Source organism: Proteiniborus ethanoligenes (assembly GCF_900107485.1).
Taxonomy (GTDB): Bacteria; Bacillota; Clostridia; order Tissierellales; family Proteiniboraceae; genus Proteiniborus; species Proteiniborus ethanoligenes.
Genome location: NZ_FNQE01000022.1, coordinates 1 through 57671, shown reverse-complemented (window position 1 = coordinate 57671; position 57671 = coordinate 1). Strand labels below are relative to the sequence as shown.

Below are 57671 nucleotides of genomic sequence, written 5' to 3'. Positions count from 1 at the left end.
CATCTATCCTACTAACTGAAAATATCTCTTCTAGTCCATCTAATTCGTAGCTTATTATTCCGCCTTTTGTAGAATAGTTTACTATACTCCATTTTTCTATATTTTTAATTATTTCATTTTTTCGATTTATTAGACCTTCGAGACTCTGAGAAGCAAGGTTATTCTGTCCAGTTACTATAAGGTCCTTACCAAAGTTTTTCATTAAAGTATTCTTATAAACATATGCATCATTATAATCTCCATTTAAAATTCTAGTTTGTAGCTCATCTATAACCTTATCTAGATTTTCTTGTATTTTTTCCTTATCTTTTTCTAGAATATCTTTATTATCTGATGTGTTTTTCAATAATTCTATTTGTTTATTTACTTCTTCTAACTCTTTCGATAAACTATGGTCCTCTGATTTATCAATTTTGGCAACTTGTATTCCCTTGCCTATTCTTTCGCCTTCTTTTTTATACAAGGTTACTGTCCCATTTGATTCAGATTTATATATAGACTCATTTTTTATTATTACAGCTCTATAAGAAACTATATCTTCAAGCTTTCCACTTTCTACTGTAATAGTTTTATAATTTGATATAGAAAACACTGGAAGCATCTGAAAAATAAAATATGCAGCTATTATTACTAATAAAGCTACTCTTATCCTTTTACGTATTACTCTTTTTTTTTTCTTTTCTCTTGAGACATATTACCACCTCTTCATTGTATAAATAGTTCTTCAAATATTCTTTATTTCCTTCATGAATAAAACAAAAATTATCCTAGTACAATTAAAAAATATTTTTTATCTTTTAAAGCTTCTATTTGAAAAATCTTCCATACTTGCTAATAACTTTTATTTTTCTTATTTCTTTAACTTCAAAAGCTTTTATTTCATCTTTATATGTTACCATCATAAGCTCCTTTTCTTTGGCTTTTGCACCAATTACTATCCCATCTATTTTGTTGTTGTTTAACAAAACCAATCTTACTTCATCACCTGATTTAATCTTAATTCCTCCAATTGTGAATACCTTCATGTCTGTTTCATTTATATGCTCCTGTGTTACAGCTTTTTTTCCTATTATTATCGTATTATCTGATAAAAAAAGTTTTTCTTTTAAAACAACTAGTATGTATCCAATTAGGCTGACAAAAAAAAGCATTGTCAGTACTGGCATAATATTAGATATAAACATATTCGTACCTGCTTTCTAATCAATTTCATATAAAAGTATATCACAAATAGCAGAGCTAGAAAATATTTAAGCAAATTTGTTACCATAAGACTATGTTCAGTACTTTGCATACCACTAATATTCACTAATTTATTTGCAATTTTAAAAGATTTAGAGTATAATTAAAATGTTCTTAAAATAAATTTCCCTTGAAACCTGCATGTTTGCTAGGCTCCAAGGGATAGTAAATTTTTCGGGATGTGGCGCAGCATGGTAGCGCACAAGTCTGGGGGACTTGGGGTCGTAGGTTCAAATCCTATCATCCCGACCATTTTATATTATGATACAGATTAGCCCTCCACTTCCATCATTGACTATTCTTTCTAAGGTTCTTTGCATTTTGCTTCTTGCATCCTCTGGCATAGTATTTAACTTACTTTCTAGCTGCTCTTTTACTAAGTCATGCAGAGATTTCCCAAACATATTTGATTCCCATATCTTTGATGGATCACTTTCAAATTCATCTAACAAATATTTTACAAGCTCCTCACTTTGCTTTTCAGTTCCTATAAGTGGCGAAACCTCAGTAGTAAGATTTGCTTTTATTAAATGCAAGCTTGGTGCCATAGCTTTTAATTTTACTCCAAATCTGTTTCCTTGTTTAAATATTTCTGGTTCAGCCAAATCTAATTCTTCAAGACTCGGAGGAACTAATCCATATCCTGTTAATCTAGCATCACTTAATGCCCTTTCGATCTTATTATATTCCTTTTTTGCTTTTGCTAAATTTGTGACTAACCCTAGTAACTGATGCTCACCTTCGATTTTATAGCCAGTTAATTCATTCAATATACGATAGAATAATCCACTATCAACATTCATTTCTATATTTGCTACGCCTTCTCCCAGCTTTATCTCTTTGATTTTTGCACTACTTATTATGTCAAGTTCATCAAATTTACTCACTGCATAGTTTATTTCACTCAATCTTTGAAGATTATGAACTATTTCTTTAATATAATTTAGAACAGAAGTTTTCACCCAATGATTTTTTGGAAGCCCCTCTACCCATTTTGGAAGATTAATGTTAATTTCCTTTATTGGAAACTCTAGTAAGACTTTTTCTAATATTTTATTTATTTCTGGCATTTCCATGTTAAGGCAGTCTACTGCTATGACTGGTACCTTGTATTTCTCTTCTAGGTTTTCTCTTAAAGCTATTGTGCTATCTAATTCAGGGTGCTTTGAATTAAGTAGAATAACAAAAGGTTTATCTAACTCCTTAAGTTCACTTATGACTCTTTCCTCAGCCTTTATGTAATTTGATCTATCAATTTCAGTAATTGAGCCATCTGTTGTTACTACAATTCCTATTGTGGAATGATCTGTAATTACTTTCCTAGTTCCTATCTCTGCTGCTTCCTCAAAAGGTATTTCTTTTTCATACCATGGAGTAATAACCATTCTAGGTACATTGTTTTCCTCATGGCCTAAAGCCCCTTTAACTAAATATCCTACACAATCTACCATCCTCACCCTAAACTTTACATTGTCTTTGAGTGTCAATTCTACTGCATCAGTTGGCACGAATTTAGGTTCAGTAGTCATTATAGTTTTCCCAGAACCGCTCATAGGCAATTCATCATTTGCTCTTTCTTTCTTGAATTTATTATCTATATTTGGAACAACCAGTTTTTCCATAAACCTTTTTATAAAGGTTGATTTTCCTGTTCTAACCGGTCCAACTACACCAATATAGATGTCTCCTTCAGTTCTTTCAGAAATATCTCTGTATATATCGAACTTATCCACCAAATTTACCTCCTTTACAAAATATTAAAATTATATATTTGTATCAATATAGTGCTTAAGCATAAAGCCTAGGCTACCTATAAGATTAAAATATAGTCCACTTTATGCATAAATCTAATCCCTTTATTAGTATATATATGATTTTAGTCTTTAATATTATGACATGGGTATAAAAAAAAGACATACACGTTGTATGTCTTTACCAAAGAAATTGGTCTTCATTTACAATATCTTCAATTTCATGAGTTTTATCTCTAAGCATTAAGTTAACTACAGAATTTTTCACATTTGCATCCTCATAAAGAACTTTGTATATTTCTTCTGTTATAGGCATAGTCACATCATATTTTCCAGAAAGCTGATATGCAGCTTTAGTTGTCTTAATTCCTTCAACTACCATACCTATTGATTTGGTTGCCTCTTCTAGAGTATATCCTTGTCCTATTAAAATACCAGCTCTTCTGTTTCTACTGTGCATACTTGTGCAGGTTACAATTAAATCTCCAATTCCTGATAATCCTGCAAAAGTCATTTTGTTAGCACCCATTGCCTCACCAATTCTCGCTATCTCTACAAATCCTCTATTCATTAATGCAGCCTTTGTATTATCACCATATCCAAGCCCATCTGAAATTCCTGCTCCTAGGGCGATAATATTTTTCAATGCTCCCCCAAGTTCTACACCTATTACATCTGGATTAGTATATACTCTAAACTTAGGAGTCATAAATATATCCTGAATATATTCTGCAATGTGTTTTTTAGCAGAAGCCGCTACCAATGTAGTTGGTATGTCTCTAGCAACCTCTTCAGCATGAGAGGGTCCTGATAAAATAGCATATTCTATTTCTGGTATTTCTTCTTTTACTATTTCAGAAATTCTCAGCAGTGTGTCAACCTCTATTCCCTTAGCTACATTAACTATAATAGCCTCTTGATTTAAATGATTCTTTATAGACCTTAAAACCTCTCTAACCCCATGAGTTGGAACTGCCGAAACTATTACTTTTTTATCCTTAACTGCCTTTATAATGTCATTTGTAGCATTAATATTGTTTGGTAATAGTACACCTTGTAAATATTTTAAATTTTCTCTTGCTGTATTTATTTCTTCACATTGATTATTATCTCTTACCCATAAATCTATATTAAAGCCTTTCTTTGCAAGAACTATAGCAAGAGCTGTTCCCCAGCTTCCTCCACCAAGTATACAAATATTTTTCAACTTTAGTTCACTCCTTGTTAATGTGCTTTTTGCCCTAGCTTCGATTCGTTTCCACTAATTAGTCTTTTAATATTACTTCTGTGTCTAAAGACAGCCATTAGAGATAGAATAATAGTAAAAATAATAAAATTAATATCAAAAGGTCTTATCAATATAAGAGATAGTATTGGTAAAAGTGTCATAGCTGTAATAGAGCCTAAGGATACATATTTAGTCATAATAACTATTATTATTCCTATTACAATGCATATTAATGCTATCTTGTAATTAATAGTTAATGCCACTCCTATAGTAGAAGCTACTCCTTTTCCGCCTTTAAACCTTAGTACTATAGGCCAATTATGACCTACAACCACAAAAACTCCTCCTATATATCCTCCTATATCTCCTAGAATCATTCTTCCAATAATTACTGCTAGTACTCCTTTTAGTGCATCAAATAAAAATGTTGCTGCAGCCAGCTTTATTCCAAATACTCTTAAAGCATTAGTTGCCCCTGCATTTCCGCTTCCATGCATTCTAATATCAGTTTTCTTAAATATTTTTCCCAATATATAAGATGTAGCAAAGTTTCCTAATAAATAGCTGATAATTGCTATAATTATGGTGTTAATCAAGACTAATCCTCCTTTTCTCCTTTTTCACGGAACTCAAATTGTATAGGTGTCCCTTCAAATCCAAAAGATTGTCTAATCTGATTTTCAAGGTATCTAGCATATGAAAAATGCATTAATTCTTTATCATTAATAAATATGACAAACTTAGGAGGTTTAATACCTACTTGTGTACCATAATATATTTTTAATCTTTTCCCTTTATCAGAAGGTGGTTGATTCATTAGTACCGCTTCACCAATAATATCATTTAATGTGCCTGTAGGTATTCTCATGGAATGATTATTGGAAACTACCTTAATTAAATCCAATAATTTATTAACTCGTCGACCTGTTTCAGCTGAAATAAACATAATAGGCGCATAGCTCATAAAAGATAAAGTTCTTCTCATGTCTTCTTCAAATTTTAAATAAGTATTAGTTTCTTTCTCAACTAAATCCCACTTATTGACAGCTATTATTGCAGCCTTACCATTGTCATGTGCGTATCCTGCTATCTTAGTATCTTGCTCAGAAATTCCTTCTGTAGCATCTATAACTACTATGCATACATCTGCTCTTTCTATGGCTGTAAGTGACCTTACTACACTGTATCTTTCTATATTTTCATTTATTCTCTTTCTTTTTCTCATCCCTGCAGTATCAATAAAAACATATTCGTCTTCACCATGAGTAAAATATGTATCTATTGCATCTCTTGTAGTTCCAGGGATATCACTTACTATAACTCTTTCTTCACCTAGAATTTTATTTATTAGAGATGATTTGCCTACATTCGGCTTTCCAATAACCGCAACCTTAATAACATCCTCATTATATTCTACATCTTTATCTTCTGGAAAGTGCTTTACAACTTCATCTAACAAATCACCTAATCCTAATCCTTGTCCTGCAGAAATTACAATTGGAGAGCCTAAGCCTAATTCATAGAATTCATATATAGTATCTGGTGTTTTTGGAGTATCTATCTTATTTACAACTAACAAAATTTCTTTATTAGCCTTTCTAAGCATATTGGCTACTTCTTTGTCAGTAGAGGTTATGCCTTCTAATCCATCTACAACAAAAAGAATAACATCTCCCGTTTCTATGGCTATTTCAGCCTGTCTTCTCATTTGAGACATAATGATATCATCGCTAGCTGGCTCAATTCCACCAGTGTCTATCATTGTAAAGTACTTATTTAGCCATTCACCCTCTGCATATATTCTATCCCTTGTTACTCCAGGTTTGTCTTCAACAATCGATATTCTTCTACCTGCAATTTTATTAAAAAGTGTGGACTTACCCACGTTTGGTCTTCCAACTATTGCAACAATTGGTCTAGACATATCTTCACCTCTTCTCATTTATTAAAATGTTAATAAGCTTAGTACCATCAACATCTGATATAATAACTTTTGTATTTAAGCTTTTTTCAATATCCTCTACGGTGGTGTCATCTAAAAAAACTTTTTCATCTCTTTTAAGCATAGAACTAGGTAGAATTAAACCATCTCCCATTTCATACTTATCTAGCTGTTTTATTAGATCTCTACCTGTTACCAGTCCTGATACAGTAATGGTTTCTCCAAAGAAATCATTTTTTATAGGAATTACCCTTAAGCTAAGCCCCTTTATTTTCATCATAATCATGCTTGCAACCTCTTTAACAAAGTCAGAAGCAAGAGTTCCTGTTGCTATAACATAGCTTCTATTTAGTTCAAAACCTTTACTAACATCCATTAAGGCTTCTTGTATTTCTTGATGAAAGGATCTAATTAGCCCTACTCCATTTTCATACTGTGGGAATCCTTCGTACTCCTCATAGCTTGGAACTTCTCTTTTCCCAACAACATAGAATTCATCAGAAGCAAAAACAAATCTTGTATCAATACTATCTAAATACTCCTTCTGTCTTTTATTAATAAATTCTAAAAGTTCATTAGCAGTTTCAACACTATATGTACTTAATTTAATTAAATCTTTTCTATATTTCGTTAATCCTACTGGAACTACTGCTACACTTGAAACATTAGGATGTAGGGCTGACAAGTCCCTTAGAGTTCGTTCTAGATTATCTCCATCATTTATACCTGGGATAAGAACTATTTGGCAGTTCATATCAATCCCTGCATCACTAAACCTCTTTAAAATTTCATAAGCCTTCCCTGCATTTTTATTATTTAGCATTTTTGCCCTTAGCTCTGGATCAGTAGTATGTACAGATATATTTATTGGACTCAGTCTGTACCGAATAATTCTATCTATTTCTTCATCATTTAGATTTGTTAATGTAATGAAATTTCCTTGCAAAAATGATAGTCTGGAGTCATCATCCTTAAAATATAATGTTTCTCTCATCCCTTTAGGAAGCTGATCAATAAAGCAAAAAATACATTTATTTCTACAATTTTTCGCCTTATCAATAAGGGGATTAGTAAAAGTAATCCCTATGTCTTCATCATAGTCTTTTTCTATTTCTAGCTCCCACAGTTCTCCATTCTTTTTAAATATATTCATAGTAACAAAATCTTCAGTAATTAAATATTTATAATCTATAATATCAGTTACTTTATTATCGTTTATAGATACAAGTATATCTCCTGATTCAATGCCAAGTTCTTCTGCTATGCTATTTTTATTTACATTATCTATTATATTTTTCCCATCATAATAGATATCTACTTCATAATTATTTGATTCCATACTATCTCCTTCTATCTAAAATTTTAAATTCCCTATTTGTATTTGGAATGATATCTGCTTTTAGTACTTGGTATTAATATTATATCATGATTATCCTACCATTGTATATATACTTAAATCATTATAGCATAATCAAATAATTTGTGCTTAAAATAAATTAAGTAATAATATATTCAATTTGAAAAAATAAGGTATAATGAGGAAATCATTATACCTTATTTTTTCAATGTCTAACTATTACATAACATCCATTTTCTAAATCATGTATCATCCCGGTAGTTATTTTTGATATGAATAAAGCTATTCTCTTTTGTTCTTCAATATCCCCTACATAAAATGTAGATACACTTCCCCCTGAAACTGCTTTTTCATCTGTAGTTATTATGGCTATTATAGTATCTTTTATACCTATGTCCATACAGTTCACCCCTTTTAATCAGCAGCTTTTCTCCCAACATAAGATTGTAGTGGCTTTCGTTTAGAGCTTTCTAAGACTATGGTATTTTTTACTGCCTCTACAAGGCATTCTACATCTGGTTCAAGAGCAACTATCACCATGACCACATTACCTGTATGAGGATCTCTTCTTGCTATTGGAGTAAAATCAGGCTCATCAACATCCTTTCTTAACCCTAAAAGAACTGCAGCATTATGTACTATAGCCTGTCTTTGTCCTATATTAGAAAGAGTTGTAACTCCATTTTCATTATGGGGAGTAATCTGGACTGCAATACCATTTTTTAAGTATATCTCCCTTGACGCTTCAAAGCCTATATTCATTATTACTATATCATTTACTAACAACAGAGCTCCATTGAATGATATATTAGCTGGTTTTACTTCTGCAATTTCTTCTATGGTTTGTCTAGATATTGCTTTATTAAGTAGATAAAAGGCAATAGCTCCTGTACATCCACCAATTATTATAGAATATATTTTAATTAATCCAATTTTATTAAATGTGTAGATTGCTATACTTGCAATCAAGGATACAAGCATTGTAACATAATTCCTAGCTTCAAAGGCCTTTGCTATATCTTCTATATATGCTGTTCCTCTTTGAACAAGTTCAGTTGGTTCAATGTTATCTAAGCTCTGTCTTTCAAGATTCCTTACATCTCTAAATTGTTGAGCAGCAAGCGCCAAAAAGGTCACCGCTCCAAACTCACTTTCTACAATTGCAGGTAATGCAACAGAACCTAAAGCAGAAGCTATAATGCCTAGTGTAAGGTGTGAAAAGACACCTTGAGGGTAGCTAGGATATTGTCTATAATCTACTCTTAGCATTGATGCTCTAGATACAAAGCCAATAACAATAGATGGTATTAGAATATAATCATATTTAAACAATTAGTCACCTACTCATATTCACATTCTTTTAGTATTATTTATAATTCCCTTAAATAGCCCTTATATTCTAGTTGAATAAAAAAGAAAAAGGTATTATAAGACTTATAATCTTATTCATACCTTTTTTATCTATTATATTTCTAATTTTTAATATAGTGGGAATCTATCACATAAAGATTTAACTAAGCCAGCTAATGTTTCAGCATCTGTCTTCTCTTCCAGGGTTAGTTTAATTATTTCTGCTATCTCTTTCATATCCTCTTCTTTCATACCTCTTGTAGTTACTGCTGGAGTTCCAATTCTAAGACCACTAGTTATAAAAGGACTTTCTGTTTCAAATGGAATAGTGTTTTTATTAGTAGTTATTCCAATATGGTCTAATAATGCCTCTGCCTTTTTCCCAGTCAAGCCTTTATTTCTAACGTCTACAAGCAATAAGTGATTATCCGTTCCTCCAGATACTAATCTAAAGCCTTTTTCAATAAGATTATCGGCTAATGCCTTGGCATTTTTCAATACTTGTTTTTGATAATCTTTAAAGTCATCTTCTAAAGCCTCCTTAAAGCTAACTGCTTTAGCTGCAATAACATGCATTAATGGACCACCTTGAATACCTGGGAATATTGCTTTATCAATATCTCTTGCATATTTTTCTTTACATAGAATAGCTCCACCTCTAGGACCTCTAAGAGTTTTATGAGTTGTGGTAGTCACAAAGTCTGCATAAGGAACTGGGTTTGGATGCAGGCCAGCAGCGACTAGACCTGCTATATGAGCCATATCAACCATCAAATATGCTCCTACTTCATCAGATATTTCTCTAAACTTAGCAAAGTCAATTATTCTAGGATATGCACTAGCTCCTGCAACTATTAGCTTAGGCTTTTCTCTTAATGCAATTTCTCTTACCTCATCATAATCTATAGTTTCAGTTTCTTTATTTACTCCATAGGCAATAAAGTTGTAATATGTACCAGAAATATTTACTGGACTTCCATGAGTCAAATGACCTCCATGGGAAAGATTCATGCCTAGAACCTTATCTCCCGGTTTTAAAACTGCAAAGTATACTCCTAAATTTGCATTGGCTCCAGAGTGAGGTTGAACATTAGCATGTTCAGCACCAAAGAGTTTCTTCAGCCTGTCCCTAGCAAGGTCTTCAGCTATATCAACATACTCACACCCTCCATAATATCTCTTGCCGGGATAGCCCTCAGCATATTTATTTGTTAATTGACTACCCATGGCTTCCATTACTGCTTTAGTCACGAAATTTTCTGATGCAATAAGTTCTATTTTACTCCTTTGTCTTTCTGTTTCTTGTTCAATAACTTTCATAATTTCCAGGTCATAATCTCTAAGATTGCTAAAATCCATAATCATTTGTCTCCTTTCTTTTTATGTAGTTAGTGTTTAACGTATTGAATATTTAATATTTTCATATATAATATACCATTAATAAAAGATATTATAAACATTTATTATTAGTTTTTAATAAATTAGGTCAAAAATCAAAATATATACTATTTGCTTTATTATTAATATTTTTCTATAATTTAGTTTGATATAATAAAAACATAAATATATATTATAAAGGCTGGTGATAATTTGAGCAGAAAAAAGGAAGCTAATAAATTATTAAGTATGGCTATTCTAGCTGGAAAAATAATGCTTGAAAATGGGGCTGAAACATATCGTGTAGAAGATACTATTACAAGAATATGTAAATCTAGAGATTATGTTACTTATGCAGAGCCTTTTGTCATACCTACAGGAATACTTATGGCAATTGGATGTGAAGATGATATCATGACTTATATCCAAAGGACAAAGTCTAAAACAACTGATTTAAATAAAATAACTTTAGTTAATGAGTTTTCTAGAAATTTTGTCAACTCTCATATGTCTGTAGATGAAGGTTTTGAATGTTTGAAAAAAATAGATGAAGTAAAGGCTTACTCTAGTATAATTAATATTATTTTTGGTGGAATTGCTGGTGGTTTTTTTTCACTTCTATTTGGTGGTACATTTAAGGATTTTGTCAGTGCTTTCTTAATTAGCATAATTGTTGTAACTACAAGTAAAATGCTTAGTAAAATCAATATGATATATTTTATTAACAATTTTGTTGCCGCTGCTATTGCTACAATTTTTGCTATTTTAACTGTTAAAATAGGTCTTGGAAATAATATGGATAGGATAATAATTGGAACAATAATGCCTCTAGTACCTGGTTTAGCTATAACTAATGCTACTAGAGATTCTATGCTTGGTGATTTTTTAGCAGGTATGTCTCGTGGAATTGAAGCTATAATAGTTGCATTATCTATTGCCTTTGGAGTAGGTCTAATTCTAGTATTGTATCATGGAGGAATATAAATATGTTTTTTCTTAAACAATTCATTTATGCACTTTTATCTACGGTTGGCTTTGCAGTATTTTTTAATATACCAAAAGACGCTGTATTTATTTCTAGTTTAAGTGGTGCAATAGGTTGGACAGTATATCTTGTATCTAAAAGTACCTTTTCCTCTCCAATTGCAGGTACGTTTTTGGCTGCTGTGTCCGTAGGTTTATTAGGTGAGTTCATGGCTAAACGCTTTAGAAAGCCAGCTACAATTTTCATAATACCAGGTATTGTTCCCTTAGTACCAGGTGCAGGAATGTATTATACTATGTTGGCAATTATTGAAAAAGATTTTACAAATGCAGCTAATCTAGGGAGCGAAGCCATTTTCATTGCTCTTTCAATTGCAATAGGTGTTATAATACCTTCCTCTGTAATGAGAGCTATAGTTAAACAGAAATAGGCTAATCTTAACCTTATATAATTTATTAGATGATATTAATTTTATATTTTGCATTACTATAAACCACATAATAAAGAAAAGCTTCTATTAGTCCTATTAAAGTTTAAGAAGCTTTTCTTGAGTCACTGCATAAGCAAGTAGTTACTTTATGTTTCTATTATTTCAGCTCATTATTAAATTATAATATCTTAAGCCATCATTAGCTACTTAGTATATTTTAGCATAGTGTCTATAAGACTGTCTAATGCTTCGTCTTCCCCATTACTTTCAATGTAGTTCTTCAAGCAATCCTTCATATGGCTTTCAAGAATTAATCCTCCAACTTTGTTTAGAGCAGCTCTAGCAGCTGCAACTTGAATCAGAATATCTCCACAATATTTCTCTTCACTTATCATTCTTTGAATTCCTTTAATCTGTCCTTCAATTCTTCTGAGTCTTTTTATAATGTTATCATTTTCATTAATTACCTTCATCCTCCCGCCCTCCATAAGCAAAATATAATAAACTTATTGTTATTTAGTAATTATACTAATCATTTCAATAATCTCTTTGTTATTTTTCCTAACCTTAGCATCAATTATTTTTAAGACTACATATGATAATCCTAAAAAAACTAGGCCTACAACAAAACCATATGTTTCATAATTTTCATAACCTTTAGATTTAAAAACAGTTATTCCTCCTGCAATACCTGCTATCATGGCCAATAATGGGAAAAGATATACAATAAATGCTGTTTTTAAGATTTGGCTTGCACTCGCCCTAAGCTCTACATAGTCTCCTGGCTTTGCACCAAGAGTATTTTTTATTTCTAATTCTACTCCATTAGTATTGCAGCTTGAGCCGCAAGAAGAACAGCTGCCACCACAGGCAGAAACCCTATTCACAACTACTCTTGCCATATCATTTTTAGTATTAATAACAAATCCTATCTGTTCCATTTCTTAACCTCCAACTAATTAACGGTGTATATTATTAATACCCAATATGTCCTTAATAACCTCAGACGCAATAATTATACCAGCAACTGATGGAACAAAGGAAACACTACCAGGTGTTTGTCTACGTACTGTAGAAGCTCCTCCTTTGTTTGGGCATATACAGTCAATATCGCTACAATCTTCTTCAAGATTTAAAGGTACTATAGGAGTTTCCCTTGAATAAACCACCTTTAGACTTTTGACACCCCTGTTTCTTAACTCTTTTCTCATTACCTTAGCTAAAGGACATACACTTGTCTTATAAATATCTGATACTTCAAGCATAGTAGGATTTAATTTGTTTCCAGCGCCCATAGCACTAATTATTGGGATATTTTTGCTTTTACACCTCTGGATTAAATCTAACTTTGATGAAACCATATCTATAGCATCTATTACGTAAGAGTAATCTTCTTTAAGTAGTCTCTCTGCCCTATCCATATTATATAATTCCTTAAATGCTATAACATTTACATCTGAATTAATATCTAATATACGTTCCTTCATAGCCTCTACTTTAGGCTTACCAATTGTATTTCTGTTAGCATGGATTTGTCTATTTATGTTAGTTAGGCATATATGGTCATGGTCAACTAGAACTAAAGAACCCACTCCGCTTCTAGCAAGTGCTTCTACAGCAAAAGTTCCTACTCCTCCAATGCCAAAAACAGCAATCTTGCTTTCTTTGAGTTTTTGTAAACCCTCCGATCCAATTAACATTTCTGTCCTTGAAAAAGCATGCAGCATATATTACAGCTCCTTAAAATCAATTTATATCATATTAATTATTCAACAAATAAATCATAGCATAGTTTAATCTATCCATCAATCTATAGATTTATATCAAAAACTCAATATTTTAATAGAAACTAAAATATTGAGCTTAAAGAGTGTATCTTTATTTAATTATACTTTATATAATAATTCTCTTACTCATTGGATATAGTGCTTACATGTATTTCTTTAAGCTGTTCTTCCCCTAAAATAGTTGGTGCATTTGTTAATAGGCAGGTTGCACTCTGAGTTTTAGGGAATGCTATAACATCTCTAATATTGTCGCTACCTGTTAGAAGCATTATTAATCTGTCAAAGCCATAAGCTATTCCACCATGTGGTGGTGCTCCATATTTAAATGCTTCTAATAAAAATCCAAACTTATCCCAAGCTTCTTCCATAGAAAAGCCTAATGCTTTAAACATTCTCTCCTGTAGCTGGGAATTGTTTATTCTAATGCTACCACCACCGATTTCATCACCATTAATAACTATATCATAAGCTTTTGCTCTTACCTTTTCTGGTGAGGTTTCTAATAGCTCTATATCTTCATCTACTGGATGAGTAAAAGGATGGTGCTTTGCAACATATCTGTTTTCTTCCTCATCAAATTCGAATAGAGGAAACTCTGTTATCCAAACTAGCTTATATTCATTATTATTGATAAGATTTAACCTTTTTGCTACTTCTACTCTCAAGCTACCCAGAGATGCAAAAACTACAGATGGCTTATCTGCAACCATTAAAATTAAATCTCCTTCTTTAGCTTCCATCTTAGATATTATATTATTTAACTCTTCTTCTGATAAAAACTTAGCTATTGGCGATGTTACTCCCTCATTAGTTAGCTTAATCCAGGCTAATCCTTTAGCACCGTAAGTTTTAACAAAATCCTCAAGCTGTGATATATTCTTTCTTGTAAACTCATCACCATATCCATTTATATTTATAGCTCTAACATCCCCGCCATTTTTTATAGTATCACTGAATACCTTAAATTGGCTATCCTTAACTATATCTGATAGTGGTTTAATCTCAAATCCAAATCTTAAATCTGGTTTATCTGAACCAAATCTATTCATAGCTTCATCATAAGTCATTCTGGCAATTGGTAGAGATATTTCAACTCCTTTTATTTCTTCAAATATTTTATATATAAGTTTTTCATTCATAGCTAAAACATCTTCTATGTCTACAAAAGACATTTCAATATCTACTTGAGTGAATTCTGGCTGTCTATTAGCCCTTAAATCCTCGTCTCTAAAGCATTTTACTATTTGATAGTATCTATCCATGCCTGATACCATTAAAAGCTGTTTAAATAATTGTGGCGACTGAGGCAATGCATAAAACTTTCCTGGGTTAACCCTGCTAGGTACTACATAATCTCTTGCCCCCTCTGGAGTAGGTTTGGTTAGCATTGGTGTCTCAACTTCCACAAAATAATTTTCATCTAAAAATTCTCTAATAATTTTAGCTGTTTTATGTCTTATTTTTAAATTGCTTTGCATTGAGGGTTTTCTTAAATCCAAATATCTATATTTTAAACGCATAGCTTCTGCTACATCATCATTATCCTTTATATATATAGGTGGTGTTTCTGATTCATCTAAAATTTTAAGCTCTTCAACAAATACCTCTACCTCGCCAGTTGGAAGCTCTTTGTTTATTGATTGTCTTTTATAAACTTTACCTCTAAGGGCTAATACATATTCACTTCTTATTTTTTCAGCTTTATTAAAGGTATCTTCTGACACATTGCTGTCAAATACTACCTGTGCTATCCCTGAGGTGTCTCTTAAATCAACGAATATTAGTGAACCTAGATTTCTTCTTCTTTGAACCCAACCCATCAAAGTTACTTCTTGTCCTTCATTATCTATTCTAAGGCTACCACACATATGTGTTCTTCTTAGTTTGCCCATTGCCTCTCCCATTCTATTGCCTCCCTAATTTAGATTTTAATTCATCTATTAAACTCATTAAAGTCACTTCTTCTTGGGCTCCGGTCTTCATGTTTTTAAGTGACACTACTCCCTTATCTACTTCATCATCTCCAATTACTATAGTGTACTCTGCCTCTAGCTTATCAGAATATTTGAATTGAGCCTTTATGCTTCTACCTAAATAATCCTTATCAGCTGATATACCACTTTTTCTTAGATTATTTAACAATTTATAGGCTTCTTTATCAGCCTTTTCGCCTATTGTAACAATGAATATGTCTAATCCTTCTTCTTTAGGTATTTCTATCCCATTATTTTCTAGGGTCAATAAAAGTCTTTCTATACCCATACCAAAACCTACAGCTGGTATAGATGGTCCTCCAAGCTCTTCTACAAGCCCATCATACCTGCCCCCTCCACAAACCGTGCTTTGTGAACCAATTTCATTAGATATAAATTCAAATGCTGTTTTAGTATAATAATCTAAGCCTCTAACAATCTTTGGATCTACCCTATATTCAATCTCTGCTATATCTAGATATTCCTTTACTTTTGCAAAATGTTCATTACATTCATCACACAAATAATCAATCATTAAAGGAGCATCCTTTATTTCAATCTGACATTTTTCATTTTTACAATCTAGTATTCTCATTGGATTTTTGTCATATCTAGATTGACAAGTTCCACATAGACTATCTAGTTTGTCTTTCAAAAACTCTCTTAATTTTGTATTATATTCTGGTTTGCATTTTGGGCAACCAATACTGTTTATATTAAGTTCAATACCCTCTACACCGAGAGCTTTATAAAAATTGTATACTAGATTAATTACTTCTACATCTATGGCAGGATGATTGCCCCCAAAAACCTCTATTCCAAACTGATGAAACTCTCTGAGTCTACCAGCTTGCGGTTTTTCATAACGATAACATGGGGTAATATAGAAGTATTTAAGAGGCATGGGACCAGAATATAGCTTATGCTCAATCAGTGATCTAACTACGGGCGCTGTTCCTTCAGGTTTTAATGTTATACTTCTACCAGCTTTGTCTTCAAAGGTGTACATTTCTTTTTGCACTACATCAGTAGTCTCTCCTACTCCTCTTTCAAAAAGTTCTGTATGCTCAAACACTGGTGTTCTTACTTCTTTGTATCCAAATTCCTCACATACTTGTCTGAATTTTTTTTCTAGATATTGCCATTTATACGATTCTGTTGCTAACACATCCTTTGTGCCTTTTGGTGCTCTTGTTAACATACTATCCCTCCTTAAAGATATTAAATTTATATAAATAAAAACACCTCTGTCCTAGCCAAACATTTTGACAGGGACGAGAGGTGTTATTTCCCGCGGTACCACCCTTGTTGAATATGTGAACATATTCCACTTTAAAACCGTTAACGCTGGTTTGCGAATAAGCCTACTAAAATTTCAGCCTATCTACTCCAGGATGTCTTCATTAAATATTAGTATCGATTTCCACCAGCATCGACTCTCTATAACTAATTGATTTAACTACTCTTTCCATTCACAGTATTTATATATTGTTTATTATTATAATTTAAGTAAATATTTATGTCAATGCTTTTATATACTTTTCTTTTCTCCGTATCATTTCTTCAGTTCTAGATAAATATTCTCTTAAATCTTTTAAATTTGGTACTCTCTCTATTCTATTTTCCTTTGGAAAATAAAACTTAGATACTCCTCCTGCCCCTACTGCAATAATTGTTTGTTTTTCTTCCATTATTAAAATATTATATATGCATTCTTTACCAGCCTTAGAATACCCTATATTCTCAAAATTTCCTAATATTTGTTTTTGCCTATACATATAATAAGGATACATTCCCATTTTATCTGCATAGTCTCTAGTAATATACAACATTTCTTCAATAGTACTCTGTGCCGCTAGTGAATACTCCTGTAAATTTTCTTTTAATCTTGAGCTTCTCTTTATTGCCATAGTATGAACTGTAAGGTTTTCTGGATTTAATTTTATTATTTCCTTCATAGTTGCTTCTACCTCTTTAGGCCCTTCTTCGGGTAAACCAACTATAATATCCATGTTAACAGTATTAAATCCAATCTTTTTAGCTAATTTAAAGGCGTCTATAATTTCCTTTGATGTATGTTTTCTCCCTATTAGAGATAATGTCTTATCCCACATGGTTTGGGGATTTATGCTTATTCGTCTTATATTATTTTCTCTAAGCATTATAAGCATTTCTTTATTGATAGTATCTGGTCTGCCTGCTTCCACCGTAAATTCTCTAATATTATTTTCTCCAAAAATATCTTGAATTTTATTAATTATTCTTTGAAGATTTTGTATAGGCAAGGAGGTTGGTGTTCCTCCCCCAATATATACTGTATCAATCATACTATTTTTTAGAAGCTTACTTGTTTCATTTATTTCATATATGAGCCTATCAGTATATATATCTATTAAGTTACTGTACTTACTTATTGGATTTGATAAAAATGAACAATATAAACATTTTGTAGGACAAAATGGAATATTAACATATAAGCTAAATCTGTTATATTCATTGAAATCTACAACATTTCTTTCTACTGTAGCAATATGAAGTATAAGGCTTGCTTTTTCTTCACTTAGCTTGTATTCATTTGTTAAAATATTTATTATGTGATTGCTTTTAATATTTTTGTCTAACAATTCATGGACTATTTTTGTAGGCCTAATGCCAGTAAGAATACCCCAGGGAACCTTTATAGTATTAATCTTAGATAATGCATTATAAATTGACTGCTTAATAGCAATTTTATATATTTTAATATTATCATTATCTTTAATATCTATTTTGCTTATATCATCTATGACATTATTAGTAATAGTTTCACCATATTGAAGGACCCTGGTTACAACTGAGGTCTTATCCAAGGTATCAGATAATAGGCTAACTATCAAAAGGCTTTGATTGTCAATCAAAGCCTTGTTCTCAATAAATTTTATTTCTGTATTAAAGTAAAATACTTTAATTAACTCACTTACTTCATATCTATAATCATGACCTTCTAAATAAACATAAATCATTTTCATTCCCCTTGTGTTTCTACATCATATTCACTGCATAAATTAGACAAATGAGCTTTGGGAATTCTTAACTCATTAGCTAACTCCTCGTCACTTAGTCCTATTTCCTTTAATCTAATTATATCTAGAGAATTTATATCCCTTAATAAATCAACATCTTTGTTACTATATTTAAATGTTTTCATATGAAACCTCCCAAAGTTATTTGTTATTATTGTTTCTCTTATCTTTGAGAGTATTCTTATGTTTTATTTTCTTACAAAAGGGTTAGTTCTTTTCTCTGCATTTATTGTAGTAGCAGGTCCATGTCCTGGCAAAATAATGGTCTCATCGTCATATATCAATATTTTATCATTAATTGAATCAATAATAGTATCATATGAGCCCCCATAAAGGTCAGTTCTGCCTATTGAACCTTGAAACAATGTATCTCCTGTAAGTATATAATTATCTACCTTTAAGCATATTCCACCTATTGTATGTCCAGGAGTATGAATTACCTTTATATTTAAATTACCTACTTTTATTACATCACCATCTTTTAAAAGCCTATCTAGCTTTATACTTATCTTATCCATATACATTGTAGAAGAAAGGTTTAGCTTAGGATCGTTTAACATTTCTTCTTCTTTTTCATGAGCATAAACTGGGCACTTAATTTCTTTTAAAAAACCCGGTACTCCTGCTATGTGGTCTCCATGACCATGAGTTAAAACAATACAGTTAATTTTAAAGCCTTCCCTTTTAGATTTTTTAATTATCTCTTCTGGTTCGCCACCTAAATCTACAATCATAGCTTCTTTAGTATCTTCGCATATTATTATATAACAATTTGCCCCATATACTCCTAATGGTAATCTTTCAACAATCATTGATTAACAACCTCCTAAAAATCTTTCTTGCTATCAATTATTATGGTTACGGGCCCATCATTTATTAAGGATACATCCATATGCTCTCCAAAGACACCGGTTTTAACATTTATATCATAGGTTCTGCATTTTTCTACAAATTTTAAATACATTTCATTAGCTATTTGAGCTGGTGCTGCATTCATAAAATTTGGTCTTTTCCCTTTTTTCAGGTCCCCAAATAGTGTAAATTGCGATACTACAAGTAGCTCTCCCTTAACATCTAACAAGGAAAGATTCATCTTATCATTTTTATCTTCAAATATCCTAAGATTAACTATCTTATCACATAAATACTCCATATCCTTGTCTGTATCATCGTGCCCAACACCTAATAATACTAGAAGTCCTTTATTGATTATACTTACCATTTCTTCGTTTACTCTAACATTGGCTGTTGAAACTCTTTGTACGACTGCTCTCATGTATATCTCCCTTCTAAGTTATCACCCTGTATACATCCATTACTCCTTCGAGTCTTTTTATTTTTCTCATTAGTTCTTTTAATTGATCTATATCTTTAATCTCAAGTATCATGTTAATTAGCGCTGTCTTTTCCTTATTAGTCCTCGCATTAAGAGATGTTACTGTTAATTGCATGTTTGTAAGCAACTGTGTAATTTCTGTTAATAATCCTGATCTATCTGTGGCTTTTATTTGTATTTCAGCTTGATAAGAGGTTTTCTTATCATCATCCCATTCTACTTCAATAAATCGCTCTTGTATTTCTAAACTTTGAGCATTTGGACAATCCTTTCTATGAACTGACACTCCTCTTCCTCTAGTTATATATCCCACAATTTCATCTCCAGGTACGGGACTACAACACTTTGAAAATCTTACTTTAATATTATCTACTCCTTTTACAGATATACCTTGAGTTGGCTTGTAATCTTTTCTAATAGGTGTAGATATTTGTTTAGCAATTAATTCCTTTTCATCAATTTTCTGTTTATAATATTCTTTATAGTATTCTTTTAGCTTGCTTAGTACTTGGTTTATAGTTATGCTCCCATATCCAATTGCAGCAAATAAATCATCTATATTATTTAAGCTTACCTTCTTGGCGATAGATCTTAGCCAATCCTCTTTCAATAGTTCTGTTAATTTGTACCCTTGTCTTTTTGCTTCTTTTTCTAATAGCTCTTTACCTTTATTAATATTTGCTTCTCTGCCCTCTTTTTTAAACCACTGTCTTATTTTACTTTTAGCTTGGCTGCTTCTTACTATTTTTAACCAGTCTCTACTTGGCCCACTACTATTGGACGAAGTTAATATTTCAATGATATTTCCATTTTTCAATTTAAAATCTAAAGGAACTATTCTACTATCTACCTTTGCACCTACACAGCTATTTCCTACTCCAGTGTGTACTCTGTATGCAAAATCAAGCGGGGTAGAGCCTGCTGGTAAGCTTATTACATCACCCTTAGGAGTAAATACAAAAACTTCATCAGTAAATAAATCTATTTTCAATGATTCCATAAATTCCTTTGAATCTTTTAATTCTTTTTGCCACTCAAAAAGCTGTCTTAGCCATGTAAGCTTATTTTCAAAGCCATCAGTTTTAGTAATACCTTCTTTATATTTCCAGTGTGCAGCAATACCGTACTCAGCAGTTCTATGCATCTCCCATGTACGAATTTGTATTTCAAAAGGCTCTCCCTGTGGACCTATTACTGTTGTATGCAAGGATTGGTACATGTTTGGCTTAGGCATAGCAATATAGTCCTTAAACCTGCCTGGTATTGGTTTCCATAGAGTATGTACAATACCTAAAGCACCATAGCAATCCTTTACTGAGTCTACAATCACTCTTATGGCTGTTAAATCAAAAATCTGCTCAAATAATTTGTTCTGATAAACCATTTTTTTATATATGCTATAAAAGCTCTTAGGTCTTCCACTTATATCGCTTTCTATTTCCATTTCATCTAATTTAATTTTTAGTATTTCAATTACATTTTTGATATATGCTTCCCTTTCTCTTCGTTTTTTTGATACTTTTTCAACTAAATCATAGTATCCTTCTGGATCAATGTACCTTAGAGAAAGATCCTCTAACTCCCATTTGATTGTTGAAATACCTAGTCTATGAGCTATAGGAGCATATATTTCTAAAGTTTCTAATGCTTTTTCCTTCTTTTTTGCATCCGACATATATTCTAAAGTTCTAATATTGTGAAGCCTATCAGCTAATTTTATGATAATTACTCTAATATCTTTTGACATAGCAATTACCATTTTTCTCAGGTTTTCAGCTTGGTTTTCTTGCTTCGTTCTATATTTTAATTTTTTTAATTTAGTTACTCCATCAACTAGATTAGTGACCTCCTCACCAAACTCCTTAGACAATGCTTCATATGTTACGTCAGTATCTTCAAGGACATCATGCAATAGCCCAGCAGCGATTGTAGAGGTATCCATGCTAAGCTCTGCCAGAATCATGGCAACATTAAATGGATGGACAAAAAATCTCTCACCGGAGTTTCTAAGTTGTCCAGCATGTGCAGATTCAGCAAAATTATATGCTTTTATTATTAAATCTAAGTCTCCATGAGGATTGTAATCTTCGATCTTGGCAATTAAGTTTTCTAACAATTCTCTCAACCTCTCACTAAAGTCTAGTTGTGTCTAAAATTATATAAATATAGTATACCAGATTCAAACCTTTACTGAAACAGTTTGGCTAAAAATAAATTGTACTATTTTTACAAAAACAGCCCAAAATATGGGCTGTATATTATTTAAGTATTTGAAAGTGCTATTGGAATTTAACTATTGAAAACACATCATAATCTTGAAGAACACCTTTACCATTGATGTCTTCTAATTCAATAAAGAAACCAACTGACACCACAACGCCACCTAACTGCTCTATCATTTTACATGTAGATAGTGCTGTTCCACCTGTTGCAAGTAGGTCATCGATTACAGCCACTCTTTGTCCTTTTGTTATTGCATCTTTATGCATTTCAAGTTTGTCTGTTCCATATTCTAACTCATATTCAAAGCTAATAGTATCTGAAGGTAGTTTCCCAGGTTTCCTAACAGGTACAAAGCCAACTCCTAGCTCATAAGCAAGAGGCGCACCTATTAAAAATCCACGTGCTTCAGGACCTACTATTACATCTATGTTTTTATTCCTTAATTGTTCTGCCATTTGCAGAATACATTCGCGAAAGGCTTCTTTATCTTTTAATACTGTTGTAATATCTCTAAAATTGATGCCTTCTTTAGGAAAGTCTTTAATACTTCTGATTTTACCTTTAAAATCCATTTTTCTTCCTCCTCTAATTTAAAGATTTTATGTTTTTTTGAAAACTAATTACCTCATTAGCCGCCCTGTAAAGAGCATCGTAAATGGGTACGCTAGTAATATTAATTTTTTCATTAGGCGAATTGAGCATTTTTACAAAAATATAACTATCTTTAATTATATAATCAACTAATTTTGCTTCTTTTAATATTCTTAAAATAGCATTAAATCTAAAACTACTAATATGTATATTAGCTCTACTTCTTAAGGAAAACAAGTAACTATCTTCTTTAATCCTAAGAACTTTTTCTTTTCTAGAAATAAATGATTTATATACTAACCTAATCTCATTAATCTCAGGTGTTATGTCTTTAATAAAGCTTTTATTTTTATTAAAATCTTCTTCCACTATTAAAGCTTGTAGTTTAGCTTGTTTAAAAGTTTTTGTAATATTTATAAAATAATCTCTGTTAAAGCACAAATCATATATAATTACATTTTTATATTTCTCCTTATCTATTTGACTTAATGCTGGAACTACAATTATATCACATGGCTTGTATCCTCTAGATAAATTATAAGATATATTTATGTTTCTCACAAAATCTCTGCCTTGATGCTGCATTATGTTAAGTAACCCGGCTAAGTTAAATATATTGTTTATGATAACTAAAATATTATTTTCCTTGTTTAAAGCTTCTATTACATATTTTTTTCTATCTTCTTCATTTATATAATGTAACATATCATTGCTTATATTGAAATCCGTGGATTCATTACATGATTGTCTAATTATTGGCAGTATGGAATCTAAATAATTAATAGAGCTAGTGAGCTTCTCTTCATATGATGTAACAATATCTTTTATTAATAGCTGAACACTTTTCTGCCCTAAATAATCATTTATACTAATCGTTACAACTAAGTCAATTTGTTGGCCAATTTTAATAATATTAGCATAGCTACCATAATTAAATCCAACACAATCTACAGAATAGCCCTCTTTTTCAATAATAAGCTTTAAATGTCTTTCGTCTTTACCAATGGATCTGACTGATTTAACAGTAGCACTATTGAATAGAAAAATTGGACTAGGATTATCTATTCCAAAAGGCTCGAGTGATTTTAGCTCATTAGCAGTATCTATAGAAATATCTTCTATATCAATCAAAGAATCAACTACAGTTTCAGGTATAAAATCAACTTCTTCCAATTCTTCCTCTGCAATTTCATTTATTCTTTTTCTAAACTCTTGAATATTTTGCTTTTTTATCGTAAGACCTGCTGCTTGCTTATGCCCTCCAAATCCAACAAATAATTCCTTACATTTGCTTAAGTTTTCATATAAATCAAAATTCGAAATACTCCTTGCAGAGCCTCTCCCCTCATCATCTTCCAATGAAAGTAGAATACTTGGTCTATGATATTTTTCTGTTAGCCTAGAAGACACAATACCTATAACTCCACTATGCCAATTTTCTGAAGCTAGTACAAGTATTTTATCTTTTTCTAAGTCTAATTCCTCATATATTAACTTTTCAGCCTCCTCTAAAATCTTAGCTTCGATTTCTTGTCTTTTGACATTCTCCTTGTCTAGGATTTTAGCCAAATCTAAGGCTTCTTCATAGGTATTAGAAGTAAAAAGTTCTACTCCATACCTTGCCATTCCTATTCTACCTGCAGCATTGATTCTAGGCCCTATAATGAATCCAATATGTCCGCTTGTAACTTCCTTATTCAGGAGATCAGTAACTTCTAATAAAGCCTTGATACCCAAATTTTGGGTTTGCTTTATCATACTAAGGCCGTTTTTGACAATAATTCTATTTTCTCCAGTTAGAGAAACTACATCCGCAATAGTACCTATTGCAACAATAGGTACTATATTTACATAATCTATTCCTGTATTTAATTCTGATGCTAAGGCCTGTACAAGCTTAAAAGCTACCCCTACTCCAGCTAACTTATTAAAAGGATACTGACTATCTAATCTATTAGGATTAACAACAGCAATTGCGTCTGGTAATATTGACTCACAGGTATGATGGTCCGTTATTATAAGATCTAAACCAATGCCCTTACAATGTTCTGCTACATCAAAAGATTTTATGCCGCAATCAACGGTGATTACCAGTTGTCCACCTTTGCTTTTTATATAATCCATGGCCTCAATATTAAGACCATACCCTTCAGTCATGCGATCCGGAATGTAAAAGTATATATTTTTAGTTAATGCTTTCAGGTAAATAATAAGTATTGATGTACTAGTAACTCCATCTACATCATAATCTCCATATATCCAAATATTTTCGTTATTATGTATTGCCTCGACAATCCTCTTTACTGCTACATTCATGTCGCTTAATAGGAAAGGGTCTAATAAATCTTTAATATCAGGATTTAAAAAGGCTTGAGCATAATCTATACTTGTTATTCCCCTGTTTATCATTACTTTTGAAGTTAATCTAGTGATATTAAGCTTTTTACTTAACTCATCTATAATAATATTATCCTTTTCAGCAATTTTGACTAGACTTTCGAATTTTATCATTTGCTTCACCCACTAAAAAGAAAATACATTTCAATTATATCCTATACTTAAATACTGTTCAATAAGCAAAATGTTATACATTCTCTTCAGTGTTATTTTCTCCTTCAGTGTTAGAAATTCCATCTTGTTCTTTCATAATTTCTTTAGCTTCATTTAGATTCTCATAGCTTTCCATAGTTTTACCCTCTTTCAATATATGGATTTCATTTTCAAGAGACTGTTTATCGCTGTTAAGAGAATTTATTAGCTTTCCTTGTTCTTTTAGTTTCATAGTTAATTTTACTTGTCGTACTAGTCCAAGAAAAGCTACTATTACAGCTCCCAGAGCTGCTGAAACAAAAATTACTATTGCTTGAGATACTTGGACTTTAGCAAAAATAAAGTCAATATTAACACTTCCACCATTTTTAAGTGCGAAAACTGCAACTATAATGGCAAAAAATAAAGATATTATAAATCCAGCTTGCATTTTAATACCTCCTGAAATTAAGTATATTTCTTTATATTTTATTGCTTTTCATTTCTTATGTATATATATTACCATGATAACATTAATTTTAACAAGAATTATCCTTTGCAAAACAATAATATAAAAAAACTGCCTTTAGGCAGTTTTTACATTCTATGAGGATTTACTTTGTCTTTTTCTTTAAACTTAGTTTTTAGAATATACCAAACAGGGCTTGCAATAAATATTGAGGAATAAGTTCCTGCAACAATACCAACAATTAGAGGAAAAGCAAAATCTTTAATTGCATCTACACCTAATATATAAAGAGTAACTATTGCAAGCAATGTAGTAAATGAAGTGTTAATTGTCCTAGTTATTGTTTGAACTATGCTAGAATTAATAACATCTTCATAGCTATTCTTTTTCATTAATTTCAAGTTTTCACGAATCCTATCAAAAACAACTATTGTATCATTTATAGAATAACCCACTATTGTTAGAATAGCTGCAACAAAAGAACTATCTAAAGGAATATTGAAAAGTGCATAAACAGCTATGACAATTAATACATCATGAATTAAAGCTATAATAGCGGCTAAGCCAAATTTAACTTCAAATCTAAGTGTAATATATATTAGCATCCCTAAAGTTGCAATAATTATTGACAACCAAGCCTTTCTTTGAATTTCACTGCCTATAGCAGGTCCAAACTTCTGAGATTGTATTAGGGCATCATTTTCAAGACCGTATTCTTCCTTAAACATTGCAAAAATTTCATTTCTTTCTTTATTGTCAAAATCTAAAGTCGATTTAATTATTACCTCATCTTTATTTGTGCCAGCATGGATAATACTTGCTTTTGTGTCAAAAGTATCGGTTATTCTCCTAACTTCTTCAACTGGAACAGACTTTCCTAAGCTGATTTGCATTAAAGTTCCACCTGTAAAATCTAAGCCATAGTTTAAGCCTGTGGAAAGTCCAAAGCCTAAGCCTATTATAATAACTAATGCAGATATTATAAAAAATATATTTTTTCTTTTAATAAAGTTCATAACATTTCCCCCCTTAAGCACCATAAAGCTTCGTATTTTTTACTAAATTTGTTCCTATGAAGGTTTTCAATAAGAATTTTGTAATAAAAATTGCTGTAATCATTGATGAAGCAATCCCAATAATCAGAGTAACTCCAAAACCTTTAATTGGACCTGCTCCAAAATAAAATAGAACAAAACCAGCAATAAGGGTTGTAATGTTAGCATCTAAAACACTTGATAACGCTCTTTTGAATCCACTATCTACTGAAGCTCTAAGAGTCTTTCCTGTTTTAAGTTCTTCTTTAATTCTTTCGAAGATAACTACATTTGCATCTACTGCCATTCCAATAGAAAGAATTAGCCCAGCAATGCCAGGTAAAGTTAATTTTACCCCTAAGATTATCATTATACCTAATACTATTAGAACATATATTGTTAAACTAATATCTGCTATTAATCCTGGTATTCTATAGACTATAAGCATAAATAAAAATATAAGAGCTAAACCAATTGCGCCTGCCTGTATACTTCTATCTAAGGATTCAAGCCCAAGTGTAGGTCCAATAATAGATGTTCTAACTTCTTTTAGCTCAACTGGTAATGCACCTGCTCTAATTAAGGTTGCAAGTTCACTTGCACTTTGAATGTCAAAACCACCTTCAATAACTGCTCTTCCATCTCTTATAGTAGCTCTCACAACAGGACTTGAAATAATCTGATCGTCTAGCACTATAAAAATGATCTTATCCTGGTCAGCAGTCTTTTCCGCCAATCTTGAAGTAGCTTCTGCAAAGCTATCTGCTCCCTCTTTATCAAACTCTAAAGAAACAACAGGTTCTTCAGCACCAGTGCTTCCTCTTTGAAATGAAACTTCTGACTTTTTTACGTTTTTTCCTGTTACCACTACATTCCCTTCTGCATCAATGAACTGAAGTTGTGCTGTTTTACCAATCATATCAATAGCTTGCTGAGTATCGTTTAATCCTGCAAGCTCGATTCCTATTCTTTTGTTACCTTCTTTTACTAAATTTGGCTCAGATACGCCTAGTCCATCTACTCTCTGTCTTATTATTGCCATTGCTTGTTCCATTTTTTTATCTAGCTCTGCACCTGTTTCATCTGTTTGAGCTTCTAACAATACATAGACTCCTCCTGCTAAGTCAAGCCCTAGCCCTACTTGGTCCCTTGCAGTTTGAATCTTAATCTTTCCTAGGTCCATACCATTTATAGCGCCATAAGCTACTACTCCTACTAGTACAATTATTAATATAAAAACAGTTGTATTCTTAAGGTTCATAATGTTTCCCCCTTCTTTCTTCATAAAATTTATTATACAACCTCTACTACTTTTAAGTCAATAATAACAATATTCATCATTTTTTGTGTTTTTCTGCATATCTCACATAATCTATTGCAGATTGTTTTAGTTGTTCAATTTCTTCACTTGTTAAGCTTCTAGCTACTTTAGCAGGAGAGCCTAAAACTAAAGATCCTGATGGAATTATTTTACCAGGAGTTACTATGCTACCTGCTCCAATTAGTACATTGTCTTCTATCTTAGCACCATCTAGGATAATAGCCCCCATGCCTACAAGTACATTGTTCCCGATTTTACAAGCATGAACTATAGCCTTATGACCTACTGTTACATAATCTCCTATTTCAGTATTTAAATCCTCTGTAATATGAATAACTGATCCATCTTGAATATTTGTAAACTTACCAATTGATATGGAGTTCTCATCTCCTCTTAAAACGCAATTATACCATATACTAGTATGTTCACCTATGTTTATATTTCCAATTACTTCTGCACTTTCAGCAATAAAACAACTTTCATGGATATTAGGTGTTGCTCCTTGGTATTCAATTATCATTTAATATCCTCCTATTTAATATTAGCAGCCACTGATAAGGCACACTCTATTCTTTTCTTCTCCATTTCACATCCAATTGAATAAGGTATAGTTATGTCATTATTAAAATTATATGCATTAGCATGGCAACCACCACTACAATAATATCTTGCCCAACAGCTCTTGCAATCTTCTTTTGAATATACATTTGCATTTTTAAAACTATCCCTAATATCTTTCTTAATGATACCTGTATCTACATCCCCCATCTTAAATTCTTCATCTCCTACAAACTGATGACAAGGGTATAAATCTCCTTCTGGTGTTACTGCTAAATATTCTACTCCTGCACCACAACCTACTACTCTTTTAATGAAGCAGGGTCCATGGTTTAAATCTATCATAAAATGGAAAAAACTAAAACCCTTTCCTTCCTTATTAAGCTTAATATATTCTTTTGATAATTCTTCATATTCTCTTAGGATATCTGATAAATGTTCTTCTAATATTGCATAATCTTCTTCAGGCTTAGCCACTACAGGCTCAACAGAAATACTATTGAATCCCTCTTTGTATAAATTAATCACATCTTTCCCAAAGTCTAAATTGTTTCTAGTAAATGTACCTCTCACATAATATGATTTATTGTCTCTTAGCCTAACAAACTCTAAAAACTTTGGCATTATAACATCATAGCTTCCATACCCATTAATTGTGGGTCTCATATAATCATTGACTTCTTTCCTACCATCTAAACTTAAGACTACATTGTCCATATTTTCATTTATGAATTTCATATTTTCTTTATCTAAAAGAACTCCGTTTGTAGTTATGGTGAATCTAAAAACCTTATTATGTTTTTTCTCTAGCTCTCTTCCATAAGCAACCAATTGTTTTACTACATCAAAGTTCATTAAAGGCTCTCCGCCAAAAAAGTCAACCTCCAAGTTTCTTCTATTGCCAGAATTTCGAACTAAAAAATCTAGTGCTTTTTTCCCTACTTCAAATGGCATAAGAAGCCTGTCCCCATGGAAATCTCCTTGAGATGCAAAGCAGTACTTACATCTTAAGTTACAATCGTGAGCCACATGTAAGCATAATGCTTTAACAATGTTATCTTTATTATATTCAATATCACTAAGGCTCCCTTCTACACTTAATAATAGCCCATTATTAACTAATTCTTGGATTTCGTTATAAGCTTCCATTATTGAATTTTCTTCATATTTAGGCTTTAAAATATTTATAATTGCATTTAATTCATTGTCCTCAAACAAATCAATAATATCCCATACCAAATCATCTACTACATGAACTGAACCACTATTAATATCTAGGATAATTTTTCTATCATTCAGTTCAAATTTATGTGTTTTAGCCATAATTAGCCTCCCTAATTTTCCAAAATAATATATCTACATTGTTATACACAATCTAAATAAAATTAAAAAGCAGTGGTTGCCCACTACTTTTTATGTAACAACAACTTATTTTTCACAGGTTTGATTACCTACTGTACAAGAAGTTTTACATGCTGATTGACAAGAAGTTTGACACTCCCCACATCCATGATTAACAATGGTGTTTTTTAAGTTATGTCCACTGATTGTTTTGATGTGTTTCATATACAATGCCCCCTTAAAAGTATCTATTATAATTTCCACATAAATTATAACACAAAAATACTGTTAAATAAAGGTTTATTTTATGTTAATACCTATCATCCCACCTATAGTACCAATAACCAATGCTATCATTCCCTTTAAAAAGGTATATTTATCTAAAGTAAAATCCTTTATGAATATTACACTTAGAAGAAAAATTATTAGAAAATACGTAACACCTATTAGACCACCACTTATCCAGCCATTTCTGTATGCCTTTCTTGAAGTAAAAATAGAACCTGTTGTAATTCCTAAAATCATAATTATTGAGTTAATTAATGGAATTAATTCCTCTGAAAGCTTTGAATAAGTTAATAAAATTGTAAATAATAACATCAATATAATAGTAACTATTAAACCTAAAATAGTTCCTTTAATAATGTCTATAATATATCCTGAACTGTTTAGTTTCTTATTATAAACCATAATTTCACCTCCTGTATCCTTAATCAATATTTATGCTAGAGGTGTAATTTTATTACAAAAAACAAAAAAGATCCTCTTAGTTATTTTCAGTAATTTAACCAAGAAAATCTTTTCATACTATTTTTTGAAGAATTATAATCTACTCTTCTGTTGTTTCTGAAGGGCTTTGAACATTACCTATTGCCCATTTTGTAATATTAAACCTTGTTTTGTCAGCTCCTACTTCAATTGTTACCACTTCGTCTTTAATTTTAACAATTTTACCATAGATTCCACCAATAGTTAGTATTTCATCTCCTACCTTAGCACTATTTCTCATTTCTTTGATTTGCTTATCCTTTTTTTGCTGAGGTCTTATAAGAAATAAATAAAATACTCCTAAAAATAATAGTGGTACCAACATTGCTGAAAATATACTTTTACTACCTTGTGCAGCAACTTCTCCAAACAGTAAAAATTCTTGCAAAGACAGTCCCTCCTTTCCTTTCTTTATTATTCTACATTATTAATATAAATCCTTTATTTTATTTAATATAACCATATTTTTTATAGAATTCTTCCCTATATTGTAATAGCCTATCCTCTTTAATAGCCTCTCTAATATTTTCCATCAATTTTATGAGAAAATATAAATTATGTATAGTAGCTAGTCTAGAACCTAATATTTCGTTCACATTAAAAAGATGTCTTATGTAAGCTCGAGAATAATTTTTACAAGTATAGCAATCACATTCTGGATCAAGACTAGTGAAATCTCTAGAGTATGTTGCATTTCTTATTACAAGCTTTCCTTGACTAGTAAGAACAGTTCCATTTCTAGCTATTCTTGTAGGTAGTACACAGTCTGCCATATCTATACCTCGTATAACTGCTTCGAATAAATAATCTGGGCTTCCTACACCCATCAGATATCTAGGTTTTTCTTTAGGTAATAGTGGTACAGTATAATCTAGCATCTCACACATTAGATCTGCAGGCTCTCCTACGCTTAAACCTCCTACTGCATATCCTGGAAAATCTAAATCTATAATTTCCTTTGCACTTTGTTCTCTTAAGTCCCTATACATACCACCTTGGATAATACCAAACAACGCTTGAGTATCTGGGTTTGCATTTGCATCTTTACATCTTTTTGCCCATCTAGTAGTTCTCTCTAGTGATTTTTTTACATAATCCCAATCACTTGGATAGGGTGCACATTCATCAAAAGCCATAATAATATCTGAACCTAAGGAGTTTTGAATCTGAATAGATTTCTCTGGGCTAATAAAATGTTTCGAACCATCAATATGAGATCTAAATTCAACTCCTTCCTCAGTTATTTTTCTTAAATCACCAAGACTAAATACTTGAAAACCCCCACTATCTGTAAGAATAGGTCTATCCCAGTTCATAAATTTATGTAAGCCTCCTGCTTCTTCAATAAGTTCATGACCTGGCTTCAAATATAAATGATAAGTATTTCCTAAAATTATCTGGGCACCTAAATCTTTAAGCTCTTCAGGTGTCATAGCTTTTACAGTAGCTCTAGTACCTACAGGCATAAATATTGGTGTTTCTATAACTCCATGTGGAGTATATATTTTCCCTAATCTAGCCTTTGAATCCCTGTCTTCCTTTATTAATTCATATCTAAATACCATTGCTGCCTCCCAATATTAGATTAGTATTTCTATAGTTTATTAATTTTACTTAATAAACATGGCATCTCCAAAGCTAAAAAATCTATATCCTTGCTTTACTGCTTCTTCGTATGCTTGTAAAACATTTTCTCTGCTAGCTAATGCACTTACTAACATGATAAGAGTAGATTCCGGCAAATGAAAATTAGTAATTAATCTATCTACTACTTTAAATCTATATCCTGGATGAATAAAAATATTAGTCCAACCTTGTTTTGAATTTAATCTACCATCTTCGTCACTTGCGGATTCGATGGTTCTTACTGAAGTAGTACCCACTGCTACAATCCTGCCTCCAGCTTCTTTTGTGTTATTTATAATGTTAGCTGTGTATTCGTCTATTTCATAAAATTCTGAGTGCATTGTATGTTCTTCAATATTATCAACCTTTACAGGTCTAAAGGTTCCTAAGCCAACATGTAATGTGATATATGCAATATTAACTCCCTTTTCCTTTATTTTATGAAGAAGGGACTCTGTAAAATGAAGTCCTGCCGTAGGTGCTGCTGCTGAACCTTCTTTCTTAGCATATACTGTTTGATATCTTTCTCTGTCCTCTAATTTTTCTTTTATATAAGGAGGCAGAGGCATTTCCCCAAGCTTATCTAAAATCTCTTCAAATATACCCTTATATTTAAACTCTATTACTCTTGTACCACCATCTTTAATTTCTAATATTTCACCTTTCATTATACCTTCACCAAAATTAAATATGGCTCCTGGTTTTGCTTTTTTACCTGGCTTTACTAATGTTTCCCACTTGTCTTTGTCTATTCTCCTTAGCAATAAAAATTCTACGCTGCTTTTAGTATCTTCTCTATGTCCGTATAATCTTGCAGGAATAACTCTAGTATTATTTAAGACAAGGCAATCTCCAGGGTTTAAATACTGGATTATGTCAGAAAAAAATCTGTGTTCTATTACACCAGTTTCTTTATCTAAAATTAATAATCTAGAGCCTTCTCTGTTTTCTATTGGGGTTTGTGCTATAAGCTTTTCTGGTAAATCAAAATAAAAATCTTCTTTTTTCAATTTTATCATCCTTTACTTAACTATTGCTCCAGTGTAATAGTATTCTAATATATCTATATAGCTATATCCAAGCTCAGCCATTTTTTTAGCACCCCATTGACTCATTCCTACTCCATGTCCCCATCCTCTTCCATTGAAAACATATTTTCCATAGCTGTTAGCTATATTATTATTTTCTATGCTGGATACTTCATTGGAAGAAACTCCATCGGTTATTACAATATTTTTTGTAAGAGAACTAGAATCAATACTATATAGTCCATTAACTGACATTACACTAAGGTTATTCAATGTCTGCTTTTTAACTTCTCCATTATTAATATTAAAGATATAAATATCCTTTATGGTTATTTTCCCACTTTCACCTTGAAGCATTACTTCAAACCATGTACTCTTTATATTAGTAGTTCCAAATATTTGTCTTGTTCTTTCTTTTTTTAGTATCTCGCTTCTCAAAACCCCTTTAATTAACAACTCTTGTACTCTTCCATTTTGAGAAGTAGAAACAACTTCAATTGAAGTAATATCACCTAAATCTATTCCTATTTCTAGCAATCTTTCTCTTACTTCTTCCTTGCTAATTACAAATTGCCAGGAATCATAGGGTGAGCCTAAAGAAAAATCATCTGCTACTCCCCTAAGATATGGAACGCTTTCGCTCCATATATTTTCACTGCTTTCAGTATTTCCTCCACTAGAAGCATGATAATATGTATTCACTAGCTTATCATTATAAGTTAGTATCCTGCCAATAGTTTCATCTACGGCTCTATTAGTCATAATATGTTCAACATCATACCCTCCATATACTTGGCAATGCTGAGTATTGCATAGATTATATCCTTCATTACTATGTTTGTTCATGTTTAATAAGGTGTAGTTTTTAGCTGCAATAGCTTGGGCCTTTAGTGCCTCTAATGGCCATCCTGGGTACATTTCCTTTGGTACAACCCCATACAAATAATGTTGTATTTCAATATTGTTAATAACTGTAACTTCATTATCCTTTATAAAAAAGGTAATAAAATCTCTGTAGTTATTATTCCCAACCTTTACTAATCCTTCATACTGATTTAGAGAAGAAAGATGTATATTATCGTTTATGCTAAACATTAGTATTATTTCATTGTTGCCATTTGATAATACAATCCTATTTATATTATCATTAATAATACTTGCAGAGCCATTAAAATTGTTTGCATAATTTGTTGCTTCCTCTATTGCCATATTTTCATATAATAGCTGGCCTATCCATATTTCAAAAGCTCCTTCATTATAGGAAACAAACGCATCTATTTCTAAACTCCTTAGCTTATTAGCTTCATTAAAAGCATCCTCATATGAATAAAAAATTTTATCAGTCTTTACGTGAATAGGTCCAACTGTAGCTAAATAAGTATCGTTTGTTTTTATATATTCTCCATATGAATTTGTATAATACCCATCTAATCTAGCAGTTAGCCTTCTATCATTTATGTTAAAAAGTGTGTAGAACCCCTTGTCCCATAGGCCTATCTGAAATCCATCACTACTAAGATTTACAATAGGACTGGACTGAACTTTAACCTTTACATACTCATTTTCGTACGCAAACACATGGTTAGATATAGTAAAAGACATAAGCAAAGCTAAAATAATCGGCAATAGATTTTTCTTCAAAATAAGCCCTCCTGTTTTTTATAGTCTTTTAATCTCCTTTGCATTCTATCCCAAAGTAATCATAGCATCTTTTTGTAACAACTCTTCCCCTAGGTGTTCTGTTTAAAAATCCTAATTGTAAAAGATAAGGCTCATAAACATCTTCTATAGTAGTACGTTCCTCCCCAGTAGAGGCAGCTAATGTATCTAAACCAACTGGTCCGCCTTCAAAATTATTTATTATTGTCAATATTAGCTTTTTATCTATATTATCTAGTCCAAGGGGGTCGACTTCTAAAAGCTTTAATGCTTTATCTGCTACTTCTTTTGTTATATCTCCATCTTCAACTACCTCAGCATAATCTCTTACTCTTTTTAACAATCTATTAGCTATTCTCGGTGTACCTCTAGATCTTTTTGCTATCTCTTCAGACCCTTCTTGGTCAATTTTAACACCTAAAATAGAAGCTGACCTAATAACTATTTTTTTTAAACTTTCTACATCATATAATTCTAGTCTACACATTACTCCGAATCTATCTCTTAAAGGCGAGGTTAATAATCCTGCTCTAGTCGTTGCACCTATGAGAGTAAATTTAGAAAGATCTAATCGTATTGACCTTGCGCTAGGTCCTTTTCCAATAATTATATCAAGAGCATAGTCCTCCATAGCAGGATACAAAACCTCCTCTACACTTCGATTTAATCTATGTATCTCATCTATAAATAAAACATCATTCTCAGAAAGATTAGTTAATATGGCTGCTAAATCTCCTGGTCTTTCTATAGCTGGACCAGAGGTAATCCTTATATTTACTCCCATCTCATTTGATATTATATTGGCAAGTGTTGTTTTTCCTAGTCCAGGAGGACCATATAGCAACACATGATCTAAGGGTTCATTTCTTCCCTTAGCGGCTTTAATAAATATGTCTAGCTTTTGCTTTACCTTATATTGACCAATATATTCATCTAAAGATCTAGGCCTTAGGGTTAATTCAACATCCTCATCTTCTTCTCTTAAATCTCTAGTTACAATTCTATTATCTATTTCATCCATTTTATCAAAATCCTTTCTTTACTTTGATAATTTCCTTAAAGCAAGCTTTATTATATCTTCTGTCTTTTTATCTTTTATATCAATAACAGATAAGGCTTTAAATATTTCATTTCTAGTATATCCAAGAGAATTTAATGCTACAATAACTTCCTCAGTTTCGTCAATAGGAACTGTAGCATTGCTCCCTTCATCATACATAATATTATCACCAATTTTGTCTTTGAGTTCAAGTATAATCCTTTCAGCAGTTTTTTTCCCTACCCCAGGCGCCCTAGAGAGAGCTTTAGTATCGCCACTCATTATGGATATTTTAATATTTGATGGATTCATAGCAGATAGAATTCCTATGCCAACCTTAGGCCCTATTTTAGTTACAGTAATTAACAGCTTAAACATTTCTAGCTCTTCTTTTGAAGTAAATCCATAAAGGCTCATAACATCCTCTCTAACGACTAAGTGTGTATATATTTTTCTATTAAGAGTATTTTGTCCGATATTCATTATAGAATTTTTAGATGTATATATTATATATCCTATGCCATTGTTCTCTATAACAATATTGTCTTCATTAATCTCTTCAATATCTCCGATTATGTATTGGTACAATCAAATCACCTCTATTTCATTTTAAACATATCGCTAAAGTTACCCGAGTGTGCATGACAGATTGCAACAGCAAGTGCATCTGCAACATCATCAGGCTTTGGTATTTTTTCCAGGTTTAAAAGTATCTTCACCATTTCTTGAATCTGCCTTTTATCTGCTCTTCCATAGCCTACAACCCCTTGCTTTACTTGTAGAGGAGTATATTCATAAACCTCTATTCCTTTATTTACTGCTGCTAAAATTTGTGCTCCTCGGGCTTGTCCAATTATGATAGCAGTTTTTGCATTCTTGTTAAAAAAAAGCTCCTCTATAGCTAAAGCATCAGGCTTATACTTGTCTAAAAGTTCAGTAAGCTCATCATAAACAATTTTCAATCTTTCAGGAAAAGTATATTCATTTGACGTCTGTATAGCACCATAATCTATTACATTAAACTTATTTCCCTTATACTCTAGAACCCCATATCCTACTATGGCAATTCCTGGGTCTACACCAAATATTATCATATCCTCAGCTCCAATCCTTATACAAACATATATTCGATATTAAAATTATAAATCCTTTAGTTATTTATTCTATCACAAATATCTATGGTTGTAGACAAAGATTTACTTGTTAGTTACTGAAAAATTTCAATCATAATAGTAAATAATGTTATTCTAAAAAATAGTAGTTTTTGACTTTAAAATAGTATTAAGTAAATTATTTAACCAGAAAAAAATAATAGAAATAAGCTTTCTATTATTTTAATCATTATGGTCTTAACTCTATTAGCTTATATAGTTTTCAAGGATATCTGATAATTCTTCTTTATTGTCTGTTACAATTCCTCTTTTTATTTTTTCTTGATCTATCTCTTTCAATAGAGATATTGGTGCATCATTGTACACTTTTTCTAGTATTCTCTCTCCATATTCATTAATTCTAAATACAGCAATTTTTCCGTTTTTTTCTCCTATTACATAATGATTCTGACATAAATGATTCTTCTCTATAAACAGGGTTATCTTGTTATGAGAAAAAAGTTCTACTTTCCATTTTGGATGATTATTAATAATGAAACCTTCAAACCTTTCTTTAGTCATATTTATCATATTTTGTTCTGGAAGCCTAGTTTCTATTATTTCATGATTGCATTCAGTATATAGAACTTTATACTCTATGAAAGTATTAGGTCCTATAATTTCCTCATCAGACCCAGTTTCGTGTTCTCTCAAACGGTTTAAATCATCTATTTCTTGTTCTTGAACAATATTAGGTTTGTTTTCTAATTCCTCTACTTGAGGAATTGGCTTCTTATTAGCATGATTTAAGCCTATATAGTACCCTGAAAATATACTAATAGCTGTCAATCCAAATAAAAGCACTATAGCTGAGATTAATGATATTCTTCTCATAATATTCCTCCTACATTATCTCTCTTCATATTTTTCCCAAAAACAAAAAAAATATACATTCTAGTTTAAGATAATGTAGTGAAAAACCTGCATCTAGTGCAGGTTATTTGTTTACTTCGGATACTTTAAATCCAGCTTTTTCAATTTTTTCAATTAAACCATCTACTTCTTTTGTATCAACCCTCAATACTACTTTATATACATCCATAACCTTAGCATCCATTACCGCAAAGTTTGCAATGTTTACATTAGCTTTTCTTATAGTTTCTGTAAGCTTAGCAATTTGCCCAGGAATATCAAACACATTTATTACTATTCTTGTACCCTCATTAAGTCCAAATATTTCAGAGAAAGCATTGAATATAGAACTGTGTGTCAATATTCCTCTAAAAACACCCTTGTCATTTAATACTGGAAGAAATGGAATTCTAAATTCATTCAATAAATATGATGCATTTTCAATAAAATCATTTTCTTTTATTGTTTTAAGATTAGATGTTCTACATAAATCTTTTACTTTGGTTTCATTTAGATATTTTTCCTTATCTGTGTATCCTTCTTCAAAATAATGTCTAAATATTTTTTCTTTCATTAAAATACCTATGAATTTTTCCCCATCTAGTACCGGCAACGATAAAAAATCTCCCTTAGTAATCTTGTCTAAAGCACTACTTATGTTTTCTTCTCCCTGAAGCATTATTAGCTTATCTTTTGATAGCATATGGTTCTTAACATACATGAGTACTCCCCCCTTATTAAGCATATATTAAAAAAATTTAATATATTATCATATTCAACAATTATTTTGTAAATCCTTCTATAAATCATATATTTTTTCAGTTAACTTAATAAATTTGTTTCATATGATATCAATATGTTTAATAATACATACCCAATACTTTATCGTTTACTGCATACCAAAAAGCTTCTTTATATATAATTTTCATTTTCTTTATTAAAGAATTTACAATAGATAAGTATACTTTATCTATTTCTTCATCTCGTAAATTATACTTGTCTTCACCGAGCTTTATGTCATAAAATTCAAAATTCATGCGTATTTGTTTATCTATATATTTATCTAATTCAATAATCTTTTTTTTGATTATCTTATTAGAGAATGTATATACTAAAGTTTCTATATATCTATCTTTTCTTTCTTTAATATCTAATTCTTTTTTGCATTTCTTTTTTAATTCATTCATAGTCTTATTAGAGGTATCAAAATGAAACAAATGAGTTTTTTGATATAGTTTTTCAAAACCATATAGCTCTAATGCTTTGTTTTCTATAATATTTGTCCATTTCTTGCTGCTAAAGCCATGCTTATAACCTTCTAAGCAAAAGCAAAGCTCTAGTCTATTAATATCCTCATGTATGGCTATACTTAAATTCTGTGAAATAATATCTCGATCTTCTCTATTTGCTAGAACATACTTGATTTTTCTTTTTATATCACTTTTACTCATATAGCTAGGACTTATGCTAGATATATTTTCCTCTATGTCATATAAAGCTAGAAGGATATATATAGAGTTAATATCGTTGCTGAATAAGAACTTATCTCTTAAGCCTTTATACATGTCTCGAGTTTTTACTGATGTGGCTTCCATATGACAACCCTCCCACTAGCAATTATTACCACAAAGATGATAGTTATAACATTTATGGAACTATTTTTATTTAGAGTACAAAAACACCCTCTATATTATTTAACGACATATGAGAGTGTTTTTGTATAATCTTTTATTCCTATATATCTAAATCTTCTGGCATGTCCCAGTTGTGATATATCTCTTGAACGTCATCATTATCTTCTAAGGTGTCTATCATTTTAACCATATTTTTTAGATCTTTTTCATCAGTTAATTTTATTTCGTTTTGAGGAAGATATGTTATTTCTGCAGTTGAAAAAATATATCCTGATTCTTTTAATGTATTCTTCACTTTTTCAAATTCTTCTGTATCAGTGATTATTTCATAATATTCTTCCTCAGCACTAAAGTCCTCAGCTCCAGCATCAATAGCTTCCAGCATTAATTGTTCTTCATCTATACTATCTACCTTTTCTATAATAAGCAAGCCTTTTCTATCAAACATCCATGATACACAGCCTGTGGAGCCTAAATTACCACCAAATTTATCAAATGCATATCTTACATCTGCAGCAGTTCTGTTTCTATTATCTGTTAAGCATTTTACAATTACTGCTATTCCAGAAGGACCATAGCCTTCATAAGTTATCTCTTCGAAGTTAGCATCTCCAAGTTCACCTGCACCTTTTTTAATTGCCCTTTCTATGTTATCGTTAGGCATGTTATGAGATTTTGCTTTATCTATCATAGCTGCAAGAGCAGAATTAAATGCAGGATCTGGCCCACCTTCTCTAACTGATACCGCAATAGCTCTAGCATACTTTGTAAATATTTGAGCTCTCTTAGAGTCCTGTTTTCCTTTCCTATTCTTAATATTAGCCCATTTTGAATGTCCTGCCATTTTTTTTACCTCCTTAGTTATTAACATTTATATTTTAACATAAAGATAGTAGTCTATCAATTTTCTTTATATAAGAAAAGCTTCTATGGATGCATAAAATTAAGGAGGCTTTTCTTGAAAATCATATACGTAAAGTTCAAAATAAAAAAGAAAAAAGTAGAACTTTCCTATTCGTAATAAAAAAATAGAGTAAAGTTCACACCTTACTCTTCTCTAATATACATAAGAGGAAATCTTCTTTTATGCTGGCTTCTAATATGCATTTTTTCAATTTTTACTTTTATGCTTTCCTCTGCCTCTCCACTTTTTATATAGCCATCTAGCTCTCTATAGCTAAATCCCATTTCCTTTTCATCCGTTTGATCTTCCCACAGTCCAGCTGTAGGTGGCTTATTTATAATTATATCAGGTATGTTTAAGTAGCTAGCTAATTGGAATACTTCTTCTTTCAAGAGGTCTACCATTGGTAATATATCTACACCGCTATCACCGTGCTTTGTAAAATATCCAACTGTAAATTCACTTTTATTGCTTGTTCCAGCAACTAAATATCTTTTAATTTGAGCAAAGTAGTAAAGAGTAGTCATTCTAAATCTAGGTTTAATATTTGATAGTGCTAAAACATGCTGTGTGTCATCTTTTAATTCATTTAAAAACAAATCGTAAACTTTAGTTAATTCAATGGTTTTAGTATTAAGATTTAAAGCTTTAGCTACTAATCTAGCATGTTCTTCATCCTCAGGATTACTATGACAAGGCATTATAATGCCTAAAGCATCATCTGGGAATGCTTTCTTTGCTAGGCCTGCCATAACTGCAGAATCAATGCCTCCACTAAGTCCAAAAACTAAACCCTTTGATCCTGCTTCTTCAACCTTATCCTTCATCCATTTAATAATATCATCACATAGCTTTTGTATATTGCTCATATATTTACCCTCCAAAGAGTTATCAAAAATAATATAGCATATTTTAGTAAAGTAATCAAACCTTATTCAAATATTCCCGTGCTTAAATATCTTTCTCCACTATCAGGTGCTATAACTACTATTCTTTTTCCTTTACCTAACTCTTTAGCCTTTTTTACAGCTGCAAATATGGCTGCACCTGAGGATATGCCTAATAATAAACCTTCTTTCCTTGCTAGACTCCTAGTCATGTCTATAGCTTCTTCGTCTTTAACCTTCTCTATTTCATCAATTACATTCATATCAAGTACTTCTGGTATAAAACCTGCACCAATACCTTGAATTTTATGAGAACCAGGACCACCTCCTGATAGTACTGGTGAACTATAGGGTTCAACTGCAACTATTTTAATATTTTCTACTTTTTCTTTTAACAGTTTACCTACCCCTGTTACTGTGCCACCAGTACCTACACCAGCAATAAAAACATCTACTTTACCATCAGATTGATTTAATATTTCTATTCCTGTGGTTTCCATGTGCTTTGCAGGATTATGAGGATTTTCAAATTGCTGAGGCATAAAATAATTTTGATTTTTTTGTACTAATTCCTGTGCTTTCTCTATTGCCCCTTTCATTCCTTTTTCACCAGGAGTTAAGATGAGCTGGGCCCCATAAGCCTTAAGTAAGCTCCTTCTTTCCATAGTCATAGTATCTGGCATTATTAAAATGACCTTGTAACCTTTTGAAGCACCTACTATTGATAATCCAATGCCTGTGTTACCGCTTGTAGGCTCAACTATAACAGAGCCTTTTTTTAGTTTACCTTCTGCTTCTGCTTTTTCTATCATACTTAATGCTATCCTATCCTTCACACTACTTCCAGGATTAAAATATTCTAATTTAACAAGCACCTCTGCACAGTTTTCATCCACCACTCTGTTTAATTTTACTATAGGAGTATTTCCTACTAACTCTATAATACTATTTACGACTTTCATAAATGCGCCTCCCTAATTCCTAGTAATCCTATATGTTTTTAAGTATATAAACTTATTTTATCTACGTCAAGTGAATAAGTATAAGCTTTTAGGATAAAGTAATATTTGTATATTAAAATATATTCTAGGTGATTGTATGAATTCAAATAAAATAAAATTATTAGTCATTGGCTTTATTATTGGATTAGTAAATGGACTTTTTGGCTCTGGAGGTGGAACTATTGCTATTCCTGCTTTAATTTTTATCTTAGGCTTAGATCAGCATAAGGCTCATGCTACGGCTATAAGCATTATATTCCCTTTATCTCTTATTAGTACCTTTTTATATTTCAGACATGGAGTTTTGAACTTGAAAATTGCTTTAATAGTGGCTTTAGGTGGTATTATAGGCAGCTATATTGGTGCAAAAAATCTAACAAAAGTTCCTTCTCATATTCTTAGAAAGATTTTTGGTATTTTCATGATAGTTGCTGCTATAAGGATGATTATAATATGAAGCTGTTTTTCATAGGTCTATTATCAGGAATTATAAGTGGAATGGGTATTGGAGGAGGGACTATTTTAATCCCTGGGTTAATAATATTTTCAAAGCTTAGTCAGCATCAAGCTCAAGGTATTAATCTAACAGTATTTTTACCTATTGCATCTGTTGCACTTATTACTCATTATAAAAGGAAAAATATTGATATAAGTACCGCTACACCTATTATTATAACAGGTATAATTGGTGCATTCATTGGTTCTTCTATAGCCATCAAAATATCATCTTTTTTATTAAGAAATATTTTTGCTACATTTTTATTTATAATGGGAGCTTGTGAAATATTTTGGAAAGAAAAAAACAAGTCTCCATGATATGGAGACCTCTATTCGCCTAGTTCTGCTAGAACGCATACATTATAAGCAATATTAAAACCTAATTCCTCTGCTTTTAATACTACTTCTTCATTTGCTGCACCTGGTTGACACCATAAATAATCTATACCTACTTCTTTAGCCTCAGGAAGCCACTCAAGAATAGCAGAAGCAGGTATTACAAAATCAATTACATCTGGCTTATTAGGTATATCCTTTAATGATTTATAGCATTTTTCACCTTCTATTTCTTCATATCTTGGATTAACAGGATAAGCTTCATATCCATGCTCCTGCAACTTTCGCCATACCTTATATCCAAACTTATCTACATTTGGGCTTGCTCCTATTACTGCCCATACTTTCTTTTCAAGCATTATTTTTTTATTTTGCTCACGAATATTCATGTGCTCGCCTCCTCACTTTTTAAACTTATACCCTAAATAATTCTTTATACAACTTTATTTTATTAAATTATTATCTCTTACTGAATAAAATTCTTCATCTAATTCTTCATAAATCATTCTCGAACTCGTCAATTCTGTTATGAGATTTATAAGCCCATTTATTTTATCTGCTTCACATAAAATAACTATATTGACTGCATCATCATATATTACTTCATCAATTAAGTATTCTAGCATTAACAATTCATTTTCTACTTTCCCGTAAAGAGTATAATCTATTCTTACCTTGACTCTTTTAAATAATATTTTGTCAACTATAATACCTGCATCTAGGCCTATTTTAGCACCCTTAGTGTAAGCCCTGACTAAGCCACCAGCACCTAATTTTATCCCGCCAAAATATCTAGTCACTACTACTACCACATTCCTTAAGTCTTCCTTTTTTATAACTTCTAACACAGGAACTCCTGCAGTACCATTTGGTTCCCCATCGTCACTATATCTTTGTATATTATTATTGTCACCGTATACATATGCATAAACATTGTGAGTAGCATCTCTATGCTTAGTCTTTATTTCATTAATAAAGCTTATTGCTTCTTCTTCATTACTAATAGGTTTTGCATATCCAATAAATTTTGATTTGTTAATAATTATCTCATCGCTGCCAAAACTATGTATCGTTCTATATTTTATGTCCACATATATTCCTCCTTTGATTATTCATGTTTAAATTATATCATAAGTAGAAAAAAATAAAGGGTAGAATCATCTACCCTTATGCAAGAATTGTTTCTTTCTCCTTTAGTTTTACGTATTTTCTATATGAAAGACTGACTAAAGATTTGTCCTGGCTATATGTTATCATGTCAATAGCTTCGTCAATGTTATAAAATCCTCCATCTAATATGCCATATTCTTTATTGATTTCATAGCTAGTATCCTTAGAATCCATAATAAACCATGTTATTTCATTGCATACAGGTTGTTGCCTAGAAAAAGAATAAAATTCGTAACTTGTTTCTCCGGCAGTAGATATAATATCTACATCAAGCCCTGCTTCTTCTTTGACACGCTCTATAGCAGTCTCAGAAGCTAAGAAACCATCACGAATTTTACCTTTTGGAAGAACCCATTCATTTTTATCATTTTTCATAATAAAAACCCTATCTTCATGAAAAACTACTCCACCTGCACAACTTCTAAATATCATGGCCATCGCCTCCCTTATTCTTGTTATATTAATGATATAATAGTTTCAAAATTAATTCAATACTTTTCAGAAAATTTCATTAATCTATAACTTTTAATAAGTTAAAGCCTAATTCTTATACTAATAATTATTGCCACTTTGGTTAAAATAATTCTTATTAAATTAGATAGAGGTAAGTTTATGAATATTATATATCATTGTGTTGGAGGTGCTCATTCTTCAGTTCTTGCATCAGCCATCCATTTAGGATTACTCCCAATAGATAGTTCTCCAACTGTAGCAGATATTCTAAGCATTCCATATTTTGATACTCTAGCTAAGCATGAGCAAGGAAGACTCATGCTTAGAGGTATAGATGAGAATGGTAATAAAATATTTACTTTAAGCAGACAGTTCTCCCCTCATTTAGTCCTTCCTGCAATAAAAGATGCATATCAGTTGGGCGGAGGGGATACTAAAGATTTACTGTTTGTTAATGTTTTGCCAGCAGTTAATACAATTATGAAAATTGGAGGATTTTCTTCTAGAAGACTAAATTTAGTAGCCTTTGGAAGACCTATAGTAGCATATGGTTCAATAAGAGCTTTTAATAAGATAGCTCAAATAGTAAACCATACTAAAATCATGATTGATAATAGCTAGTAGTCAAGATTTAATTTTATTATAAAATTAATATTAATTATGCTTGAATAAATCTTTTAAACCTTTCATATTCAATAGAATCAAGAGTTGTAGTAAAGAGTGTTCCTTCCTCTTTATATTCAAAATTTTCAACTTTTGTGCTGTCAAATAAATATGTAGATAAACTACTTTCATTATAAGGAATTAGTAAGTCCACCTTATAGAAACTTTGTGGTAAATTATCTTGAATCATTTGCAATAGAATATCCATATTGTATCCTGTCTGGGCTGATATGCTAACAGTAGGACCTTTAACATCTATTATTAACTCTTTTTCAGCTATGTCAACTTTGTTAAATACAGTTATCATAGGTTTATCTAAAACATCTAAATCCTTAAGTATACTAAGCGTAGTCTTAACCTGAATATCTATATCCTCATTTGTCATATCTACAACATGTAAAAGTAAGTCAGAATATTTTACCTCCTCAAGAGTCCCCTTAAAAGCTTCTATTAGTTTTGTAGGAAGCTTGCTTACAAAACCAACAGTATCTGTTACTAGAAACCCTTGACCATTTGGAAGCACACTTTTTCTAAGAGTTGTGTCTAGTGTTGCAAATAGCATGTCTTGAACAAAAACTTCCTTATCTTTACAATATTCTTCATCTAATTTTATAAGACTATTCAATAATGTAGATTTCCCAGCATTAGTATATCCAACCAGTGCAACTATTGGTATCTCTGAGTTTTGTCTTCTTTTTCTCTTTACCATTCTTACATTCTCTATTTCTTTTAACTCTTTTTCAATATCATTAATACGTCTAGAAATATGTCTTCTATCTGTTTCAAGCTTTTGCTCGCCGGGACCTCTTGTACCAATGCCTCCACCTGTTCTAGAAAGTTGGTTACCTAGTCCAATTAATCTTGGTAATCTGTACTTTAGCTGAGCAAGCTCAACTTGTAACTTGCCTTCTTTGCTAGTAGCTCTTTTTGCAAAAATATCTAAAATAAGATTTGTTCTATCTATTATTTTCCTATTTAATACTTCCTCAAGATTTCTAATTTGTGCTCCTGTAAGTTCATTATTAAATACTACAGTATCAATATCTAATTCATCACAGTATAATGCCACCTCTTGAGCCTTTCCTTTTCCAATATAATAAGTAGAATCTACCCTATCTTTATTTTGAATAACATCACTTATTACTACACCTCCCGCAGCAAAAACCAGCTCTTTTAACTCTTTCATAGAACTTGTAATGTCTATATCTGTTTCTCTGTCAGTATCTAATCCAACAATAAGTACTCTTTCTTCTTTATCATTTTTTTGAATATCGTACATTTTTTCACCTCAATAATTAGTCGTATATACCAAGTTTATCATATAACATCATAAACTAAAAACAATATATATTGCATTTGGATAGTTTATTTTACAATTTTTAAAATATCTTTTTCTGGTACAAAAATATAACTGTCTGGTACATCCCCAACTATTATAGTTTCTGCAACAGGTATATTAGTTACTATTCTAACAACATCAGAAGCTAAAGGAACTATTACTCTCACATCTGTAACTATAATTAAATATACCTTATGTATAGTTTGATTAATTCCAGACTCAATAAACTCTGTAGTAAAATCAACAGTAACTGTCCCTTGTGGCACTATAGTTAAATTAATATCAGGTCCTTGAAGCAAATTAGAATTTAAAGCATTTCCAAGAGGTATTTTAATTTGTTTAGTAGATATTTTTCTTATATTCTCCTGAACCTCTAGGGCTACATCCGAGGCAATGCTATTCATCATAATAGTATTTGCCTGCATCATAGTAACCTTTCCATCCTTGTCATAATTTACAAATATTAAATCTTTATATTTAATATCATCCTTTATTTTGTTTTTTACTGCTTCATTTATGGCTTGGGTTGCAGTTTTCCTGGCTTGAACCTCTGATATTGCTAGCACTGTAGGTTTTATATTTCTGTCTACAACTATAAAACCATATAAAGATAAAACTATGAAAATTACTATGATAACAAATACTTTCTTTCTTTTACTTCTCTTCTTCCTCAAAAAAAACACCCCTTTTATAATATATGTCAATATTTTTAAATGTTTAAAGCAATTATTTATTATCGTATTTTATGCTTATCAAATTTCTTTGCAATAAGGAATGAAAATCACCAAAATATGGCATACTTTAATATAATTCAAGAACATCTGTAATTTATATGATTTATACTTATTTTTATATCCACTTTTAGAACATGTATTCGTATTTTTTCTAATTTTATTAACAAACAAATATTAATGTGGTATAATTTCTATAATATAGGGCTCATTTATTAACCTATATATTAAGGAGGTAAGTTATGACACAAGAAAATACAGGCAAAAAAAAGAAAACGAAAAAAAATAAAAACAAAAATAGAGTATTGAGCGTTTTAAGATTTATTATATTATTTATTTTAATAGCTGGCTTTATAGCTGCTGGAATTGTAGGTGGATATGTTTTAGCTATCATAAAAACAGCACCTGAAATTGACCCTACTAATATTAATGATTTTCTAAACCAGAACTCCTATATTCTAGACCAGGAGGGAAATATTATTGAAAAAGTACTTGCAGTAGAAAATCGAACTTCTGTATCTCTAGATCAAATACCTGAAAACCTTCAATATGCTTTTATTTCAATAGAAGATGAAAGGTTTATAGATCATATAGGAGTTGACTTTAGAGGTATTCTAGGTGCTCTAGTTGAAGATATTAAAACAAGATCTGCTGCTAGAGGTGCAAGTACAATTACTCAGCAATTGGCTAGAAATATGTATTTATCAAGCGAAAAAAAACTAGAACGTAAAATTAAAGAAGCTTATTTAGCTATACAGATTGAAAAGCAGCTTACAAAAGATCAAATTCTTGAAGCCTATCTGAATAGAATATACCTTGGTCAAGGTGCTTATGGTGTTCAGGAAGCTGCTCAAACCTACTTTTCAAAGGATGTAGGAGAGCTTTCTATAGCAGAATGTGCGGCTATAGCTGGTATTACTCAAAGTCCTCATAGACTTCCTTTGTATAAGCTTTACTATCCAGATGATGTAGATGACAATGATGTTGTAGTAGGACAGGTAGATGTATTAGGCACTAGATATACAGCTGTATTTAACCCAGAGCCTATTGAAAGACAAAAAGTAGTTTTGAGAAAGATGTATGATTTAGGTCATATTACAGAAGAAGAATATGAGGCTGCAAAAAAAGAAGATATACAAAGCAATATTAAGCCTGGTAAAAGAGAATTGATGGGCATTACCTCTTACTTTGCAGATTATGTTAAAACACAGGTATTAAATGATTTAGTAGAAGTATTAGGATATTCAAAAGAAGATGCAGAAAAAGAGCTTTATACAGGTGGGCTTAAAATATATTCAACTATGGATTTAAGTATCCAACAAAAAGTTGAAGCTGCTTACGAAAATTTTGGTGGAATACTCTTTAAAGGCGATATTGACAAGGTGAAGGGACCTATTATTGTTGATTGGTCAGCAGATAAAAATGGGAATATTATTGGTGACGATAAAAAGATAGTTCTTTATAAAGAATCAAATTTGATTGATGAAAACGGTAATCTTATTATTGATGCTGGAACTTATAGCATAACAGAAGAAGGTAATCTTGTTATTAAAAATAAAAAACTTAATATATATCCAAAGACAATAGATATTGAGGATTATTATACAATAGATGAAGGAAAAAACCTAGTTAAACATGTAGTAGGTTCATTAGCACTCATTAAAGAGAACTATAGTGTAAGTGATAATAAGGAGCTAATTATAAATAGTTCTTATTTAAAAGACACCAAAGACTTTTATACTGTCAATGATAATGGAACGCTTTTAATAAACCCTAAATATTTCCAAAATAACGACAAGATTGGAGTCGTTCAGCCTCAATCTGCAACAGTAATTATGGATTATAGAACAGGAGAAATCAAAGCCTTAGTAGGTGGAAGGGATATAGAAGGAAGTAGACTTTTTAATAGAGCTCTTTCTCAAAGACAGCCAGGTTCTGTTATAAAGCCTATAGCCGTTTATCTTCCTGCCCTAGATAATGGATTTACTGCAGCAGATATTATTGATGATATACCTCATTATGATCACACTGGAACCCTTTGGCCTAAAAACTGGTATACAGGCTATCGTGGTTTAATGACATTAAGAGAATCTGTAGAGCAATCAGTAAATGTTAGCTCTGTAAAGATGCTGAGTAATATTGGTATAGATGTATCTAAAGAATATCTTGGGAGAATAGGCATAATAAAAGAAAGTGGAAAAGATAGTTTTGTTACAAGAGAAGAAAATAGATCTACTAATGACGAAAATCTATCAGCCTTAGGTCTAGGCGGAATGACTAGGGGACTTACTCCTATGGAGGTCACAGCTGCCTTTGGTGCAATTGCTAATAATGGATTATATGTAGAACCCATAGCTTATACAAAGGTATTAGATAGATATGACAATGTCATATTAGAAAGCAAACCTCAAAAAGTAAAGGTTGCCTCTACGGAAGCCTCATATATTATGTCAGATATATTGAAATCAACTGTTTCATCAGGCTTGGCTGGAAGAGCAAAACTAAGAAATAACCTTCCTATCCCTGTGGCAGGTAAAACTGGTACTACTCAAGATAAAGGAGATGTTTGGTTTGCAGGATATACACCATATTATGTAGCTGGTGTTTGGATAGGAAATGATTCTCCTCAGATTAAAATGACTACTGGTAGCTCAATGGCTTCAGAGTTTTGGTCATACATTATGACGGAGGTTCACGAGGGTTATGAGTCAAAAAACTTTAGTGTGCCTGAAAATATAATAACTAGACAGATTTGTAAGGTCTCAGGTAAGCTTGCAACAGATCTTTGCTCACATGATCCTAGGGGTAATAAAGTAAGAAATGAAATTTTTATTAAGGGTACTGAACCAACTGAAGAATGTGATGCACATGTAGAAGCATCTATTGATACTTCTAACGGTAAATTAGCTACAGAGTATTGTCCAACAGAGTTAATCCAAAGTAGAGTATTTATTAAGCGTGATCCTCCATATAACCCAGAAGAGCATAATGGCATTACTCCAAGTGATTATGAATTTACTCTTCCTACAGAAGAATGCGATGAGCATACTGAGCAAGTGTTACAAGAAGATGAGGATTGGTGGTTTAACTGGTTTGACTACTGGTTTAATAATGAAAACAGCAATAGCAATGGAAATAATAACGAAAACACTGACTCAAATTCTGATGGAGATTAATTGAGTAATATTTATATAACTAGAGCTCTGAATAGAGCTCTAGTTATTTTCATTTTTTGACTCTTTACTTATTATTTCTTTTAATGCCTTTGTTATTATTGGCGCTCCTTTAGTATGCCTATCGACTCCGTTAATTTTACCTATATCACCTATTCCAATAATTATTGGCACTGAAAAGCTATTAAGAACATCTACTGTATCTCCATACAATATTTTAGTATTAGTTTCATATCCATTTTTGTCTACTGCATTATGGACTACTTTTCCTGTATGGTCAATTGAATAACTAACTTCCACACCTTTTACACTCTCAGTGTTTGAAGCTACAGCAATTACTCCAAGTACTTCCATCTCTGGATGCCCAAGTAAATAGGCTAAAGCCTTTTCTCCTTCTCCAAATTGTGGATTTCCTATATCATCTACCATAACTAATACAGGGTCATACTTTGCTTCAAATATTAAACTAGCTATTTCTTCACCACTTATTGGAGTAGGATTTCCAGCCGATCTAGAAATACATCTTCCTCCAATGTTCTTTGCAGCTCTTTCAATTGCTTTTTTTGCAACTACATCACCGTCAGTAATTAATATTATCCTTCTTTTCATGTTTTTACCCCTCTTTACTGCTTTGTCTTAGGTGTAAAAATGACAGCCATTATATAACCAAAAAATACTGCTGCAGCAACACCTCCAGCAGTTGCGTTTATTCCTCCTGTAAATGCACCTATAATACCATCCTTTTGTACTTGCTCTATTGCTCCTTTAGCTAGTGCATAACCAAAGCCAGGTAACGGCACTGTAGCTCCAGCGCCACCAAAATTGACTATAGGCTCGTATATTCCTATAGCTGTAAGTATGGCTCCAGACGTTACAAATAATACAAGAACATGTGCAGGAGTAAGCTTTGTAGTGTCCATTATTATTTGTCCAACTACACATATTGTACCTCCTACTATGAAAGCTCTTATAAAATCCATAAAAATCCTCCTCTATTTTTCACTACTAATAGTAACTGCATGTGCAATTCCAGGTATAGATTCCCCTTGCTGTATTATAGTTGGTGAGAGAAGGGCCCCAGTAGAAACCAACATTATTCTTCTATACTTACCTGATTTTAAAGCTTTATATAGATATCCTGTGAAAACAACAGCAGAACATCCGCATCCACTTCCACCAGCATGGGTATCTTGTCTTTCTGAATCAAATATTTCTATTCCACAATCCATGAATATTTCTGATACATCATATCCTTCCTTAGCTATTAGCTCCTCTGCTATCTCCTTTCCTACTGTAGCTAAATCACCTGTTATTATCATGTCATAGTTTTCTGGTTTAAGACCTGTATCTCTGAAATGTTGGACTATAGTATCTGCAGCTGCTGGAGCCATAGCTGGTCCCATATTATTTGCATTACTTATCCCAGGATCTATAATTCTTCCTGTGGTAATATGGGTTATATAAGGACCATTTCCTGAAGAGGAAAGTACCGAAGCACCTGCTCCTGTGACTGTCCATTGAGCTGTGAGAGGTCTTTGATTCCCATGCTCAAGTGGAAATCTATACTGCCTTTCCGCCGTACTAAAATGACTTGATGTAACACATACAACATTATCTGCAAACCCTCCATCTATAGCTATAGCACCTAAACTTAAAGATTCAGTCTTTGTAGAACATGCTCCATATAAACCAAAGAAAGGAATCTTTAATTGTCTCGCTGCATAGGATGAGGATATTATTTGATTTAGCAAATCTCCAGAAAACAAATAATCTACTTGTGATGGTACCATTTTTGCCTTTGATAAGGCTAATTTAACTGCCTCCTGCTGTATTTTAGACTCGCATTTTTCCCAACTATCTTCTCCCCACAGATCATCATCTAGTATAAGATCAAAATAATCCTTTAAAGGTCCATCTCCTTCTTTTGGACCAACTATTGAAGCTGTAGATATTATAGATGGTGGATTTTCTAGCACTACTGTTTGTTTCCCTAATTTTTTCTGTGCCAAAATATTACCTCCCTATTTCTTAAGTAGCAAATAAATAATACCTATAATTATTGAGCTTCCATATCCATAAACTAGCACTGGTCCTGCTATAATAAACATTTTAGATGCTACTCCAAGTACAAAGCCTTCTCTCTTATACTCCATTGCTGGAGATACTATGGCATTAGCAAAGCCTGTTATAGGAACTATGGATCCTGCCCCTGCCTTTTTACCAAGTCTATCGTATAATCCTAAGCCAGTTAAGAATGAGCCTATAAATACTAATACTATAGCAGTTGCTGCAGAAACACTTTTCTTATCTAATCCAGCACTTTTAAAATAGCTAGTTATAAGCTGTCCTATATCACTAATTAATCCTCCCACAATAAAAGCCCATATACAATTTCTTAAATAATTTGGTTTAGGCATTTTCTTTTTCACATATTCATAATAGTCTTTTTTATTTATGTTATCCATCAAACCACCTGCCTTTATCTAATATCATTTGTTTTTTGCTTCAATTGGATGTTATTTATATCATCATAGGGATGATAGTAGTTTTCCCTATACCGATTTTTTTGATTTGTATTGTTTTCATTTATGTTCTCTATTTTGAAATCTTTATATCTAATTTTCATAAAAGTCATCGCCTTTTTCTAAATTAATGTTTATTAATAATATCCCAACTTAAGAAAGATCCTATTATTTTTCCTAAAGCAACTGCTATGAGTACAGCTATAATATATTTTTCAATACTAACTCTTCTAAATAATACAGGCATAACATTTAGTACTTCAGCTAAAGCAGATGCCAATAGTCCAACAAAAGCCCCTAGTGTAAAGCCTATAAGTACAATAAATATTTTATAATTAATGCCTATACTCCATCCTAATAAAGCTCCTAAGGAAGTAACAGTCATTGATATAGATATTGTAATCTCATATATCCCTATTTTATCTGATGTGTTACTAACCTGTGATAGTCTAGGTATGATATCAAGAAGAGTCACAAATGCTGCAGCTGCTGTACCAACCAGCATTCCTCCTGATAAAGCAAGTACACACATGAATAACTGTTTTATCATCTAATCACCACCATACATGGCTAATTGTGCTTAGTACTATCTAATATAAAGTCATCCATGTTTTTTTCATACAAAAACATTTCCATCTCAAGTGGGCTAGGCTCTTTTTTCCACTTCTTTTGAAATATATGATTAAAGAACACAGACATTCCTGCACCAATACCTAGTGAATAAGGTATTAGTAGTATTAGAGGCTTATGATTTTCTTCACCAGTTAACATATGATAAACTATCTGAAGAGATTCTCCCATATTAACATCAGCATGAAAATTGATTATTGCTAAACCTGCCCCCAAGAATAGTATAAAGCAAACTAAAATTGTTTTGATTATGGTGAAAATTGTTCTTTCATCCTTTTCCTTCTGAATATTGACTAATATTTCAGTGTTGCCTATTAATCTTAAATCTATATTTTGGTCATATTTATGTATCACATTTATTATCTTTAATGCTGGTATAACATCATTTATTTTGTTATGGGGCATATGGTGTACTTTAAGCTCCATTATCTCATTTTCTTTTTTGCTATCAGTACTAAATACAGAAGCAATATGTTTAATCCTTACCTCCTGATTTGGTGCCATTGTAATTTTAGGCTCTGTCTGTATAAATACCTTTGTAGTATTGATAATAATCAACTCCCTTATTCTCCAAACAAAATACTAATTTTGCCTTTTTGGGTTCCTCTTTTGAAGAATTATAATTTTGATAACATAAATAACTAACAAAAAGTATTGCAAATATTATGAAACAAAACCCAATTAGTTTTCCTATTTTAACTTTCATATAATCAACTCCGTTTAGCTTCATAGACTTATTATGTGCTAAATTGATTATTTAATGCAAAAAAATAAAGGCATGAATTTATCATACCTTCGTTAGCATATTTTTCATATCTTGGAGCACCCTTTTTTCTATTCTGGAAACTTGGACCTGAGAAATCCCCAGCATATTTGCTATTTCTGTTTGAGTTTTGTCCTTAAAATATCTCATAATAATTATTTGTCTATCCCTAGGCTTTAAGCCACCTAAGATTTGTTTTAAGGTTAGTTTATCTAAAACCTCCACGTCTTCATTTTCACTTGTCATTATCCTATCAATTAAATGTATGGGAGAGCCATCATTTTGATGAACCACATCATATAAATAATCAGGATGAGTATTTGAATCTAAAGCCATTACAATTTCTTCTTTATCTACGCAAATCTCATCGGATATTTCTTGAATATTTGGTTCTCTTCCTAACTCCTTTGATAGTTTTTCTTTTGCAATATTAACCTTCATAGCAGTCTGCTTTAGAGATCTACTAACTTTTATTATACCATCATCTCTTAAAAATCTTTTTATTTCTCCAATAATCATAGGAACTGCATATGTAGAAAATTTTACATCATAATTTACATCGAATTTTTGAATAGCCTTTAATAATCCAATACAACCTAATTGGAATAAATCTTCAGGCTCTTGTCCTCGATTTAAAAATCTTTTCAATACACTTTTTACTAGACCAAGATTGTGGTTTACTAATAAGGTCTGTGCATCTTCATCTCCTTGCTGAGCCTTATTTATTAAATCTATTGTTTCGGAGTGACTTAATAAACCATAGTTGTTTTTTTTGATAGAGCTTGTACCCATACCATCTACTCCCTGGTAGTTACACTTTTAAAAATTTTCATCATCCTGACTTTAGTTCCCTTATTTATCTCTGAAATAATATGAAGTTCATCCATAAAGGTTTCCATGACAGTAAATCCCATTCCTGAGCGTTCAAGCTCAGGTCTTGATGTGTAAAATGGCTCTATAGCTCTATTGATATCTTCAATTCCTACTCCTTCATCTTCAACTATGATTTCTATTTTGTTCCCTTCTATTTTACATTCGATAACTACCTTCCCGTTTCTATTTTCATATCCATGAATTATAGCATTTGTTACAGCCTCAGAAACAGCAGTCTTTATATCAGATATTTCTTCAATTGTTGGGTCTAGCTGAGAAGCAAAAGCTGCCACGACAACTCTAGCAAAAGATTCGTTCTGGGATTTGCTAGGAAATTCTAATCTCATACTATTTTGTGTCATATAAATATCACTCCTTTTAGAAATTTTTAGGAATATCTTCTAAGCTATTATGCAATTGAACAATCTTCAATATTCCTGACATCTTAAGAATTTTTTCAACCCTCTGAGATACATTTACTATATATAATTTGCCTCCATTGTCTGATACATTTTTGTATCTGCCCATTATTAGCCCTATACCAGAACTATCCATAAAATTCAAACTTTTTAAATCTAAAACAATATTTCTCATCCTTTTTTCAAAATATAATTTGTCTATCTCCTTTCTTGTTTCTTCTGCTGAATGATGATCAAGTTCACCATTAAAATTTACAATAAGAGTTTTATCCCTAGTACTAAGTGAAATTTTCAAAACTATCTCCTCCTCTATTCAGCCAATAACTTTAATGAATTATTCTCTAAAAGAATCACATATTCCTTCAATGAAATATGTCTTGTTTTGTTAATTATTGTGTAATCTTAAAATATTTCCTGTATTTTAAATTTGGTTTTTACAAAAAAAAGAGCCATTTCATAGAATGGCCCTATTTCAGATTTTTATATAGACTCTATGCCTTGTTTGCTTTTGCTTTTTTTATTTTTTTCTCTCCACTTTTTAGTACTTCTTCCTTAACGCTCTTTCCAAAGAAATATACTATTGCAACAGTGAGAGCAGCACCTATAATTAAAGTAAGAAATACATTAAGTTTAAATATTCCAACTAAAACATAACAAAACATGGCTATACCGGCACCTAATAATGCATATGGTGCTTGAGTTTTTACATGGTCCATATGATCTGCAGCAGCAGCCATTGATGACATAATTGTAGTGTCAGATATTGGTGAGCAGTGATCTCCGAAAATACCTCCTGACAATACAGAACTCATTGTAACTATAATAAAAGAAGGATCAGCTACACCATTTAAAACATAGCTATTTGCTAATGGCACTGCCAATGGTATTACAATAGCCATTGTTCCCCAGGAAGTTCCAGTAGAGAAAGATACTAAACAGGAAATTAAAAATACTATTATTGGTAATATACCTGCTGGAATATTTCCCGAAACTACTTTAACTAGGAAATCTGCAGTACCTACATCACTAGTTATACGACCTAATGACCAAGCCAAAATCAGAATAATAGCTGTTATGACTAAAGATTTAGCTCCATCAACCCAAGCATCAAAGGCTTCACTTAATGTTAATATTTTTTGAGATATTGCAAGAACAATTGCTACTATACTGGCAGTTATAGCTCCCCAAATAAGAACTACGCTGGCATCAGCATATCCAAAACACTCTCTTATTCCTTCCCAAGTAAATGGTTTTACTGATAAACCATCCCCTACAGCTGCTAGGTATCCATTATACCATAATCCTGCAAAAGCTACTAAGACTAATGTCAATATAGATCGTGTCAATAATTTGTAGGAAAATAATAATTATACTTTCCCCTTGTTTGATGTAGCCTGTAATTATCTCATTTCAAAGCTCTTAACTTTATTTGATAATATTTAGGCTCTATAAATAAACTATATGATTTTATAGTTGATTCTGGTTATTATAGATTTAACTTCCACATTATTGATTTTAAGAGATGTTTAAATCTATCTTAGGCACCCCTCATTGTTCTTAATATTTGTCTTTGCCAGCTCCTTCTTCCATCACTTATGTATGGGATGTTATCTAGACTTTCTGGTATTGAGCTTCTTAATTTTTTCTTAACTAGTCTTTTTTCTAA

General features: G+C 31.5%; 64 protein-coding genes, 1 tRNA gene and 1 other annotated feature (1 of these 66 running past the window's edge). Of the genes, 7 read left to right on the top strand and 58 right to left on the bottom strand.

The window, feature by feature from the left end:
• On the bottom strand, positions 1-601 hold the beginning of the coding sequence (locus tag BLV37_RS10050; RefSeq protein ID WP_483145411.1) for a biotin/lipoyl attachment domain-containing protein. It extends 620 nt beyond the left edge of the window; the window shows 601 of its 1221 coding nt (coding positions 1-601); it begins with the start codon at positions 599-601; its stop codon lies beyond the left edge, outside the window.
• A 205-nt stretch (positions 602-806) separates the two neighbouring features.
• On the bottom strand, positions 807-1184 hold the full coding sequence (locus BLV37_RS10045; protein WP_091730838.1) for a cupredoxin domain-containing protein: 378 nt from the start codon (positions 1182-1184) through the stop codon (positions 807-809).
• Positions 1185-1417: 233 nt separating this feature from the next.
• Here BLV37_RS10045 and BLV37_RS10040 point away from each other — a divergent pair.
• Positions 1418-1494, top strand: a tRNA-Pro gene (locus BLV37_RS10040).
• Between the two features lie 2 nt (positions 1495-1496).
• On the opposite strand, the gene spoIVA is transcribed toward BLV37_RS10040, so the two are convergent.
• The 8 genes from spoIVA to glyA form a co-directional block, all read right to left on the bottom strand.
• A complete protein-coding gene (gene spoIVA, locus BLV37_RS10035; protein WP_091730835.1) occupies positions 1497-2975 on the bottom strand; it encodes a stage IV sporulation protein A in 1479 nt (492 codons plus the stop codon).
• A gap of 199 nt (positions 2976-3174) precedes the next feature.
• Positions 3175-4200 carry an NAD(P)H-dependent glycerol-3-phosphate dehydrogenase gene (locus tag BLV37_RS10030; protein ID WP_091730832.1) on the bottom strand — a complete coding sequence of 342 codons (1026 nt, stop codon included), beginning with the start codon at positions 4198-4200 and terminating at the stop codon, positions 3175-3177.
• A gap of 17 nt (positions 4201-4217) precedes the next feature.
• Positions 4218-4817: a glycerol-3-phosphate 1-O-acyltransferase PlsY gene (plsY, locus tag BLV37_RS10025; RefSeq protein WP_091730830.1), complete on the bottom strand. Its 600-nt coding sequence runs from the start codon at positions 4815-4817 to the stop codon at positions 4218-4220.
• A 2-nt stretch (positions 4818-4819) separates the two neighbouring features.
• Entirely contained in the window at positions 4820-6145 is a 1326-nt protein-coding gene (der, locus tag BLV37_RS10020; RefSeq protein WP_091730827.1) for a ribosome biogenesis GTPase Der, read from the bottom strand.
• A 4-nt stretch (positions 6146-6149) separates the two neighbouring features.
• Positions 6150-7502 carry a DUF512 domain-containing protein gene (locus tag BLV37_RS10015; protein WP_091730824.1) on the bottom strand — a complete coding sequence of 451 codons (1353 nt, stop codon included), beginning with the start codon at positions 7500-7502 and terminating at the stop codon, positions 6150-6152.
• A 223-nt stretch (positions 7503-7725) separates the two neighbouring features.
• Positions 7726-7920, bottom strand: coding sequence for a capping complex subunit for YIEGIA (locus BLV37_RS10010; protein WP_091730823.1), 195 nt, complete (start codon positions 7918-7920; stop codon positions 7726-7728).
• A 14-nt stretch (positions 7921-7934) separates the two neighbouring features.
• Positions 7935-8852 carry a YIEGIA family protein gene (locus tag BLV37_RS10005; RefSeq protein ID WP_091730821.1) on the bottom strand — a complete coding sequence of 306 codons (918 nt, stop codon included), beginning with the start codon at positions 8850-8852 and terminating at the stop codon, positions 7935-7937.
• Between the two features lie 147 nt (positions 8853-8999).
• Entirely contained in the window at positions 9000-10229 is a 1230-nt protein-coding gene (gene glyA / locus BLV37_RS10000) for a serine hydroxymethyltransferase (RefSeq protein ID WP_091730818.1), read from the bottom strand.
• A gap of 231 nt (positions 10230-10460) precedes the next feature.
• Between glyA and BLV37_RS09995 the strand changes: the two genes are divergently transcribed.
• Both BLV37_RS09995 and BLV37_RS09990 read left to right on the top strand, forming a co-directional pair.
• Complete coding sequence (locus BLV37_RS09995) at positions 10461-11231, top strand: threonine/serine exporter family protein (RefSeq protein WP_091730815.1); 771 nt, start codon at positions 10461-10463, stop codon at positions 11229-11231.
• A gap of 2 nt (positions 11232-11233) precedes the next feature.
• Positions 11234-11662: a threonine/serine exporter family protein gene (locus BLV37_RS09990; protein ID WP_091730812.1), complete on the top strand. Its 429-nt coding sequence runs from the start codon at positions 11234-11236 to the stop codon at positions 11660-11662.
• A gap of 203 nt (positions 11663-11865) precedes the next feature.
• Here the strand turns inward: BLV37_RS09990 and BLV37_RS09985 are convergent, their stop codons facing one another.
• From BLV37_RS09985 to cysK, 32 genes are all read right to left on the bottom strand, one after another.
• On the bottom strand, positions 11866-12135 hold the full coding sequence (locus tag BLV37_RS09985) for a metal-sensitive transcriptional regulator (RefSeq protein ID WP_091730810.1): 270 nt from the start codon (positions 12133-12135) through the stop codon (positions 11866-11868).
• Positions 12136-12174: 39 nt separating this feature from the next.
• Entirely contained in the window at positions 12175-12603 is a 429-nt protein-coding gene (locus BLV37_RS09980) for a SoxR reducing system RseC family protein (RefSeq protein WP_091730807.1), read from the bottom strand.
• Between the two features lie 18 nt (positions 12604-12621).
• Positions 12622-13389, bottom strand: coding sequence for a tRNA threonylcarbamoyladenosine dehydratase (locus BLV37_RS09975; protein ID WP_091730805.1), 768 nt, complete (start codon positions 13387-13389; stop codon positions 12622-12624).
• Positions 13390-13571: 182 nt separating this feature from the next.
• Complete coding sequence (gene aspS / locus BLV37_RS09970; protein ID WP_091730803.1) at positions 13572-15353, bottom strand: aspartate--tRNA ligase; 1782 nt, start codon at positions 15351-15353, stop codon at positions 13572-13574.
• A 1-nt stretch (position 15354) separates the two neighbouring features.
• On the bottom strand, positions 15355-16623 hold the full coding sequence (hisS, locus tag BLV37_RS09965) for a histidine--tRNA ligase (protein ID WP_091730801.1): 1269 nt from the start codon (positions 16621-16623) through the stop codon (positions 15355-15357).
• Between the two features lie 66 nt (positions 16624-16689).
• Positions 16690-16907, bottom strand: a binding site (T-box leader).
• 32 nt (positions 16908-16939) lie between these two features.
• On the bottom strand, positions 16940-18424 hold the full coding sequence (hemZ, locus tag BLV37_RS09960) for a coproporphyrinogen dehydrogenase HemZ (protein ID WP_091730798.1): 1485 nt from the start codon (positions 18422-18424) through the stop codon (positions 16940-16942).
• Positions 18425-18426: 2 nt separating this feature from the next.
• Positions 18427-18609: a hypothetical protein gene (locus BLV37_RS09955; RefSeq protein WP_091730795.1), complete on the bottom strand. Its 183-nt coding sequence runs from the start codon at positions 18607-18609 to the stop codon at positions 18427-18429.
• Between the two features lie 63 nt (positions 18610-18672).
• Positions 18673-19296 (bottom strand): MBL fold metallo-hydrolase, encoded by a 624-nt coding sequence (locus BLV37_RS09950; RefSeq protein WP_091730791.1) that lies wholly within the window; start codon positions 19294-19296, stop codon positions 18673-18675.
• 14 nt (positions 19297-19310) lie between these two features.
• Entirely contained in the window at positions 19311-19760 is a 450-nt protein-coding gene (gene dtd, locus BLV37_RS09945) for a D-aminoacyl-tRNA deacylase (protein WP_091730789.1), read from the bottom strand.
• 13 nt (positions 19761-19773) lie between these two features.
• Positions 19774-21936 carry a RelA/SpoT family protein gene (locus tag BLV37_RS09940; RefSeq protein WP_091730786.1) on the bottom strand — a complete coding sequence of 721 codons (2163 nt, stop codon included), beginning with the start codon at positions 21934-21936 and terminating at the stop codon, positions 19774-19776.
• Between the two features lie 163 nt (positions 21937-22099).
• On the bottom strand, positions 22100-22615 hold the full coding sequence (locus BLV37_RS09935; RefSeq protein WP_091730783.1) for an adenine phosphoribosyltransferase: 516 nt from the start codon (positions 22613-22615) through the stop codon (positions 22100-22102).
• 13 nt (positions 22616-22628) lie between these two features.
• Positions 22629-25145: a single-stranded-DNA-specific exonuclease RecJ gene (recJ, locus tag BLV37_RS09930; protein WP_091730764.1), complete on the bottom strand. Its 2517-nt coding sequence runs from the start codon at positions 25143-25145 to the stop codon at positions 22629-22631.
• Positions 25146-25218: 73 nt separating this feature from the next.
• Positions 25219-25614, bottom strand: coding sequence for a LapA family protein (locus BLV37_RS09925; RefSeq protein WP_091730761.1), 396 nt, complete (start codon positions 25612-25614; stop codon positions 25219-25221).
• 146 nt (positions 25615-25760) lie between these two features.
• The gene (gene secF, locus BLV37_RS09920; RefSeq protein ID WP_091730759.1) at positions 25761-26648 is read right to left on the bottom strand and encodes a protein translocase subunit SecF; all 888 of its coding nucleotides are present in this window, start codon (positions 26646-26648) and stop codon (positions 25761-25763) included.
• A 13-nt stretch (positions 26649-26661) separates the two neighbouring features.
• Positions 26662-27927, bottom strand: coding sequence for a protein translocase subunit SecD (gene secD, locus BLV37_RS09915; RefSeq protein WP_091730756.1), 1266 nt, complete (start codon positions 27925-27927; stop codon positions 26662-26664).
• Between the two features lie 76 nt (positions 27928-28003).
• The gene (locus BLV37_RS09910; protein ID WP_091730753.1) at positions 28004-28507 is read right to left on the bottom strand and encodes a gamma carbonic anhydrase family protein; all 504 of its coding nucleotides are present in this window, start codon (positions 28505-28507) and stop codon (positions 28004-28006) included.
• Positions 28508-28518: 11 nt separating this feature from the next.
• Positions 28519-29868 carry a thioether cross-link-forming SCIFF peptide maturase gene (gene scfB / locus BLV37_RS09905; protein WP_176967945.1) on the bottom strand — a complete coding sequence of 450 codons (1350 nt, stop codon included), beginning with the start codon at positions 29866-29868 and terminating at the stop codon, positions 28519-28521.
• A 105-nt stretch (positions 29869-29973) separates the two neighbouring features.
• A complete protein-coding gene (gene scfA / locus BLV37_RS09900; RefSeq protein ID WP_091730748.1) occupies positions 29974-30111 on the bottom strand; it encodes a six-cysteine ranthipeptide SCIFF in 138 nt (45 codons plus the stop codon).
• 75 nt (positions 30112-30186) lie between these two features.
• The gene (locus tag BLV37_RS09895) at positions 30187-30576 is read right to left on the bottom strand and encodes a TIGR04086 family membrane protein (RefSeq protein WP_091730745.1); all 390 of its coding nucleotides are present in this window, start codon (positions 30574-30576) and stop codon (positions 30187-30189) included.
• A 139-nt stretch (positions 30577-30715) separates the two neighbouring features.
• On the bottom strand, positions 30716-31042 hold the full coding sequence (yajC, locus tag BLV37_RS09890) for a preprotein translocase subunit YajC (RefSeq protein ID WP_280140136.1): 327 nt from the start codon (positions 31040-31042) through the stop codon (positions 30716-30718).
• A 58-nt stretch (positions 31043-31100) separates the two neighbouring features.
• Positions 31101-32219, bottom strand: coding sequence for a tRNA guanosine(34) transglycosylase Tgt (gene tgt, locus BLV37_RS09885; protein WP_091730744.1), 1119 nt, complete (start codon positions 32217-32219; stop codon positions 31101-31103).
• Positions 32220-32264: 45 nt separating this feature from the next.
• Positions 32265-33290 (bottom strand): tRNA preQ1(34) S-adenosylmethionine ribosyltransferase-isomerase QueA, encoded by a 1026-nt coding sequence (queA, locus tag BLV37_RS09880; RefSeq protein WP_091730742.1) that lies wholly within the window; start codon positions 33288-33290, stop codon positions 32265-32267.
• Between the two features lie 12 nt (positions 33291-33302).
• On the bottom strand, positions 33303-34949 hold the full coding sequence (locus BLV37_RS09875; RefSeq protein WP_091730738.1) for a SpoIID/LytB domain-containing protein: 1647 nt from the start codon (positions 34947-34949) through the stop codon (positions 33303-33305).
• A gap of 28 nt (positions 34950-34977) precedes the next feature.
• Entirely contained in the window at positions 34978-35988 is a 1011-nt protein-coding gene (gene ruvB, locus BLV37_RS09870) for a Holliday junction branch migration DNA helicase RuvB (protein ID WP_091730736.1), read from the bottom strand.
• Between the two features lie 18 nt (positions 35989-36006).
• Positions 36007-36594: a Holliday junction branch migration protein RuvA gene (gene ruvA, locus BLV37_RS09865; RefSeq protein WP_091730734.1), complete on the bottom strand. Its 588-nt coding sequence runs from the start codon at positions 36592-36594 to the stop codon at positions 36007-36009.
• An 11-nt stretch (positions 36595-36605) separates the two neighbouring features.
• The gene (gene ruvC / locus BLV37_RS09860; RefSeq protein ID WP_091730731.1) at positions 36606-37100 is read right to left on the bottom strand and encodes a crossover junction endodeoxyribonuclease RuvC; all 495 of its coding nucleotides are present in this window, start codon (positions 37098-37100) and stop codon (positions 36606-36608) included.
• 264 nt (positions 37101-37364) lie between these two features.
• Positions 37365-37991, bottom strand: a complete 627-nt coding sequence (locus BLV37_RS09855; RefSeq protein WP_091730728.1) for a BofC C-terminal domain-containing protein — start codon at positions 37989-37991, stop codon at positions 37365-37367.
• A 103-nt stretch (positions 37992-38094) separates the two neighbouring features.
• Complete coding sequence (locus BLV37_RS09850; protein ID WP_091730725.1) at positions 38095-38730, bottom strand: CBS domain-containing protein; 636 nt, start codon at positions 38728-38730, stop codon at positions 38095-38097.
• Between the two features lie 139 nt (positions 38731-38869).
• The gene (locus tag BLV37_RS09845; RefSeq protein WP_091730723.1) at positions 38870-39604 is read right to left on the bottom strand and encodes a hypothetical protein; all 735 of its coding nucleotides are present in this window, start codon (positions 39602-39604) and stop codon (positions 38870-38872) included.
• A gap of 139 nt (positions 39605-39743) precedes the next feature.
• Entirely contained in the window at positions 39744-40487 is a 744-nt protein-coding gene (locus BLV37_RS09840) for a YebC/PmpR family DNA-binding transcriptional regulator (protein ID WP_091730720.1), read from the bottom strand.
• 203 nt (positions 40488-40690) lie between these two features.
• Positions 40691-41416, bottom strand: a complete 726-nt coding sequence (gene nadE / locus BLV37_RS09835) for an NAD(+) synthase (protein ID WP_091730717.1) — start codon at positions 41414-41416, stop codon at positions 40691-40693.
• A 62-nt stretch (positions 41417-41478) separates the two neighbouring features.
• On the bottom strand, positions 41479-42396 hold the full coding sequence (cysK, locus tag BLV37_RS09830) for a cysteine synthase A (protein WP_091730715.1): 918 nt from the start codon (positions 42394-42396) through the stop codon (positions 41479-41481).
• 136 nt (positions 42397-42532) lie between these two features.
• On the opposite strand from cysK, the gene BLV37_RS09825 reads away from it, so the two are divergent.
• Positions 42533-42892 carry a sulfite exporter TauE/SafE family protein gene (locus BLV37_RS09825; RefSeq protein WP_091730712.1) on the top strand — a complete coding sequence of 120 codons (360 nt, stop codon included), beginning with the start codon at positions 42533-42535 and terminating at the stop codon, positions 42890-42892.
• Entirely contained in the window at positions 42889-43251 is a 363-nt protein-coding gene (locus tag BLV37_RS09820; protein WP_091730709.1) for a TSUP family transporter, read from the top strand. Before BLV37_RS09825 ends, BLV37_RS09820 begins: the two co-directional genes overlap by 4 nt.
• An 11-nt stretch (positions 43252-43262) precedes the next feature.
• Here the strand turns inward: BLV37_RS09820 and BLV37_RS09815 are convergent, their stop codons facing one another.
• The 3 genes from BLV37_RS09815 to BLV37_RS09805 all read right to left on the bottom strand — a co-directional run bounded on the left by BLV37_RS09815 (position 43263) and on the right by BLV37_RS09805 (position 44871).
• Positions 43263-43658 (bottom strand): CoA-binding protein, encoded by a 396-nt coding sequence (locus BLV37_RS09815; RefSeq protein ID WP_091730707.1) that lies wholly within the window; start codon positions 43656-43658, stop codon positions 43263-43265.
• A 54-nt stretch (positions 43659-43712) separates the two neighbouring features.
• Positions 43713-44360 (bottom strand): YigZ family protein, encoded by a 648-nt coding sequence (locus BLV37_RS09810; RefSeq protein ID WP_091730704.1) that lies wholly within the window; start codon positions 44358-44360, stop codon positions 43713-43715.
• Positions 44361-44436: 76 nt separating this feature from the next.
• A complete protein-coding gene (locus BLV37_RS09805; protein ID WP_091730701.1) occupies positions 44437-44871 on the bottom strand; it encodes an NUDIX hydrolase in 435 nt (144 codons plus the stop codon).
• Positions 44872-45051: 180 nt separating this feature from the next.
• Between BLV37_RS09805 and BLV37_RS09800 the strand changes: the two genes are divergently transcribed.
• Complete coding sequence (locus BLV37_RS09800; protein ID WP_091730699.1) at positions 45052-45513, top strand: DUF3189 family protein; 462 nt, start codon at positions 45052-45054, stop codon at positions 45511-45513.
• A 37-nt stretch (positions 45514-45550) separates the two neighbouring features.
• On the opposite strand, the gene hflX is transcribed toward BLV37_RS09800, so the two are convergent.
• Together hflX and yunB are read right to left on the bottom strand one after the other, a co-directional pair.
• Entirely contained in the window at positions 45551-46834 is a 1284-nt protein-coding gene (gene hflX / locus BLV37_RS09795; protein WP_091730697.1) for a GTPase HflX, read from the bottom strand.
• A gap of 86 nt (positions 46835-46920) precedes the next feature.
• The gene (gene yunB / locus BLV37_RS09790) at positions 46921-47568 is read right to left on the bottom strand and encodes a sporulation protein YunB (RefSeq protein ID WP_091730694.1); all 648 of its coding nucleotides are present in this window, start codon (positions 47566-47568) and stop codon (positions 46921-46923) included.
• A 299-nt stretch (positions 47569-47867) separates the two neighbouring features.
• Between yunB and BLV37_RS09785 the strand changes: the two genes are divergently transcribed.
• The gene (locus tag BLV37_RS09785; protein ID WP_091730692.1) at positions 47868-50801 is read left to right on the top strand and encodes a penicillin-binding protein 1A; all 2934 of its coding nucleotides are present in this window, start codon (positions 47868-47870) and stop codon (positions 50799-50801) included.
• A 39-nt stretch (positions 50802-50840) separates the two neighbouring features.
• On the opposite strand, the gene spoVAEA is transcribed toward BLV37_RS09785, so the two are convergent.
• The 11 genes from spoVAEA to BLV37_RS09735 all read right to left on the bottom strand — a co-directional run bounded on the left by spoVAEA (position 50841) and on the right by BLV37_RS09735 (position 57351).
• Positions 50841-51407, bottom strand: a complete 567-nt coding sequence (gene spoVAEA, locus BLV37_RS09780) for a stage V sporulation protein SpoVABEA (RefSeq protein ID WP_091730689.1) — start codon at positions 51405-51407, stop codon at positions 50841-50843.
• Between the two features lie 14 nt (positions 51408-51421).
• Positions 51422-51778, bottom strand: a complete 357-nt coding sequence (gene spoVAE, locus BLV37_RS09775) for a stage V sporulation protein AE (protein ID WP_091730686.1) — start codon at positions 51776-51778, stop codon at positions 51422-51424.
• Positions 51779-51790: 12 nt separating this feature from the next.
• Positions 51791-52807, bottom strand: coding sequence for a stage V sporulation protein AD (spoVAD, locus tag BLV37_RS09770; protein WP_091730684.1), 1017 nt, complete (start codon positions 52805-52807; stop codon positions 51791-51793).
• A gap of 12 nt (positions 52808-52819) precedes the next feature.
• Positions 52820-53263: a stage V sporulation protein AC gene (gene spoVAC / locus BLV37_RS09765; protein ID WP_091730681.1), complete on the bottom strand. Its 444-nt coding sequence runs from the start codon at positions 53261-53263 to the stop codon at positions 52820-52822.
• A gap of 14 nt (positions 53264-53277) precedes the next feature.
• Entirely contained in the window at positions 53278-53424 is a 147-nt protein-coding gene (locus BLV37_RS15075) for a hypothetical protein (protein ID WP_176967943.1), read from the bottom strand.
• Positions 53425-53447: 23 nt separating this feature from the next.
• Positions 53448-53870 (bottom strand): stage V sporulation protein AB, encoded by a 423-nt coding sequence (locus BLV37_RS09760; protein WP_091730680.1) that lies wholly within the window; start codon positions 53868-53870, stop codon positions 53448-53450.
• Positions 53871-53890: 20 nt separating this feature from the next.
• Positions 53891-54508, bottom strand: coding sequence for a stage V sporulation protein AA (locus BLV37_RS09755; protein WP_091730678.1), 618 nt, complete (start codon positions 54506-54508; stop codon positions 53891-53893).
• Between the two features lie 229 nt (positions 54509-54737).
• Entirely contained in the window at positions 54738-55505 is a 768-nt protein-coding gene (gene sigF, locus BLV37_RS09750; protein WP_091730675.1) for an RNA polymerase sporulation sigma factor SigF, read from the bottom strand.
• A 5-nt stretch (positions 55506-55510) separates the two neighbouring features.
• Positions 55511-55948, bottom strand: coding sequence for an anti-sigma F factor (gene spoIIAB, locus BLV37_RS09745; protein WP_091730673.1), 438 nt, complete (start codon positions 55946-55948; stop codon positions 55511-55513).
• A 16-nt stretch (positions 55949-55964) separates the two neighbouring features.
• Positions 55965-56300 (bottom strand): anti-sigma F factor antagonist, encoded by a 336-nt coding sequence (spoIIAA, locus tag BLV37_RS09740; RefSeq protein ID WP_091730670.1) that lies wholly within the window; start codon positions 56298-56300, stop codon positions 55965-55967.
• Between the two features lie 196 nt (positions 56301-56496).
• The gene (locus BLV37_RS09735; protein ID WP_091730667.1) at positions 56497-57351 is read right to left on the bottom strand and encodes a Na+/H+ antiporter NhaC family protein; all 855 of its coding nucleotides are present in this window, start codon (positions 57349-57351) and stop codon (positions 56497-56499) included.
• Between the last annotated feature and the right edge of the window lie 320 nt (positions 57352-57671).

Excerpts from the sequence above, each read along its gene's own strand:
- BLV37_RS10045 (WP_091730838.1), bottom strand. The coding sequence starts at position 1,184 with ATGTTTATATCTAATATTATGCCAGTACTGACAATGCTTTTTTTTGTC.
- der (WP_091730827.1), bottom strand. The coding sequence starts at position 6,145 with ATGTCTAGACCAATTGTTGCAATAGTTGGAAGACCAAACGTGGGTAAG.
- BLV37_RS10015 (WP_091730824.1), bottom strand. The coding sequence starts at position 7,502 with ATGGAATCAAATAATTATGAAGTAGATATCTATTATGATGGGAAAAAT.
- BLV37_RS10010 (WP_091730823.1), bottom strand. The coding sequence starts at position 7,920 with ATGGACATAGGTATAAAAGATACTATAATAGCCATAATAACTACAGAT.
- glyA (WP_091730818.1), bottom strand. The coding sequence starts at position 10,229 with ATGGATTTTAGCAATCTTAGAGATTATGACCTGGAAATTATGAAAGTT.
- BLV37_RS09990 (WP_091730812.1), top strand. The coding sequence starts at position 11,234 with ATGTTTTTTCTTAAACAATTCATTTATGCACTTTTATCTACGGTTGGC.
- BLV37_RS09985 (WP_091730810.1), bottom strand. The coding sequence starts at position 12,135 with ATGAAGGTAATTAATGAAAATGATAACATTATAAAAAGACTCAGAAGA.
- BLV37_RS09980 (WP_091730807.1), bottom strand. The coding sequence starts at position 12,603 with ATGGAACAGATAGGATTTGTTATTAATACTAAAAATGATATGGCAAGA.
- BLV37_RS09975 (WP_091730805.1), bottom strand. The coding sequence starts at position 13,389 with ATGCTGCATGCTTTTTCAAGGACAGAAATGTTAATTGGATCGGAGGGT.
- aspS (WP_091730803.1), bottom strand. The coding sequence starts at position 15,353 with ATGGGAGAGGCAATGGGCAAACTAAGAAGAACACATATGTGTGGTAGC.
- hisS (WP_091730801.1), bottom strand. The coding sequence starts at position 16,623 with ATGTTAACAAGAGCACCAAAAGGCACAAAGGATGTGTTAGCAACAGAA.
- hemZ (WP_091730798.1), bottom strand. The coding sequence starts at position 18,424 with ATGATTTATGTTTATTTAGAAGGTCATGATTATAGATATGAAGTAAGT.
- BLV37_RS09955 (WP_091730795.1), bottom strand. The coding sequence starts at position 18,609 with ATGAAAACATTTAAATATAGTAACAAAGATGTTGATTTATTAAGGGAT.
- BLV37_RS09950 (WP_091730791.1), bottom strand. The coding sequence starts at position 19,296 with ATGATTGTTGAAAGATTACCATTAGGAGTATATGGGGCAAATTGTTAT.
- dtd (WP_091730789.1), bottom strand. The coding sequence starts at position 19,760 with ATGAGAGCAGTCGTACAAAGAGTTTCAACAGCCAATGTTAGAGTAAAC.
- BLV37_RS09935 (WP_091730783.1), bottom strand. The coding sequence starts at position 22,615 with ATGGATTTTAAAGGTAAAATCAGAAGTATTAAAGACTTTCCTAAAGAA.
- recJ (WP_091730764.1), bottom strand. The coding sequence starts at position 25,145 with ATGATAAAATTCGAAAGTCTAGTCAAAATTGCTGAAAAGGATAATATT.
- BLV37_RS09925 (WP_091730761.1), bottom strand. The coding sequence starts at position 25,614 with ATGCAAGCTGGATTTATAATATCTTTATTTTTTGCCATTATAGTTGCA.
- secF (WP_091730759.1), bottom strand. The coding sequence starts at position 26,648 with ATGAACTTTATTAAAAGAAAAAATATATTTTTTATAATATCTGCATTA.
- secD (WP_091730756.1), bottom strand. The coding sequence starts at position 27,927 with ATGAACCTTAAGAATACAACTGTTTTTATATTAATAATTGTACTAGTA.
- BLV37_RS09910 (WP_091730753.1), bottom strand. The coding sequence starts at position 28,507 with ATGATAATTGAATACCAAGGAGCAACACCTAATATCCATGAAAGTTGT.
- scfB (WP_176967945.1), bottom strand. The coding sequence starts at position 29,868 with ATGGCTAAAACACATAAATTTGAACTGAATGATAGAAAAATTATCCTA.
- scfA (WP_091730748.1), bottom strand. The coding sequence starts at position 30,111 with ATGAAACACATCAAAACAATCAGTGGACATAACTTAAAAAACACCATT.
- BLV37_RS09895 (WP_091730745.1), bottom strand. The coding sequence starts at position 30,576 with ATGGTTTATAATAAGAAACTAAACAGTTCAGGATATATTATAGACATT.
- tgt (WP_091730744.1), bottom strand. The coding sequence starts at position 32,219 with ATGGTATTTAGATATGAATTAATAAAGGAAGACAGGGATTCAAAGGCT.
- ruvB (WP_091730736.1), bottom strand. The coding sequence starts at position 35,988 with ATGGATGAAATAGATAATAGAATTGTAACTAGAGATTTAAGAGAAGAA.
- ruvC (WP_091730731.1), bottom strand. The coding sequence starts at position 37,100 with ATGATAATATTTGGTGTAGACCCAGGAATTGCCATAGTAGGATATGGG.
- BLV37_RS09855 (WP_091730728.1), bottom strand. The coding sequence starts at position 37,991 with ATGAGAAGAATATCATTAATCTCAGCTATAGTGCTTTTATTTGGATTG.
- BLV37_RS09850 (WP_091730725.1), bottom strand. The coding sequence starts at position 38,730 with ATGTATGTTAAGAACCATATGCTATCAAAAGATAAGCTAATAATGCTT.
- BLV37_RS09845 (WP_091730723.1), bottom strand. The coding sequence starts at position 39,604 with ATGGAAGCCACATCAGTAAAAACTCGAGACATGTATAAAGGCTTAAGA.
- BLV37_RS09840 (WP_091730720.1), bottom strand. The coding sequence starts at position 40,487 with ATGGCAGGACATTCAAAATGGGCTAATATTAAGAATAGGAAAGGAAAA.
- nadE (WP_091730717.1), bottom strand. The coding sequence starts at position 41,416 with ATGAGCAATATACAAAAGCTATGTGATGATATTATTAAATGGATGAAG.
- cysK (WP_091730715.1), bottom strand. The coding sequence starts at position 42,396 with ATGAAAGTCGTAAATAGTATTATAGAGTTAGTAGGAAATACTCCTATA.
- BLV37_RS09825 (WP_091730712.1), top strand. The coding sequence starts at position 42,533 with ATGAATTCAAATAAAATAAAATTATTAGTCATTGGCTTTATTATTGGA.
- BLV37_RS09820 (WP_091730709.1), top strand. The coding sequence starts at position 42,889 with ATGAAGCTGTTTTTCATAGGTCTATTATCAGGAATTATAAGTGGAATG.
- BLV37_RS09815 (WP_091730707.1), bottom strand. The coding sequence starts at position 43,658 with ATGAATATTCGTGAGCAAAATAAAAAAATAATGCTTGAAAAGAAAGTA.
- BLV37_RS09805 (WP_091730701.1), bottom strand. The coding sequence starts at position 44,871 with ATGATATTTAGAAGTTGTGCAGGTGGAGTAGTTTTTCATGAAGATAGG.
- BLV37_RS09800 (WP_091730699.1), top strand. The coding sequence starts at position 45,052 with ATGAATATTATATATCATTGTGTTGGAGGTGCTCATTCTTCAGTTCTT.
- hflX (WP_091730697.1), bottom strand. The coding sequence starts at position 46,834 with ATGTACGATATTCAAAAAAATGATAAAGAAGAAAGAGTACTTATTGTT.
- BLV37_RS09785 (WP_091730692.1), top strand. The coding sequence starts at position 47,868 with ATGACACAAGAAAATACAGGCAAAAAAAAGAAAACGAAAAAAAATAAA.
- spoVAEA (WP_091730689.1), bottom strand. The coding sequence starts at position 51,407 with ATGAAAAGAAGGATAATATTAATTACTGACGGTGATGTAGTTGCAAAA.
- spoVAE (WP_091730686.1), bottom strand. The coding sequence starts at position 51,778 with ATGGATTTTATAAGAGCTTTCATAGTAGGAGGTACAATATGTGTAGTT.
- spoVAC (WP_091730681.1), bottom strand. The coding sequence starts at position 53,263 with ATGGATAACATAAATAAAAAAGACTATTATGAATATGTGAAAAAGAAA.
- BLV37_RS15075 (WP_176967943.1), bottom strand. The coding sequence starts at position 53,424 with ATGAAAATTAGATATAAAGATTTCAAAATAGAGAACATAAATGAAAAC.
- BLV37_RS09760 (WP_091730680.1), bottom strand. The coding sequence starts at position 53,870 with ATGATAAAACAGTTATTCATGTGTGTACTTGCTTTATCAGGAGGAATG.
- sigF (WP_091730675.1), bottom strand. The coding sequence starts at position 55,505 with ATGGGTACAAGCTCTATCAAAAAAAACAACTATGGTTTATTAAGTCAC.
- spoIIAB (WP_091730673.1), bottom strand. The coding sequence starts at position 55,948 with ATGACACAAAATAGTATGAGATTAGAATTTCCTAGCAAATCCCAGAAC.